This window comes from Streptomyces sp. NPDC085937 (assembly GCF_044540535.1).
Taxonomy (GTDB): domain Bacteria; phylum Actinomycetota; class Actinomycetes; order Streptomycetales; family Streptomycetaceae; genus Streptomyces.
Window position 1 is genome coordinate 1 of record NZ_JBITSH010000018.1, and the last position, 54,543, is coordinate 54,543.

General features: G+C 72.3%; 62 protein-coding genes, 1 rRNA gene, 1 pseudogene and 1 riboswitch (1 of these 65 only partly in view). Of the genes and pseudogenes, 40 read left to right on the forward strand and 24 right to left on the reverse strand.

Features of this window, described 5'->3' with window-relative positions; genetic code table 11:
- The 11 genes from rrf to ACIF8S_RS28955 form a co-directional block, all read left to right on the forward strand.
- Positions 1-95 (forward strand): 5S ribosomal RNA (gene rrf, locus ACIF8S_RS28905); the annotation flags it as partial.
- A 109-nt stretch (positions 96-204) separates the two neighbouring features.
- Entirely contained in the window at positions 205-813 is a 609-nt protein-coding gene (locus ACIF8S_RS28910) for a CDP-alcohol phosphatidyltransferase family protein (RefSeq protein ID WP_349799916.1), read from the forward strand.
- Positions 814-927: 114 nt separating this feature from the next.
- Positions 928-3,423: a sugar phosphate nucleotidyltransferase gene (locus tag ACIF8S_RS28915; protein ID WP_400002986.1), complete on the forward strand. Its 2,496-nt coding sequence runs from the start codon at positions 928-930 to the stop codon at positions 3,421-3,423.
- A 124-nt stretch (positions 3,424-3,547) separates the two neighbouring features.
- Complete coding sequence (locus tag ACIF8S_RS28920; protein WP_400002987.1) at positions 3,548-4,450, forward strand: DUF881 domain-containing protein; 903 nt, start codon at positions 3,548-3,550, stop codon at positions 4,448-4,450.
- Entirely contained in the window at positions 4,447-4,779 is a 333-nt protein-coding gene (locus ACIF8S_RS28925; protein ID WP_006134295.1) for a small basic family protein, read from the forward strand. The genes ACIF8S_RS28920 and ACIF8S_RS28925 overlap by 4 nt, the downstream gene beginning before the upstream one ends.
- A gap of 5 nt (positions 4,780-4,784) precedes the next feature.
- Positions 4,785-5,705, forward strand: a complete 921-nt coding sequence (locus tag ACIF8S_RS28930) for a DUF881 domain-containing protein (protein ID WP_400002989.1) — start codon at positions 4,785-4,787, stop codon at positions 5,703-5,705.
- 61 nt (positions 5,706-5,766) lie between these two features.
- Positions 5,767-6,699 carry an FHA domain-containing protein gene (locus ACIF8S_RS28935; RefSeq protein WP_400002990.1) on the forward strand — a complete coding sequence of 311 codons (933 nt, stop codon included), beginning with the start codon at positions 5,767-5,769 and terminating at the stop codon, positions 6,697-6,699.
- 38 nt (positions 6,700-6,737) lie between these two features.
- Positions 6,738-7,478, forward strand: a complete 741-nt coding sequence (locus ACIF8S_RS28940; protein WP_400002991.1) for a MerR family transcriptional regulator — start codon at positions 6,738-6,740, stop codon at positions 7,476-7,478.
- Between the two features lie 85 nt (positions 7,479-7,563).
- Positions 7,564-8,037 carry a bifunctional nuclease family protein gene (locus ACIF8S_RS28945; RefSeq protein ID WP_004934251.1) on the forward strand — a complete coding sequence of 158 codons (474 nt, stop codon included), beginning with the start codon at positions 7,564-7,566 and terminating at the stop codon, positions 8,035-8,037.
- 190 nt (positions 8,038-8,227) lie between these two features.
- On the forward strand, positions 8,228-8,911 hold the full coding sequence (locus tag ACIF8S_RS28950) for a MerR family transcriptional regulator (protein ID WP_400002993.1): 684 nt from the start codon (positions 8,228-8,230) through the stop codon (positions 8,909-8,911).
- Between the two features lie 193 nt (positions 8,912-9,104).
- Positions 9,105-10,505, forward strand: a complete 1,401-nt coding sequence (locus tag ACIF8S_RS28955) for a DNA polymerase IV (RefSeq protein WP_400002995.1) — start codon at positions 9,105-9,107, stop codon at positions 10,503-10,505.
- 120 nt (positions 10,506-10,625) lie between these two features.
- Here the strand turns inward: ACIF8S_RS28955 and ACIF8S_RS28960 are convergent, their stop codons facing one another.
- Entirely contained in the window at positions 10,626-10,994 is a 369-nt protein-coding gene (locus ACIF8S_RS28960; RefSeq protein ID WP_024888481.1) for a PRC-barrel domain-containing protein, read from the reverse strand.
- 113 nt (positions 10,995-11,107) lie between these two features.
- A riboswitch (glycine riboswitch) is annotated at positions 11,108-11,203 on the forward strand.
- A 173-nt stretch (positions 11,204-11,376) separates the two neighbouring features.
- Between ACIF8S_RS28960 and gcvP the strand changes: the two genes are divergently transcribed.
- Complete coding sequence (gcvP, locus tag ACIF8S_RS28965; RefSeq protein ID WP_400002997.1) at positions 11,377-14,262, forward strand: aminomethyl-transferring glycine dehydrogenase; 2,886 nt, start codon at positions 11,377-11,379, stop codon at positions 14,260-14,262.
- Positions 14,263-14,339: 77 nt separating this feature from the next.
- On the opposite strand, the gene ACIF8S_RS28970 is transcribed toward gcvP, so the two are convergent.
- The 6 genes from ACIF8S_RS28970 to ACIF8S_RS28995 form a co-directional block, all read right to left on the reverse strand.
- A complete protein-coding gene (locus ACIF8S_RS28970; protein WP_400002999.1) occupies positions 14,340-15,437 on the reverse strand; it encodes an ABC transporter ATP-binding protein in 1,098 nt (365 codons plus the stop codon).
- 3 nt (positions 15,438-15,440) lie between these two features.
- Positions 15,441-16,277 carry a molybdate ABC transporter permease subunit gene (modB, locus tag ACIF8S_RS28975; protein ID WP_400003000.1) on the reverse strand — a complete coding sequence of 279 codons (837 nt, stop codon included), beginning with the start codon at positions 16,275-16,277 and terminating at the stop codon, positions 15,441-15,443.
- Entirely contained in the window at positions 16,274-17,068 is a 795-nt protein-coding gene (modA, locus tag ACIF8S_RS28980) for a molybdate ABC transporter substrate-binding protein (protein ID WP_400003002.1), read from the reverse strand. The genes modB and modA overlap by 4 nt, the downstream gene beginning before the upstream one ends.
- A gap of 160 nt (positions 17,069-17,228) precedes the next feature.
- Entirely contained in the window at positions 17,229-17,624 is a 396-nt protein-coding gene (locus ACIF8S_RS28985; protein ID WP_349799863.1) for a helix-turn-helix transcriptional regulator, read from the reverse strand.
- 156 nt (positions 17,625-17,780) lie between these two features.
- Positions 17,781-17,981: a DUF5999 family protein gene (locus tag ACIF8S_RS28990; RefSeq protein ID WP_349799861.1), complete on the reverse strand. Its 201-nt coding sequence runs from the start codon at positions 17,979-17,981 to the stop codon at positions 17,781-17,783.
- A 313-nt stretch (positions 17,982-18,294) separates the two neighbouring features.
- Positions 18,295-18,879 carry a hypothetical protein gene (locus ACIF8S_RS28995; protein WP_349799859.1) on the reverse strand — a complete coding sequence of 195 codons (585 nt, stop codon included), beginning with the start codon at positions 18,877-18,879 and terminating at the stop codon, positions 18,295-18,297.
- A gap of 560 nt (positions 18,880-19,439) precedes the next feature.
- Between ACIF8S_RS28995 and ACIF8S_RS29000 the strand changes: the two genes are divergently transcribed.
- Positions 19,440-20,957, forward strand: coding sequence for a glutamate--cysteine ligase (locus tag ACIF8S_RS29000; protein WP_400003004.1), 1,518 nt, complete (start codon positions 19,440-19,442; stop codon positions 20,955-20,957).
- Between the two features lie 78 nt (positions 20,958-21,035).
- Entirely contained in the window at positions 21,036-21,839 is an 804-nt protein-coding gene (locus ACIF8S_RS29005; RefSeq protein ID WP_400003005.1) for a CPBP family intramembrane glutamic endopeptidase, read from the forward strand.
- 74 nt (positions 21,840-21,913) lie between these two features.
- Here the strand turns inward: ACIF8S_RS29005 and ACIF8S_RS29010 are convergent, their stop codons facing one another.
- Positions 21,914-22,723, reverse strand: a complete 810-nt coding sequence (locus tag ACIF8S_RS29010) for a PhzF family phenazine biosynthesis protein (protein WP_400003007.1) — start codon at positions 22,721-22,723, stop codon at positions 21,914-21,916.
- A 241-nt stretch (positions 22,724-22,964) separates the two neighbouring features.
- Here ACIF8S_RS29010 and ACIF8S_RS29015 point away from each other — a divergent pair, with 241 nt between their 5' ends.
- From ACIF8S_RS29015 to ACIF8S_RS29030, 4 genes are all read left to right on the forward strand, one after another.
- Positions 22,965-23,597, forward strand: a complete 633-nt coding sequence (locus ACIF8S_RS29015; RefSeq protein WP_400003009.1) for a PadR family transcriptional regulator — start codon at positions 22,965-22,967, stop codon at positions 23,595-23,597.
- Between the two features lie 192 nt (positions 23,598-23,789).
- Positions 23,790-24,323, forward strand: coding sequence for a Clp protease N-terminal domain-containing protein (locus tag ACIF8S_RS29020; RefSeq protein ID WP_400003011.1), 534 nt, complete (start codon positions 23,790-23,792; stop codon positions 24,321-24,323).
- Between the two features lie 46 nt (positions 24,324-24,369).
- Positions 24,370-25,371, forward strand: coding sequence for an EamA family transporter (locus ACIF8S_RS29025; RefSeq protein WP_400003013.1), 1,002 nt, complete (start codon positions 24,370-24,372; stop codon positions 25,369-25,371).
- A 224-nt stretch (positions 25,372-25,595) separates the two neighbouring features.
- Entirely contained in the window at positions 25,596-26,555 is a 960-nt protein-coding gene (locus ACIF8S_RS29030) for a DMT family transporter (protein ID WP_400003015.1), read from the forward strand.
- Between the two features lie 552 nt (positions 26,556-27,107).
- Here the strand turns inward: ACIF8S_RS29030 and ACIF8S_RS29035 are convergent.
- On the reverse strand, positions 27,108-27,743 hold the full coding sequence (locus ACIF8S_RS29035; protein ID WP_400003017.1) for an FMN-binding negative transcriptional regulator: 636 nt from the start codon (positions 27,741-27,743) through the stop codon (positions 27,108-27,110).
- Positions 27,743-28,426, reverse strand: coding sequence for a pyridoxamine 5'-phosphate oxidase family protein (locus ACIF8S_RS29040; protein ID WP_400003019.1), 684 nt, complete (start codon positions 28,424-28,426; stop codon positions 27,743-27,745). The genes ACIF8S_RS29035 and ACIF8S_RS29040 overlap by 1 nt, the downstream gene beginning before the upstream one ends.
- Positions 28,427-28,461: 35 nt before the next feature.
- Here ACIF8S_RS29040 and ACIF8S_RS29045 point away from each other — a divergent pair, with 35 nt between their 5' ends.
- A complete protein-coding gene (locus ACIF8S_RS29045; protein WP_400003020.1) occupies positions 28,462-29,799 on the forward strand; it encodes an aminotransferase class I/II-fold pyridoxal phosphate-dependent enzyme in 1,338 nt (445 codons plus the stop codon).
- 99 nt (positions 29,800-29,898) lie between these two features.
- Here the strand turns inward: ACIF8S_RS29045 and ACIF8S_RS29050 are convergent, their stop codons facing one another.
- Positions 29,899-30,858 carry a DMT family transporter gene (locus tag ACIF8S_RS29050; RefSeq protein WP_400003022.1) on the reverse strand — a complete coding sequence of 320 codons (960 nt, stop codon included), beginning with the start codon at positions 30,856-30,858 and terminating at the stop codon, positions 29,899-29,901.
- Between the two features lie 75 nt (positions 30,859-30,933).
- Here ACIF8S_RS29050 and ACIF8S_RS29055 point away from each other — a divergent pair, with 75 nt between their 5' ends.
- On the forward strand, positions 30,934-31,884 hold the full coding sequence (locus ACIF8S_RS29055; protein WP_400003024.1) for a LysR family transcriptional regulator: 951 nt from the start codon (positions 30,934-30,936) through the stop codon (positions 31,882-31,884).
- On the opposite strand, the gene ACIF8S_RS29060 is transcribed toward ACIF8S_RS29055, so the two are convergent.
- Positions 31,859-32,329, reverse strand: coding sequence for a pyridoxamine 5'-phosphate oxidase family protein (locus ACIF8S_RS29060; RefSeq protein ID WP_400003025.1), 471 nt, complete (start codon positions 32,327-32,329; stop codon positions 31,859-31,861). The two genes, ACIF8S_RS29055 and ACIF8S_RS29060, sit on opposite strands and share 26 nt — an antisense overlap.
- A 69-nt stretch (positions 32,330-32,398) precedes the next feature.
- Positions 32,399-32,890 carry a Rieske (2Fe-2S) protein gene (locus tag ACIF8S_RS29065; protein ID WP_400003027.1) on the reverse strand — a complete coding sequence of 164 codons (492 nt, stop codon included), beginning with the start codon at positions 32,888-32,890 and terminating at the stop codon, positions 32,399-32,401.
- 198 nt (positions 32,891-33,088) lie between these two features.
- On the opposite strand from ACIF8S_RS29065, the gene ACIF8S_RS29070 reads away from it, so the two are divergent.
- Complete coding sequence (locus tag ACIF8S_RS29070; RefSeq protein WP_400003029.1) at positions 33,089-33,853, forward strand: HipA family kinase; 765 nt, start codon at positions 33,089-33,091, stop codon at positions 33,851-33,853.
- The gene (locus tag ACIF8S_RS29075; protein ID WP_400003031.1) at positions 33,850-34,233 is read left to right on the forward strand and encodes a DUF3037 domain-containing protein; all 384 of its coding nucleotides are present in this window, start codon (positions 33,850-33,852) and stop codon (positions 34,231-34,233) included. Before ACIF8S_RS29070 ends, ACIF8S_RS29075 begins: the two co-directional genes overlap by 4 nt.
- 269 nt (positions 34,234-34,502) lie before the next feature.
- Here the strand turns inward: ACIF8S_RS29075 and ACIF8S_RS29080 are convergent, their stop codons facing one another.
- Positions 34,503-35,090: an excalibur calcium-binding protein gene (locus tag ACIF8S_RS29080; protein WP_400003032.1), complete on the reverse strand. Its 588-nt coding sequence runs from the start codon at positions 35,088-35,090 to the stop codon at positions 34,503-34,505.
- 300 nt (positions 35,091-35,390) lie between these two features.
- On the opposite strand from ACIF8S_RS29080, the gene fabG reads away from it, so the two are divergent.
- The 5 genes from fabG to ACIF8S_RS29105 all read left to right on the forward strand — a co-directional run bounded on the left by fabG (position 35,391) and on the right by ACIF8S_RS29105 (position 40,170).
- A complete protein-coding gene (gene fabG, locus ACIF8S_RS29085; protein WP_349799827.1) occupies positions 35,391-36,152 on the forward strand; it encodes a 3-oxoacyl-ACP reductase FabG in 762 nt (253 codons plus the stop codon).
- An 11-nt stretch (positions 36,153-36,163) separates the two neighbouring features.
- Complete coding sequence (locus ACIF8S_RS29090) at positions 36,164-36,922, forward strand: SDR family oxidoreductase (protein WP_400003034.1); 759 nt, start codon at positions 36,164-36,166, stop codon at positions 36,920-36,922.
- Between the two features lie 231 nt (positions 36,923-37,153).
- Positions 37,154-38,740 (forward strand): ABC transporter substrate-binding protein, encoded by a 1,587-nt coding sequence (locus tag ACIF8S_RS29095; RefSeq protein WP_400003036.1) that lies wholly within the window; start codon positions 37,154-37,156, stop codon positions 38,738-38,740.
- Between the two features lie 92 nt (positions 38,741-38,832).
- The gene (ung, locus tag ACIF8S_RS29100; protein WP_349799820.1) at positions 38,833-39,516 is read left to right on the forward strand and encodes a uracil-DNA glycosylase; all 684 of its coding nucleotides are present in this window, start codon (positions 38,833-38,835) and stop codon (positions 39,514-39,516) included.
- Between the two features lie 141 nt (positions 39,517-39,657).
- Positions 39,658-40,170 carry a hypothetical protein gene (locus ACIF8S_RS29105; RefSeq protein WP_400003037.1) on the forward strand — a complete coding sequence of 171 codons (513 nt, stop codon included), beginning with the start codon at positions 39,658-39,660 and terminating at the stop codon, positions 40,168-40,170.
- A gap of 13 nt (positions 40,171-40,183) precedes the next feature.
- Here the strand turns inward: ACIF8S_RS29105 and ACIF8S_RS29110 are convergent, their stop codons facing one another.
- From ACIF8S_RS29110 to ACIF8S_RS29125, 4 genes are all read right to left on the reverse strand, one after another.
- Positions 40,184-40,681 (reverse strand): hypothetical protein, encoded by a 498-nt coding sequence (locus ACIF8S_RS29110; protein ID WP_400003039.1) that lies wholly within the window; start codon positions 40,679-40,681, stop codon positions 40,184-40,186.
- 112 nt (positions 40,682-40,793) lie between these two features.
- Positions 40,794-41,306 carry a DinB family protein gene (locus ACIF8S_RS29115; protein ID WP_400003041.1) on the reverse strand — a complete coding sequence of 171 codons (513 nt, stop codon included), beginning with the start codon at positions 41,304-41,306 and terminating at the stop codon, positions 40,794-40,796.
- Positions 41,307-41,427: 121 nt separating this feature from the next.
- Complete coding sequence (locus ACIF8S_RS29120) at positions 41,428-41,796, reverse strand: VOC family protein (protein WP_400003043.1); 369 nt, start codon at positions 41,794-41,796, stop codon at positions 41,428-41,430.
- A gap of 64 nt (positions 41,797-41,860) precedes the next feature.
- Positions 41,861-42,472 (reverse strand): TetR/AcrR family transcriptional regulator, encoded by a 612-nt coding sequence (locus ACIF8S_RS29125; RefSeq protein WP_400003044.1) that lies wholly within the window; start codon positions 42,470-42,472, stop codon positions 41,861-41,863.
- A gap of 88 nt (positions 42,473-42,560) precedes the next feature.
- On the opposite strand from ACIF8S_RS29125, the gene ACIF8S_RS29130 reads away from it, so the two are divergent.
- Together ACIF8S_RS29130 and ACIF8S_RS29135 are read left to right on the forward strand one after the other, a co-directional pair.
- A complete protein-coding gene (locus ACIF8S_RS29130; RefSeq protein ID WP_400003046.1) occupies positions 42,561-43,835 on the forward strand; it encodes an FAD-dependent monooxygenase in 1,275 nt (424 codons plus the stop codon).
- Positions 43,832-44,737, forward strand: a complete 906-nt coding sequence (locus ACIF8S_RS29135; RefSeq protein ID WP_400003048.1) for a Gfo/Idh/MocA family protein — start codon at positions 43,832-43,834, stop codon at positions 44,735-44,737. The genes ACIF8S_RS29130 and ACIF8S_RS29135 overlap by 4 nt, the downstream gene beginning before the upstream one ends.
- Here ACIF8S_RS29135 and lnt read toward each other — a convergent pair.
- On the reverse strand, positions 44,661-46,226 hold the full coding sequence (gene lnt, locus ACIF8S_RS29140; RefSeq protein WP_400003049.1) for an apolipoprotein N-acyltransferase: 1,566 nt from the start codon (positions 46,224-46,226) through the stop codon (positions 44,661-44,663). The genes ACIF8S_RS29135 and lnt overlap by 77 nt on opposite strands.
- A 77-nt stretch (positions 46,227-46,303) precedes the next feature.
- Positions 46,304-46,780 carry a nuclear transport factor 2 family protein gene (locus ACIF8S_RS29145; RefSeq protein WP_400003051.1) on the reverse strand — a complete coding sequence of 159 codons (477 nt, stop codon included), beginning with the start codon at positions 46,778-46,780 and terminating at the stop codon, positions 46,304-46,306.
- A gap of 141 nt (positions 46,781-46,921) precedes the next feature.
- On the opposite strand from ACIF8S_RS29145, the gene ACIF8S_RS29150 reads away from it, so the two are divergent.
- Positions 46,922-47,662 (forward strand): SDR family NAD(P)-dependent oxidoreductase, encoded by a 741-nt coding sequence (locus ACIF8S_RS29150; RefSeq protein WP_400003053.1) that lies wholly within the window; start codon positions 46,922-46,924, stop codon positions 47,660-47,662.
- Between the two features lie 124 nt (positions 47,663-47,786).
- On the opposite strand, the gene ACIF8S_RS29155 is transcribed toward ACIF8S_RS29150, so the two are convergent.
- The 4 genes and pseudogenes from ACIF8S_RS29155 to ACIF8S_RS29170 all read right to left on the reverse strand — a co-directional run bounded on the left by ACIF8S_RS29155 (position 47,787) and on the right by ACIF8S_RS29170 (position 50,497).
- Positions 47,787-47,966, reverse strand: a complete 180-nt coding sequence (locus tag ACIF8S_RS29155) for a hypothetical protein (RefSeq protein WP_033276915.1) — start codon at positions 47,964-47,966, stop codon at positions 47,787-47,789.
- Between the two features lie 153 nt (positions 47,967-48,119).
- Positions 48,120-48,254, reverse strand: a pseudogene (locus ACIF8S_RS29160) (undecaprenyl-diphosphatase); the annotation flags it as partial.
- 5 nt (positions 48,255-48,259) lie between these two features.
- Positions 48,260-49,645 (reverse strand): integrase, encoded by a 1,386-nt coding sequence (locus ACIF8S_RS29165; protein WP_400003055.1) that lies wholly within the window; start codon positions 49,643-49,645, stop codon positions 48,260-48,262.
- A gap of 411 nt (positions 49,646-50,056) precedes the next feature.
- Positions 50,057-50,497, reverse strand: a complete 441-nt coding sequence (locus tag ACIF8S_RS29170; RefSeq protein ID WP_400003057.1) for a hypothetical protein — start codon at positions 50,495-50,497, stop codon at positions 50,057-50,059.
- 175 nt (positions 50,498-50,672) lie between these two features.
- Here ACIF8S_RS29170 and ACIF8S_RS29175 point away from each other — a divergent pair, with 175 nt between their 5' ends.
- The 10 genes from ACIF8S_RS29175 to ACIF8S_RS29220 form a co-directional block, all read left to right on the forward strand.
- Entirely contained in the window at positions 50,673-50,918 is a 246-nt protein-coding gene (locus ACIF8S_RS29175; RefSeq protein ID WP_400003059.1) for a helix-turn-helix domain-containing protein, read from the forward strand.
- Between the two features lie 2 nt (positions 50,919-50,920).
- Positions 50,921-51,202 (forward strand): hypothetical protein, encoded by a 282-nt coding sequence (locus ACIF8S_RS29180; RefSeq protein WP_400003060.1) that lies wholly within the window; start codon positions 50,921-50,923, stop codon positions 51,200-51,202.
- An 85-nt stretch (positions 51,203-51,287) separates the two neighbouring features.
- On the forward strand, positions 51,288-52,055 hold the full coding sequence (locus ACIF8S_RS29185) for a hypothetical protein (protein WP_400003062.1): 768 nt from the start codon (positions 51,288-51,290) through the stop codon (positions 52,053-52,055).
- The gene (locus ACIF8S_RS29190; RefSeq protein WP_400003064.1) at positions 52,052-52,339 is read left to right on the forward strand and encodes a hypothetical protein; all 288 of its coding nucleotides are present in this window, start codon (positions 52,052-52,054) and stop codon (positions 52,337-52,339) included. The genes ACIF8S_RS29185 and ACIF8S_RS29190 overlap by 4 nt, the downstream gene beginning before the upstream one ends.
- On the forward strand, positions 52,339-52,512 hold the full coding sequence (locus ACIF8S_RS29195; protein WP_400003065.1) for a hypothetical protein: 174 nt from the start codon (positions 52,339-52,341) through the stop codon (positions 52,510-52,512). The genes ACIF8S_RS29190 and ACIF8S_RS29195 overlap by 1 nt, the downstream gene beginning before the upstream one ends.
- Positions 52,509-52,694, forward strand: coding sequence for a hypothetical protein (locus ACIF8S_RS29200; protein WP_400003067.1), 186 nt, complete (start codon positions 52,509-52,511; stop codon positions 52,692-52,694). The genes ACIF8S_RS29195 and ACIF8S_RS29200 overlap by 4 nt, the downstream gene beginning before the upstream one ends.
- The gene (locus tag ACIF8S_RS29205) at positions 52,691-53,041 is read left to right on the forward strand and encodes a hypothetical protein (protein WP_400003069.1); all 351 of its coding nucleotides are present in this window, start codon (positions 52,691-52,693) and stop codon (positions 53,039-53,041) included. The genes ACIF8S_RS29200 and ACIF8S_RS29205 overlap by 4 nt, the downstream gene beginning before the upstream one ends.
- A gap of 103 nt (positions 53,042-53,144) precedes the next feature.
- On the forward strand, positions 53,145-53,534 hold the full coding sequence (locus ACIF8S_RS29210; protein ID WP_400003071.1) for a hypothetical protein: 390 nt from the start codon (positions 53,145-53,147) through the stop codon (positions 53,532-53,534).
- Between the two features lie 127 nt (positions 53,535-53,661).
- Entirely contained in the window at positions 53,662-53,994 is a 333-nt protein-coding gene (locus ACIF8S_RS29215; protein WP_400003073.1) for a hypothetical protein, read from the forward strand.
- On the forward strand, positions 53,991-54,543 hold the 5' portion of the coding sequence (locus tag ACIF8S_RS29220; protein WP_400003075.1) for a PD-(D/E)XK nuclease-like domain-containing protein. 308 nt of this gene lie beyond the right edge of the window; only the first 553 of its 861 coding nucleotides appear in the window; the start codon lies at positions 53,991-53,993; its stop codon lies off the right edge, out of view. Before ACIF8S_RS29215 ends, ACIF8S_RS29220 begins: the two co-directional genes overlap by 4 nt.

Consider the following 54,543-nt stretch of genomic DNA (forward strand, 5'->3'; position numbering starts at 1 on the left):
AAACGCCCGGTTACATTCCGAACCCGGAAGCTAAGCCTTACAGCGCCGATGGTACTGCAGGGGGGACCCTGTGGGAGAGTAGGACGCCGCCGAACTCCTTTTAGAGCTCTGGCTCTTGGGCACGCAGCCCGAGGGCCAGAGCTTTTTTGCGTTGAGGTAAGGTCAGTGAGCATCATCGACACGTTTCCCACAGGAGGATCCCGGGTGGAGGTCCAGGAGACACGGGTCCAGACAGACCGTGTCCTCACCATCCCGAACATGCTCAGCATGGCGCGGCTCGTCGGCGTACCTCTGTTTCTCTGGCTGATTCTGCGGCCGGAGTTCGGCGGTCCGAAGAGCGACGGCTGGGCGCTCCTGGTGCTGGCCTTCAGCGGCGTCAGCGACTACCTGGACGGCAAGCTCGCCCGGCGGTGGAACCAGGTCAGCAGCCTCGGCCGGCTGCTCGACCCCGCGGCCGACCGGCTCTACATTCTCTCGACCCTGGTCGGACTCACCTGGCGGGAGATCCTGCCGCTCTGGCTGACCCTCGTGCTGCTGGCACGGGAGCTGGTCCTCCTGGTCATGGTGGGCGTCCTGCGGCGCCACGGCTATCCGCCGCCGCAGGTGAACTTCCTGGGGAAGGCCGCCACCTTCAACCTGATGTATGCCTTCCCGCTGCTCCTGCTCAGTGACGGAAGTGGCTGGATCTCGTCACTCGCTGCTATTTTCGGCTGGGCGTTCGCCGGATGGGGTACAACCCTCTATTGGTGGGCAGGAGTGCTCTATGTGGTCCAAGTCCGCCGTCTGATCCGTGCGGACACCATGGCCGATTGACTCGCTTCCTCACGCGCAACGTGGCGCGCGATGTCTCACGCTGAATATGTGTGCGGCAATCCTGGCGGGTGAAGTCGGCCAGACCGTCGTCTCTTCGAGGAGGACGCTTCCGACATGAAGGCCGTCGTGATGGCCGGGGGCGAAGGCACCCGTCTTCGCCCCATGACCTCAAGCATGCCCAAGCCGCTCCTGCCGGTGGCCAACCGGCCGATCATGGAGCACGTTCTGCGGCTGCTCAAAAGGCACGGGCTCAACGAAACCGTTGTGACTGTCCAGTTCCTTGCTTCTCTCGTCAAGAACTACTTCGGTGACGGCGAGGAGCTCGGAATGGAGCTCACCTATGCCAATGAGGAGAAGCCACTCGGTACCGCCGGGAGCGTCAAGAACGCCGAGGAGGCATTGAAGGACGATGCCTTTCTCGTCATCTCCGGCGATGCCCTCACGGACTTCGACCTCACCGAGCTGATCAATTTTCACAAGGAAAAGGGCGCCCTGGTCACAGTCTGCCTGACCCGCGTGCCCAACCCGCTGGAATTCGGCATCACCATCGTCGACGACGAGGGCAAGGTCGAGCGCTTCCTCGAGAAGCCCACCTGGGGCCAGGTCTTCTCCGACACGGTGAACACCGGCATCTACGTGATGGAGCCCGAGGTCTTCGACTACGTCGAGCCCGACGTCCCCGTCGACTGGTCCGGTGACGTCTTCCCGCAGCTGATGAAGGAAGGCAAGCCCGTCTACGGCTACGTCGCCGAGGGCTACTGGGAGGACGTCGGCACCCACGAGAGCTACGTCAAGGCGCAGGCCGACGTGCTCGAGGGCAAGGTCGACGTCGACATCGACGGCTTCGAGATCTCGCCCGGTGTGTGGGTCGCCGAAGGCGCCGAGGTGCACCCCGACGCCCAGCTCCGCGGCCCGCTCTACATCGGCGACTACGCCAAGGTGGAGGCCGGCGCCGAGATCCGCGAGCACACGGTGGTGGGCTCCAACGTCGTCGTGAAGAGCGGAGCCTTCCTGCACAAGGCCGTGGTGCACGACAACGTGTACGTCGGTCCGCACAGCAACCTGCGGGGCTGCGTCGTCGGCAAGAACACCGACATCATGCGGGCCGCGCGGATCGAGGACGGCGCCGTCATCGGTGACGAGTGCCTGATCGGCGAAGAATCGATCGTCCAGGGCAACGTGCGGGTCTACCCGTTCAAGACCATCGAGGCCGGCGCCTTCGTCAACACCTCGGTGATCTGGGAGTCCAGGGGCCAGGCGCACCTGTTCGGTGCCCGCGGTGTGTCCGGCATCCTGAACGTCGAGATCACCCCAGAGCTCGCCGTCCGCCTCGCCGGCGCCTACGCGACGACCCTGAAGAAGGGCTCGACCGTCACCACGGCCCGCGACCACTCCCGTGGTGCCCGTGCGCTCAAGCGGGCGGTCATCTCCGCGCTCCAGGCCAGCGCCATCGACGTACGCGACCTGGAGAACGTGCCGCTGCCCGTGGCGCGTCAGCAGACCGCGCGGGGCAGCGCCGGCGGCATCATGATCCGCACCACGCCGGGTGTGCCGGACTCCGTCGACATCATGTTCTTCGACGGCCAGGGCGCCGACCTGTCGCAGGGCAGCCAGCGCAAGCTGGACCGGGTGTTCGCGCGCCAGGAGTACCGGCGCGCCTTCCCCGGCGAGATCGGTGACCTGCACTTCCCGGCGAGCGTCTTCGACTCCTACACCGGGTCCCTGCTGCGCAACGTCGACATCAACGGGATCGCCGAGTCCGGGCTGAAGGTCGTCGTCGACGCGTCCAACGGCAGCGCCGGTCTGGTGCTGCCCAGCCTGCTCGGCAAGCTGGGCGTCGACTCGCTGACCATCAACCCCGGTCTCGACGAGTCCCGGCCGACCGAGACGGCCGACATGCGCCGCTCCGGCCTGGTCCGCCTCGGCGAGATCGTGGCGTCCTCCGGTGCCGCCTTCGGCGTGCGGTTCGACCCCGTCGGCGAGCGGCTGTCTCTGGTCGACGAGAAGGGGCGGATCGTCGAGGACGACCGGGCGCTGCTCGTCATGCTCGACCTGGTCGCCTCCGAGCGGCGCAGCGGCCGTGTCGCGCTGCCGGTGACCACCACGAGGATCGCCGAGCAGGTGGCGGCGTACCACGGCACCCAGGTGGAGTGGACGACCACGTCGCCCGACGACCTCACGCGCGTCGGCGGTGAGGAAGGGACGATCTTCGGCGGCGACGGCAAGGGCGGCTTCATCGTCCCCGAGTTCAGCAGCGTCTACGACGGCACCGCCGCGTTCGTGCGGCTCATCGGGCTGGTCGCGCGGACCCAGCTCACGCTGAGCCAGATCGACGCCCGCATCCCGCGGGCGCACGTCCTCAAGCGGGACCTGGCGACCCCGTGGGCCGTCAAGGGCCTGGTGATGCGGCGGGTGGTCGAGGCCGCCGGAGACCGCTCCGTGGACACCACCGACGGGGTGCGCGTGGTGGAGGCCGACGGGCGCTGGGTGATGGTGCTGCCCGACCCGGCGGAGGCCGTCACCCATCTGTGGGCCGAGGGCCCCGACGACGCCTCCGCGCAGGCGCTGCTCGACGAGTGGTCGGCCGTGGTGGACAGCGCCGGCAGGTGACCGTCCCGCGCCCTGCCGATTGACCGGCGGGGGGGGGGGGGGGGGGGGGCGGCGCCCCCCGCCCCCCCCCCCCCCCCCCCCCCCCCCCGGGGCCGTTCGGAGGTAGGGGGCGCGGCGTGCGACGATGTGCGGCATGCCGCAGCAACCCCCCGTTCGGAGCACACGCGCGCGGCCCGCGCGCCCGGACGCGTCCATGTCGTTGATCACCAACGTCATGGACCACAGTCTCGACGACGGCTACGCCGAGGCGGCCGCCCGCAAGCGGAGCCAGGGGACCGGCGGCATGCCGAGGACGCTGCGCGCGAAGCTCGGCCTGGCCGCCGGTCTGGTCCTCGCCGCCTGTGTGGTCACCGTCGGCGCGGCCCAGGCCCGGGTCGCCGCTCCGGTCGTCGCCAAGGAGCGCGAGGAACTGATCGACCGGATCGACGAGGAGACCGCCGCCGCGGACCGGCTGGAGCAGAGCGTCGACGAGCTGCGCACCGAGGTGAGCGCACGGCAGCGTGAGGCGCTCCGGGACAGCGGAGGCGACCGGTCGACGCTGATGGGCGTCCTGTCGGGAGCCACGCCCGTGCACGGCCCGGGCGTGCGACTCGTGGTGAACGACGCCGAGGACACCACCGGCGGGGGCGACGGCGACCCGAGGTCGACCTCCGGCTTCTCCGACACCGGCCGGGTCCGGGACCGGGATCTGCAGCGGGTGGTCAACGGCCTGTGGGAGTCCGGCGCCGAGGCCGTGTCCATCAACGGGCAGCGGCTGACCGCCCTGTCGGCGATCAGGGCGGCGGGAGACGCGATACTGGTCGACAACAAGCCGCTGGTGCCGCCGTACACGGTGCTGGCGGTGGGGGACGGCGAAGAGCTGAGCGACCTCTTCCAGAACGGCGCCGACGGGCTGTATCTGCATGCCCTGCAGGAGAACTACGGCATCCGGACGGCGCTGTCCGTGGAGGACGACGTCCGGCTGCCCGCCGCAACGAGTGTGACCGTACGAACCGCACAGCCGATAACCGGGAAGGGCACATCGTGATCGCCGTACTGGGCCTCATCGTGGGAGTGGTGGCCGGGCTGTTGGTCCGGCCCGAGGTTCCGGCGGTCGTCGAGCCTTACCTGCCGATCGCCGTCGTCGCGGCGCTGGACGCCGTGTTCGGAGGCCTGCGGGCCATGCTCGACGGGATCTTCGACGACAAGGTCTTCGTGGTGTCGTTCCTGTCGAACGTCGTCGTGGCCGCGCTGATCGTCTTCCTCGGCGACAAGCTCGGCGTGGGGGCGCAGTTGTCCACGGGTGTGGTGGTCGTCCTCGGCATCCGCATCTTCTCCAACGCGGCGGCGATCCGCCGGCACGTGTTCCGGGCGTGAGGCAGATGAGCGAGCGAGAACAGCACGAGACGACACGCCCCGCGGTGTCCCCGCCGCGGTCCGCCGCCGAGGCGTCGTCCACGGCGGGACTGCGCAGGGAACTGCCCGCGGAGGTGCCCGCGGGCGGCCCGCCGGCCGTCGAGGAGCCCGCGGCGACCGCCCCGCCCGAGGAGGCCGGCGCGGCCGAGCCGGGCGGGCCGGTGCTGACCGGCCGGCAGAGGCTGGTGAAGGGGCTGTGGCCGCCGCGGGTGACCCGGGCCCAACTGATCGTCGCCCTGCTGCTGTTCGGCCTCGGTTTCGGCCTCGCCGTCCAGGTCGCCTCGACCAGCGACACCGACAGCGCGCTGCGCGGGGCACGTCAGGAAGATCTTGTGCGCATCCTCGATGAACTCGACGACCGCACAGAGCGTCTAGAAGACGAGAAGCAGGGTCTCGAGAAGCAGCGGGACGAGCTGGAGAACAGCTCCGACCAGGCCGAGGAGGCCCGCAGGCAGACGATCGAGAAGGAACGGCAACTCGGCGTCCTCGCGGGCACCGTGGCCGCGCAGGGGCCCGGCATCGAGATGACCATCGAGGACACGAAGGGGACGGTCGAGTCGGACATGCTGCTCGACGCCGTCCAGGAGCTGCGTGCCGCCGGTGCCGAGGCGATCCAGGTGAACGGTGTGCGCGTGGTAGCCGGCACGTATCTGACGGACGTGGACGGCGGAGTCTCCGTGGACGGGAACAAGATCAAGTCCCCCTATCGTTTCAAGGTCATCGGCAAGCCGCAGGACCTGGAGCCGGCGCTCAACATCCCCGGAGGCGTGGTGCAGACTCTCGAGAAGGAACAGGCCACCGTTACCGTGGAGCGGGCGGACAAGATCGTTGTGGACGCCTTGCGAGCGCCGAAGCGGCCTGACTACGCTCGGTCGTCCTCGCAGTGAACCGGGGGTGCATGGGGGTTGTCCGGCCAGGGCATGAGGTTGCGGGGGGTCGGCGCACCGATTGGGTGGTGCGTGGTGGAAACTGTCTGGCGGAGGCGGACGTTGTGAAGATGTCCGGGTCGGCCAATGTGTTCAGTCAGGGTTCGTCCTGCCCCACGGGCGGGTCTGTTTCGGTCAAGGGGAATCGCCCGTGAAGTTGTTTGGGAAGTTGTTCGGCAAGAGCGCGCGGCGAGAGGGCAGCGACAACGCGACCGCTCGTCACCGCGCACAGCCTGGTGCGGACGATCAGCGTCCGCTGTTCCGGGACCAGACGGGACAGGGCGCGGCGTCCGTTGACCCCGCGCAGTCGGGCGGCATAGGTTTCGGACAACTGTCGAGCCCCGGTGCGGGCGGAGGGTTCTCCGACCCGTACGCGTCCCACGCCCCCGGCGGGCAGCCGCGGCAGGAGGATCCGTCCATGTCGGCCCTGGTGTGTTCGAGGTGCGGCAACCGCAACGCGGAGAACAGCCGCTTCTGTTCCAACTGCGGTGCGCCGCTGAAGCCGGGCGTCACCCCGGAGCGCCCCTCCGAGACGACGTCCACGATCTCCATCTCCGGTCTCGAGGCCTACGACGCCGAGGCCACCGGTCAGACCGCGATGCCCGCGCTCTCCCCGGAGGCGCAGGCGGCCGTCGACGCGCTGCCGATGGGCTCCGCCCTGCTGGTGGTGCGCCGCGGTCCGAACTCGGGCAGCCGCTTCCTGCTGGACGGCGACCTGACCACGGCCGGGCGTCACCCGCAGAGCGACATCTTCCTCGACGACGTGACGGTCTCCCGTCGGCACGTGGAGTTCCGCCGCAGCCCGGACGGCTCGTTCACGGTCGCCGACGTCGGCAGCCTGAACGGCACGTACGTCAACCGGGAGCGGATCGACCAGGTCGCCCTGGCCAACGGCGACGAGGTGCAGATCGGCAAGTACCGGCTGGTCTTCTACGCGAGCCAGCGCAGCTACTGACCTCCCGGACGCGGTCCGGGGGACTCCAGGAAGGGTCCATGCTGCAGACACCGAGCGGCGGTGCCGGCGACGGCGCCGCCGCCACGGACACCGGACTGCTGAGCATCGGCGCGGTGCTGAGTGTGCTGCGTGAGGAGTTCCCCGAGGTCACGATCTCCAAGATCCGTTTCCTGGAGTCGGAAGGGCTCGTCGAGCCGCGCCGGACCCCGTCGGGGTACCGCAAGTTCAGCGCGCGGGACGTCGAGCGCCTCGGTCATGTGCTGCGGATGCAGCGCGACCACTATCTGCCGCTCAAGGTGATCCGCGAGCACCTGGCGGCCATGGAGCGCGGCGAGGCCGTCCAGCTGCCGGCGCTGACCCGTGCGGGTGACGGTGAGGACGCCGCCGAGTCCGGCCCGGAGAAGCCGACGGCGGCCCGCATCGGGCGCTGCCAGCTGCTCTCCGCCGCCGGGGTCGACGAGCACCGGCTCGCCGAGTGGGAGTCGTACGGCCTGCTCACCCCGGTCGGGGACGGTGTGTACGACGCGGAAGCGGTCACCGTCGCCGGCCTCATCACCGAGCTGGGGCGGTTCGGGATCGAGCCGCGTCATCTGCGGGCCATGAAGGCGGCCGCCGACCGGGAGGCCGGGCTGGTGGAGCAGGTCGTCGCGCCGCTGCGGCGGCACCGCAACCCGCAGACCCGGGCGCACGCGGAGGACCGCACCAAGGAGCTGGCCGGACTCACCGTGAAGCTGCACGCGGCGCTGGTGCAGGCGGCGCTCGGGGTGCGGCTGCCCTGATCAGGGGAGGCACAGCCGGGCCGGATCGGCCACCCGATCCCGGCCCGACTACCCAAACGTCCCGGGCACGGCCTAGGGTTGCTGTGTGAACGAGCTCGATGTCGTAGGTGTCCGGGTCGAAATGCCCTCCAACCAACCGATCGTGCTGTTGCGTGAAGTGGGCGGCGACCGCTACCTCCCCATCTGGATCGGCCCCGGGGAGGCGACGGCCATCGCCTTCGCCCAGCAGGGCATGGCGCCGGCACGACCGCTGACCCACGACCTGTTCAAGGACGTGCTGGAAGCCGTCGGACAGGAGCTCACGGAAGTGCGCATCACCGACCTGCGGGAAGGTGTCTTCTACGCCGAGCTTGTCTTCGCCAGCGGGGTCGAGGTCAGCGCCCGCCCGTCCGACGCCATAGCGCTCGCCCTGCGCACGGGGACCCCGATCTACGGCAGTGACACGGTGCTCGACGACGCGGGGATCGCCATCCCGGACGAGCAGGAGGACGAGGTGGAGAAGTTCCGCGAGTTCCTCGACCAGATCTCGCCGGAGGACTTCGGGACCAGCAACCAGTGAGCGGTGCCGGTGGCGGCCTCGTCGGCGGTCACCGCCCGTGCCGGAGGCATTCGGCTAGCCCTTCCCCGCGACGGGGCACGGGAAACCACTCTTAGGGTGATTATCACTCGGCGTGCCGAGTGTGGCGATCGTTGACGCACCCTTGGTGACTGCCTACCGTCGAGGAGGCAGGTCAAGGACGGAGGTCGGCGTGAGAAGCAGCGGCGACGGTACGGCTGGGGGTGCCCCCGGACGCGTTTTCGGGGCGGGCGGGCCGTATCCTCCCCAGAGCTTTCCGCCCCGCTCGGGCGGGGGCCATCCCGCGCACGGCGGTGCGATCGATCCCGCTCCACAGCGACCGACGGCTGTGCCGAGCGGCGGAGGGGCGGTGGCCATGGCGACCGAGGACATCGGGTACCGGGGGCCCACGGCCTGCGCGGCGGCGGGCATCACCTACCGCCAGCTCGACTACTGGGCCCGGACGGGTCTGGTCGAGCCGAGCGTGCGTCCGGCGCACGGATCGGGCACGCAGCGGCTGTACAGCTTCCGTGACGTCGTCGTGTTGAAGATCGTCAAGCGGTTCCTGGACACGGGCGTGTCCCTGCAGAACATCCGCACCGCGGTCCAGCACCTGCGCGAGCGGGGCTTCAGCGACCTGGAGCGTATGACGCTGATGAGCGACGGGGCGACGGTCTACGAGTGCACTTCGCCCGACGAGGTCCACGCCCTGCTCCAGGGCGGCCAGGGCGTCTTCGGCATCGCCGTGGGTGTGGTGTGGCGGGACGTCGAGAACGCGCTCTCCCAGCTGCACGGCGAGCGCGTCGACACGGGCGAGACGCTGATCGGCCACAACCCGATGGACGAGCTGGCGCGCCGGCGGAACAAGGCGGTCTGACACCGGATCCGACTCCGGCGGCAGACTCCGGTGTCGGATCCGGTGTCTGACAACCGGCCGTTGCCAGACACCGGTGTCTGACGCCGGGCGGTGCCGATCGGGTGCGTCCGGTGGCGCGCAGGTGACGTGCGGGCGGTGGCGTGCGGCCCGCCCGGCGCGAGCGTTGTCAGTGTCGTAGGGCAGCATCGGAGATGTGAGATCCGCTCCCACAATCCTGCATCTCGACATGGATGCCTTCTACGCCTCGGTGGAGCAGGCGTCCAAGCCGAGTCTGCGCGGGAAGGCGGTGGTCGTGGGCGGACTCGGACCCCGTGGCGTCGTCGCCACCGCCTCCTACGAGGCCCGCGTGTTCGGCGTCCACTCCGCGATGCCCATGGGGCAGGCCCGGCGGCTCGCGCCGAACGCCGCGTATCTGGTGCCCCGCTTCGCGTTGTACCGGTCCATCAGCGAGCAGGTGATGACGCTGCTGCGGGCACTGTCGCCGTTGGTGGAGCCGCTCAGCCTGGATGAGGCCTTCGTGGACCTGGAGGCCGGGGACACGGCGTGGGACGAGCGGTCGGCCCGGCTGGTCGGGACGAAGCTGCGCGCCGACATCCGGGCGGTGACGGGACTGACCGGCTCCGTGGGGCTCGCGGCCTCCAAGATGCTGGCCAAGATCGCGTCGGAGCAGGCGAAGCCGGACGGGCTGGTGGTGATCGAGCCCGGGACCGAGCGGGCCATGCTGGAGCCGATGCCGGTGCGGACCCTGCCGGGCGTCGGACCCGCCACCGGTGACCATCTGCGGAGGGCGGGCATCCACACCGTCGGTGAGATCGCCGAGGCGGGCGAGGACGAGCTGGTGCGGCTGCTGGGCAAGGCGCACGGGCACGCGCTGTTCGCGATGGCGCTGGCCCGCGACGAGCGGCCCGTGGTCGCCGAGCGGGAGACGAAGTCGGTGTCCGTCGAGGACACCTACGACGTGGACATCCACGACCGGGTGCGCGTGGGGATGGAGGTGCAGCGACTCGCCGACCGCTGCGTGCGCCGGCTGCGCGGGGCCGGGCTGTCCGGGCGGACCATCGTGCTGAAGGTACGGCGGTACGACTTCTCCACCCTGACCCGGTCCGAGACGCTGCGGGGCCCCACCGACGACCCGGCGGTCGTCCGGGAGGCCGCGGCCCGGCTGCTGGACTCGGTGGACACCACGGGCGGCGTACGGCTGCTCGGGGTCGGGGTCAGCGGGCTGGCCGACTACACCCAGGAGGACCTGTTCGCGCAGGCGGCCGGTGCGGGGGCCGGGGAGGAGACCCCGGAGGCCGAGGAGCCGGCCGAGGAGAAGGCCGTCGCCCGCCAGGAGGCGGCGGCCGAGCGACGCTGGCCGGCGGGCCACGACGTACGGCACGCCGAGTTCGGACACGGGTGGGTGCAGGGGAGCGGCCTGGGCCGGGTGACGGTGCGCTTCGAGACGCCCGAGTCCGGGCCCGGCCGGGTGAAGACGTTCCGAGTCGACGACCCGGAACTGGAGCCGGCGGATCCCCTGCCCCTGGTGTCCCTGCCGCCCGGCGCCGGCCGGCCGACGGAGGCGTCCGGGCCGCCGGACACATGGACACCGTGACCTCGGTGGGGGTCCGAAGGGCATGCGGAGTCAGGGGATCGCGAGGTGGGGCGAGCGTTCGGCACCGTGGCCCGGTGGCCCGGTGAGGGGGGTGTCCCCCCGCCGGCGCAGGTGTCGGGGTCAGTCGTCCTTGCCGGCGAGTTTGCCGAAGTCGTGGTCCGGGAGTGGGGGAGGGGACGCGAGGTCCAGGCCGTAGTGGTGGTACAGCTGAAGCTCCTGCTCCGGGGAGAGGTGGCGGCCGACGCCGAAGTCGGGGGCGTCCTTGATGAGGGCGCGTTCGAACGGCACGTGGAGTGCCCCCTCGATCAGCTCGCTCGGCTCCAGGGGCACGAAGGCGTCCCGGCTGAACAGGCCGGTCCGTATCGCCGCCCACTCCGGTACGCCGGTGGCGTCGTCGAGGTAGACCTCGTCGATCGTGCCGATCCGGGTGCCGTTGCGGTCGAACGCCTTGCGGCCGATCAGGTGACGCGGATCGATGTCGGTCTGCACGGGCCCTCCACTCCTCGCAAACTCATCCGTAAGCACCACAAAAAGGCACAATCGGTGGAACGGCCACTTGAAAGTCCGGGTCCCGGCCTCGCTGGTACGCTGACAACGGCTGCTGACCCCGTGCGGGAGAGTCCTCCAGACACCATCGGAGGCGCCGAAGGAGCAAATCCTCCCCGGAATCTCTCAGGCACACGTACCGCACGGACGAGGTCACTCTGGAAAGCAGGGCGGGTGTCGACGGCTTCCGCTCTCACCGACGGTGAAAACCGGACCGCCCGCGCGTTCCGGTGAAGCTCTCAGGTTGAGATGACAGAGGGGGAGGCCGTCCGGGCACCTGCGCCGTGGTGCCCCTCGAAGGTCGTCGGACCAGGAGGCCTCCTCAATGACCGTCCCCCGTACCCCGCTCTCCGAGCTCGAACAGGGAATTCCCTTCGAGCAGCGTCACATCGGCCCCGACCACGAGGCCCGGGCGAAGATGCTCGCCCAGGTCGGCTACGGCTCACTCGACGAGCTGACCGCCGCCGCCGTGCCCGACGTGATCAAGAACGCCGACGCGCTCGACCTGCCCGGCGCCCGGAGCGAGGCCGAGGTGCTCGCCGAGCTGCGCGGCCTGGCCGACCGCAACCAGGTGCTCGGCTCGATGATCGGCCTGGGGTACTACGGCACCTTCACCCCGCCCGTCATCCTGCGCAACGTGATGGAGAACCCCGCCTGGTACACGGCCTACACGCCGTACCAGCCGGAGATCTCGCAGGGGCGGCTCGAGGCGCTGCTGAACTTCCAGACGATGGTCGCCGAGCTGACCGGCCTGCCGACGGCCGGCGCCTCGCTGCTGGACGAGGGCACCGCGGCCGCCGAGGCGATGGCGCTGTCCCGGCGCATGGGCAAGAACAAGAAGGGCCTCTTCCTGGTCGACGCGGACGCCCTGCCGCAGACCGTCGCCGTCATCGAGACCCGCGCCGAGCCGACCGGCGTCGAGGTCGTCGTCGCCGATCTGGCCGACGGCATCCCCGCCGAGCTCGACGGCCGGGAGATCAACGGCGTCCTGATCCAGTACCCGGGCGCCTCCGGTGCCGTACGGGACATCAAGCCCGTCATCGACCAGGCGCACGAGCGCGGTGCGCTCGTCACCGTCGCCGCGGACCTGCTGGCCCTCACCCTGCTGAAGTCCCCCGGCGAGCTGGGCGCGGACATCGCGGTCGGCACCACGCAGCGCTTCGGCGTCCCGATGGGCTTCGGCGGACCGCACGCCGGTTACATGGCGGTGCAGGAGAAGATGGCGCGCAGCCTGCCCGGCCGCCTCGTCGGCGTCTCCGTCGACGCCGACGGCAACAAGGCGTACCGCCTCGCGCTGCAGACCCGTGAGCAGCACATCCGCCGCGAGAAGGCCACCAGCAACATCTGCACCGCGCAGGTGCTGCTCGCCGTCATGGCCGGCATGTACGCCGTCTACCACGGTCCCGAGGGCCTGCGGACCATCGCCCGGCGCACCCACCGCTACGCCGCGATCCTCGCCGAGGGGCTGCGCTCCGGCGGCACCGAGGTCGTGCACGGCTCCTACTTCGACACGCTGACCGTGCGGGTCGCCGGGCGGGCCGCCGAGGTCGTCGCCACGGCCCGGGACAACGGCGTGAACCTGCGCCTCGTCGACGCCGACACCGTCTCCGTCGCCTGCGACGAGACCACCACCCGCGACCAGGTCGCCGCCGTGTGGAGCGCCTTCGGCGTCGAGGCCGACGTCGAGGCCCTGGACGCCGCCGCTTCCGACACCCTGCCGGACGCGCTGCTGCGCACCGACGACTACCTCACGCACCCGGTCTTCCGGCAGCACCGCTCCGAGACGGCCATGCTGCGCTACCTGCGCCGCCTCGCCGACCGCGACTACGCGCTGGACCGCGGCATGATCCCGCTGGGCTCCTGCACCATGAAGCTCAACGCGACCACCGAGATGGAGCCGGTCACCTGGCCCGAGTTCGGCCAGCTGCACCCGTTCGTCCCGGCCGAGCAGGCGCAGGGGTACCTCACGCTCATCCACGAGCTGGAGGAACGACTCGCCGAGGTCACCGGCTACGACAAGGTCTCCCTGCAGCCCAACGCCGGCTCCCAGGGCGAGCTGGCCGGTCTGCTCGCCGTCCGCGGATACCACCGCGCCAACGGCGACGAGCAGCGCACCGTCTGCCTCATCCCGTCCTCCGCGCACGGCACCAACGCCGCGTCGGCCGTGATGGCCGGCATGAAGGTCGTCGTGGTCAAGACGTCCGACGACGGCGAGATCGACGTGGCGGACCTGCGGGCCAAGATCGAGCAGCACCGTGACGAGCTGGCCGTGCTGATGATCACGTACCCGTCGACGCACGGTGTGTTCGAGGAGCACGTCGCCGACATCTGCGCCGAGGTGCACGAGGCCGGCGGCCAGGTGTACGTGGACGGCGCCAACCTCAACGCGCTCGTCGGTCTGGCCAAGCCCGGCCACTTCGGCGGCGACGTCTCCCACCTGAACCTGCACAAGACGTTCTGCATCCCGCACGGCGGCGGCGGTCCCGGTGTCGGCCCGGTCGGCGTGCGCGCGCACCTCGCCCCGTACCTGCCGAACCACCCGCTGCAGCCGGAGGCCGGTCCGGAGACGGGCGTCGGGCCCATCTCGGCCGCCCCCTGGGGCTCGGCCGGCATCCTGCCCATCTCCTGGGCGTACGTCCGGCTGATGGGCGGCGAGGGCCTGAAGCGGGCCACGCAGGTGGCCGTGCTCAGCGCCAACTACATCGCCAAGCGCCTCGAGCCGCACTACCCGGTGCTCTACACCGGCCCGGGCGGGCTGGTCGCGCACGAGTGCATCATCGACCTGCGCCCGCTGACCAAGGCGACGGGCGTCAGCGTGGACGACGTGGCCAAGCGGCTCATCGACTACGGCTTCCACGCGCCGACGATGTCCTTCCCGGTCGCCGGCACGCTGATGATCGAGCCCACCGAGTCCGAGGACCTGACCGAGCTCGACCGGTTCTGCGAGGCGATGATCGCCATCCGCGCCGAGATCGAGAAGGTCGGCTCCGGCGAGTGGCCCGCGGAGGACAACCCGCTGCGCAACGCCCCGCACACCGCGGGCGCGCTCGCCGGTGCGTGGGAGCACGCGTACGACCGCCAGGAGGCCGTCTTCCCGGCCGGGGTGAACGCCGCCGACAAGTACTGGCCGCCGGTGCGCCGCATCGACCAGGCCTACGGCGACCGCAACCTGGTCTGCTCCTGCCCGCCGCTGGACGCGTACGAGGACTGACGCACGGCCTGAGGGGCCCCGCCCGGGCGAGCCGGGCGGGGCCCCTCGGCGTTCTCCGGACCGGTACCCGGGACCGGTCAGGCGGGGTAGGCGTGCGTCTGCGTCGCCTTGACCGCCGCCCAGACCGGTGCGCCCGGGTGCAGGCCCAGTTCGGCGACGGCGACCGTGGTGAGGTCGGCGGCCAGCGGCAGTTCGCCGGTCAGCTCGACCCGGATCTGGTCGCCGTGGCTCTCCAGACCGGCCACCGCGCAGCGCCAGTGGTTGCGCGCGCTGGAACCGGTGGGCCGGTCCCGGTACAGGGTGACGGCACCGGGCGGAAAGGCGACGAAGGCGGGCCCGGTCAGGTCCTCGGTGGTGCTGACCGACGGCCCGGCGTCCAGCCGTACCGTGTGGCCGTCCGCGTGGCCGCGGTAGAGGTTCAGGCCGACCAGCTGGGCGATGTACTCGGTGCGCGGGCGCCGGGCGATCTCGGCGGGCGCGCCCTCCTGCACGACCCGGCCCTCCTCCACGACGACCAGCCGGTCGGCGAGCACCATGGCGTCCAGCGGGTCGTGCGTCACCAGCACCGCGACGGCCTCGAACTCGGCCAGGTGACGGCGCAGTTGCGCCCGTACCTCCAGCCGGGTGCGGGCGTCCAGCGCGGCGAGGGGCTCGTCCAGGAGCAGCAGCCGCGGGTCGGTGGCCAGGGCGCGGGCGAGCGCCACGCGCTGGGCCTGGCCGCCGGAGAGCCGCCGGGGTCTGGCGCCGGCGTGCTCGGCCAGCCCCATGCGGTCCAGCCAGCCGGCCGCCCGGGCGCGCGCCTCCGCCTTGCCGACGCCCCGGCAGCGGGGACCGAAGGCCACGTTGTCGAGGGCGGTCAGATGCGGGAAGAGCAGGTAGTCCTGGAAGACGACGCCTACCGGCCGTGACTCGGGCGGGGTGCGGGCGAGGTCCGTGCCGTCCAGCCGCAGACGGCCGTCGGTGAGGGGCGCGAGACCGGCGAGGGCCCGCAGTGCGGTGGTCTTGCCGGCGCCGTTCGGGCCGAGCAGGGCGACCACGTCGCCGGGGGCGGCCGTCAGCGCGACGTCCAGGCGGAAGGAGCCCCGGTCCACGACCAGGTGGGCGTCCAGGCCCTCGGCCGTCGCGGTGCCGGGGGCGGGGGAGGTGCCGGATGTCTGTGCGGGGTGCTTCTGCATCGGTCAGACGGCCCTCACCCAGCGGTCCCGCAGCCCGGCCAGCACGGCGACCGACACGGCGAGCAGCACCAGGCTGAGGGCGATCGCGGCGGCCGGGTCGTTCTGCAGGGCGAGGTAGACGGCGAGCGGCATGGTCTGGGTGCGGCCCGGGAAGTTGCCCGCGAAGGTGATCGTCGCGCCGAACTCGCCCAGGGCGCGGGCCCAGGCCAGCACGGCACCGGCCGCGACGCCCGGAGCGATCAGCGGCAGGGTCACGCGCCGGAACGCGGTGAAGCGGGACGCCCCCAGGGTGGCCGCCGCCTCCTCGAACCGCGGGTCGGCGGCCCGCAGCGTCCCCTCGACGCTGATCACCAGGAACGGCAGCGCGACGAACGTCTCCGCCAGGACGACACCGGCGGTGGTGAACGGCAGGGTGACGCCGAACCACGCGTCCAGCCACCGGCCCACGATGCCGTTGCGGCCCAGCGCCAGCAGCAGGGCGACACCGCCGACCACCGGGGGCAGCACCAGCGGGAGCGTCACCAGGGCGCGGACCAGACCCCGCCCGGGGAAGTCGGTGCGGGCCAGCAGCCAGGCCAGCGGGACACCGACCAGCAGGCTCAGCGCGGTCGCCGTGGTCGCGCAGACCAGCGACAGACGCAGCGCGTCCCACACCGCGGGGCTGGTCAGCTGCTCCGGCAGGCCACTCCACGGCGCCCGTACGACGAGGGCGAGCAAGGGCACCAGGAGGAACGCCAGGCCGAGCAGGGCGGGCGCGAGGAGGGCGAGCGGGACACCGCGGCCGGGGGCCCGGGGCGGCCGCCGCCGTGTGCCGCGGGACGTTTGCCGGGTGGTCGTCATGGTGTGAGGAATCCCGCCCCGCGGAGCACCTTCCGTCCCTCCGGCGACGTCACCAGCGCGACGAAGGCGTCGGCCGTCACGGGGTTGCCGGAACTCTCGAGGCGGGCGATCGGGTAGTCGTTGACGGCCTGGGCGGCCTCCGGGAAGTCCACGCCGTCCACCTTGTCACCGGCCGCCCTCACATCCGTGCGGTACACGACGGCGGCGTCCGCCTCCTTCAACCGCACCTTGGTCAGCGCGCTCTTCACGTCCTGCTCGTACGAGGCGGGCGTGACCCGGACGCCGGCCGCCTTCAGCGCCTTCCGCGCGGCGGCCCCGCACGGCACCGTCTCGTCGCAGAGCACGACCTTGAGGCCGGGATCGGCCAAATCCTTCAGGGAGGTGATCCCGTGCGGGTTGCCGGGGGCGGTGGCGATCTCCAGGCGGTTGCGCGTGAAGGTGGCCGGGTCGCCCGCGGTGAGCCCTTCGTCCGCGACGCGGTCCATCGTCGTGGTGCTGGCCGCGGCGAAGACGTCGGCGGGGGCCCCGCCCGCGATTCCGGCGGCCAGGGAGTCGCTGCCGCCGAAGTTGAAGGTCACCTCGGTGCCCGGGTGCCGCTGCTCGAAGCGCTCGCCCAGCGCCGTGAAGGTCTCCTTGAGCGAGGCGGCGGCGAAGACGGTGACCGTGCCCCTCGGGCTCCCGTCACCGGTGCCGGCCGCGGAGTCTTCGGAGGAGGAACAGGCGGTGAGCCCGAGGCCGGTCAGGAGCGCGACGGCTGCGAGGCCGGCGGTCCGGCGGGCGGAACGGATCATCCGAGTGCACTCCCTCGCTGCACGGGCGTCTGCGGAGGGTCATGCCCCCGTGTTCCTCATGATGGCGCATCTGCGAGGTGTTCCGCACCTGTCTCATCGCACGAGCGAGCGTGAAGTGAGGGATCGGCCCGCATGTGCGACTCCACAAATCCTGTCGGTGTCAGGTGCGGTCGATGTGGACGTTCGTCGACTTCACGCGGGCGGTGGCCTCCACGCCTACCTCCAGGCCCAGTTCCTCGACGGCCTCCCGGGTGAGCAGGGAGACCAGGCGGTGCGGGCCGGCCTGGATCTCGACCTGGGCGGCGACGTCACCGAGTTTGATCGCGGTGACGATGCCGGGGAAGGCGTTGCGGGCGGAGGTGTACGGAGTGCCCTCCTCGGGCGTGGCCTCCTTGGCGAGCGCGACGGAGAACGCCGCCAGGTCACGCCCGTCGACGACCCGCCGTCCGCCGTCGTCGCGCCGGGTGGTGAGGCGCCCCGCGTCCGCCCAGCGCCGGGCGGTGTCCGGGCTCACGCCGAGCAGCCGCGCTGCCTGGCCGATCGTGTAGGACTGCATGCCGGTCACGATAGGGCGCCACGGCCACCGGAGGCGCACCACCGGGTCGGTGCCGACGGTGGGTGAGGGGCCGCGCACATGCGTCGGGGCCGGTTCGCGGGAGTGCCGCGGCCGGCCCCTGTGGTCGGTGGGCGGGCCCGTCCCGCCCGGACGCGCTCAGGCGGACGTCAGTGTGACGCCCCGAGGACGCTGCGGGGCGATGACGCTGCCGTCGGGCAGGAGTTCACCGGTGTCCTCGAAGAGCACGACACCGTTGCACAGCAGGCTCCAGCCCTGCTCCGGGTGGTGCGCCACGAGACGGGCGGATTCCCGGTCGGCGGACTCGGCTGAGGGGCACGGTGGCTGGTGCTGGCACATGGGTGGGTTCTCTCGCTTCATGGTGACCTGTGAGTGGGCTGTTGCGTCAGTCGCGCGGCATGGAACGTCGTTCATGGCCGCCCCCCGTTGTGATAAGTCGGTCGGGATCCAGTGTTGCCCCACGGGCGACGATCCGCAGGCATTTCGCGGCACCGCCCCTCACAGGTTCATGACGCGTCACCCGCGCGGACGGTTCATCCCAACTGCACTGTCCTTTCGGGTGGTTCGGGGAGGCCGAAGAGGACTAGTCCGCAGGCGCGTACCCCGCCTCCCGGGTCGCGGAGGACGGGGTACGCGCAGGTGCTGGGGCAGGTCAGGCCGGTGAGCCGAGGAGGCGGGTGGGTGACACCCGGTGGGTCAGTACCGGCAGCAGGTCGGTGACCCGGTGCGGGCGGTGGGCCGCGATGCCGGGCGGGGCCGGAGCCAGCGGCACCAGCAGGTCGGTGGGGGCCGGGCCGCCGGCGGCGCCGTCGGCCTCGGGGTCGCCGTGCAGCCAGAGCGCCAGCATGTACAGGCCGGGCACGGACAGCAGGCGGGGCTGGTACGGCTGCGTCATGCTCTCCGCCTGGCGCAGCGCGAGCTCCGTCGACGTGATGTACGGGCCTTCGAAGAAGCGGGAGAAGGCCCAGCCGTCGGCGGTGAGGACGGTGTCGGCCGCGGCCACCGCGCGGTCGCCGGTGCGGATCAGGAAGCGCCACCCGGCGAGCGTCGTCGAGGTCTCGCCGTCGGCGGTGACCCGGTCGAGGACGTGCACGGGCAGCGGAAGCTCGGGCGAGGCGGGCCCTTGTGCGCGGAGCAGGGAGGGAGTTCGGGCGTCGCGCACCGCGGTCGGTGACGAGAGCGCGGTCAGGACGGAACGCAGTGCGGGCGCGGGAGCCGGAGGTACGTGCAGCGGCATGGTGGGTCGCCTCTCATTCGAAGGCACAGTGGCGCGAGGGCGGGGCGTGGCGGTGCGGACGGCGCTGTCAGCTCGCGAAGGTCAGAGAGGCGGGGCCGGGGTCTGAGCGGGAGACGGGGGTGAGGTGAGCCGCACGCCGTCCCACGGCTGGATCACTCGACCATGGGCGCCAACCTGGTTCTGCCTTGTGCACGAAGTTTATACGACACGGGTTGAGACTATGTTTCGTCTAGCTCTCTCCGGTGACTCCGGCAAGGGTATTTCAGGTCGGCGAAATGCGAAAAAGATGCCGATTCCCGAGGGGGTGCACGCCACTGACCTCGGGCAATGACCGTCGAGCGGTCGGCCCATTCCGGTCGGCGTTTTTCACGAGCCGGCAACCGTGCCGTGATACGCGTTCCGCGTATTGCCCCGTGAATGTGCCACTGGACACCTCGCCCAGAGTAGCGGGCGCCACACCGATCCGGGGCGTTATCGATCGCATCCGCGGGGCATCCTTGCTTGTGGACCGGGACCCCGGCGGCCGATCTTCGGTACGCCATCCGAGGAGGGACGCTTCGATGGGGGAAAAGGTCGTGGCAGGTCAGTTCGACCTGTCCGATCGCCAGCGCTACCGCGAGAAGCTCCGCAGGTGCCTGACGGGCCTGGAGCGACTCCTGACGGAGAAGCGGTTCGACCGCCCCAAGAACCTCATGGGGCTGGAGATCGAGCTCAATCTCGCGGGCGCCGACGGCATGCCGAAAATGTTGAATGCGCAAGTCCTCGAGAGGATCGCCAGCAGGGACTTCCAAACCGAACTCGCCATGTTCAATCTGGAAGTGAACATCGCCCCGCACCGGCTGGGCGGGCGGGTATTCGACCGGCTCGACGAGGAACTGCGCACCTCGCTCTCCTACGCCGACCGTAAAGCCCAGGAGGTGGACGCGGGCATCGTGATGATCGGCATCCTGCCGACCCTCGACCGCGACGACCTCGTCTCGTCGAACCTTTCCGACGTCGACCGCTACGCACTGCTCAACGATCAGATCGTGGCCGCGCGCGGCGAGGACTTCACGCTCGACATCGACGGCGTGGAGCAGCTGAGCTGCACGTCGAAGTCGATCGCCCCGGAGGCCGCCTGCACCTCGGTGCAGCTGCACCTCCAGGTCACCCCGGAGCGGTTCCCCGACGTGTGGAACGCGGCGCAGGTCGTGGCCGCCGCGCAGATCGCCGTGGGCGCCAACTCGCCGTTCCTGTTCGGCCGCGAGCTGTGGCGCGAGTCGCGGCCGCCGCTGTTCCAGCAGTCCACCGACACCCGCCCGCCGGAGCTCAAGGCGCAGGGCGTACGGCCGCGCACCTGGTTCGGGGAACGCTGGGTGACGTCGGCGTTCGACCTCTTCGAGGAGAACCTGCGCTACTTCCCGGCCCTGCTGCCCATCTGCGACGACGAGGACCCGCTCGAGGTGCTGGACCGCGGTGGCGTCCCCTCGCTCTCCGAACTCGTCCTGCACAACGGCACCGTCTACCGCTGGAACCGCCCCGTCTACGACATCGCCGACGGCGTTCCCCACCTGCGGGTGGAGAACCGCGTGCTGCCCGCCGGGCCCACGGTGACCGACGTGGTGGCGAACGCGGCCTTCTACTACGGCCTCGTCCGCGCCCTGGCCGAGGACAGCCGCCCGGTGTGGACCCGGCTGCCGTTCGAGGCCGCCGCCGCCAACTTCGACGCCGCCTGCAAGCACGGCATCGACGCCCGCTTCACCTGGCCCCGGCGCGGCCGGCTCGGCGGCCTGGGCGAGGTGGACGCGGTCACCCTCGTACGGGAGGAGCTGTTGCCGCTGGCCGAGGCCGGGCTGGACGCGTGGGGGATCGAACCCGCCGACCGGGACCGGTACCTCGGGGTGATCGAGGAGCGCTGCCGGCGCCGGGTGAACGGGGCGTCCTGGCAGGCCGCGACGTTCCACCGGGCGCTGGACCTGGGCCTCGGACGCCAGGAGGCACTGGCCGCCACCACCCGCCGGTACCGGGAGCTGACCAAGCAGGGCGACCCCGTGCACACCTGGCCGGTCGGGCTGCCCGAGCCGGTGCCGACGGGCTGAGCGGCGCCCGGACCCGCGGCCGGCCGCACAGGATCTGCCTTCATACTGATCGGACCGATCGGTGATGTGGAGGCAGGTGTGCAGGCGGAGGCGGCGGGCCCGGGGGCCGATGCGTATCCGGAGCGGACGCTCTCGCGGAGGACGCTCCGTGACGAGACACTGCTCGTCCTCGCGCTGTCGCTCGGCGCGAGCGGCGTGTCGGCGCTGATCAGTTTCGTGGGCTCGGTCACCAGGCCGGGCGGTCTGAAGGACCAGGCGGCCACGCTCAACGCCTCGGCCGCGCCGGGCCGGCCCTGGCTCGACCTCGCCTGGCAGCTGTTCGGCATCACCACCGCGCTGGTGCCGGTGGCCCTGGTCGCCCACCTGCTGCTGCGCGAGGGCTCCGGACTGCGTGCCCTCGGATTCGACCGCACCCGGCCCTGGTCCGACCTCGGCCGGGGTGCCGCGATCGCCGCGGTCATCGGCAGCAGCGGCATCGCCTTCTACCTGGCCGTGCGCGCGCTCGGCTTCAACCTCACCGTGGTGCCGGAGGCGCTGCCCGAGGTGTGGTGGAAGTACCCGGTGCTGATCCTTTCGGCGGCCCAGAACTCGATCCTCGAAGAGGTCGTCGTGGTCGGGTACCTGGTGCGGCGGCTCGACCAGCTCGGCTGGTCGCCGAGGGCCTCCATGGCGGCCAGCGCGGGGCTGCGCGGGTCGTACCACCTCTACCAGGGCATCGGCGGCTTCATCGGCAACATGGTCATGGGGGTCGTGTTCGTGTACCTCTACCGCCGCTGGGGGCGGGTCGGCCCGCTGGTGGCCGCGCACACCTTCCTCGACATCGGGGCGTTCGTCGGCTACGCGCTGCTGGCCGGCAAGGTCGACTGGCTGCCGACGGCGTGAGCCGCGGCAAAGGGGGCGTACGGGGGCCGAGCACGGCGCATCCGTACGCCCCCTTCGGCGTGCCACCGGGCGGATCAGACCAGCAGGTCGCCCTCGACGACCGTCACCGCCCGCCCGCCGAGCAGGGTGCGGGCGCCGCGCACCTCGGTGCGGACGAGGCCCGAGCGCGGTGAGGCCTGGAGCCCGGTGAGGGCCGCGCGGCCGAGCCGCTGCGACCAGTAGGGGGCCAGCGCGGTGTGCGCGCTGCCCGTGACGTGGTCCTCGTCGATGCCCACGTTGGGGAAGAAGCAGCGGGAGACGAAGTCGTGACCGAGGTTCGGGGCCTCGGCGCGGGCGGTGGCGATGATGCCGCGCTCGGAGTAGGCGGCCAGGGACTTGAGGTCGGGCCGCAGGGAGCGCACTGTCTCTTCGTCGGCCAGCTCGACCAGCAGGTCCCCGACGTTCGGACCGGTGTCGAAAGCCGTGCCGACGGGAGCACCGAGCGCCTCCGCGACGCCCTCGGGAACGTCGACGGCGGTGAGCGGGGCGGTGGGGAAGTCCAGGGTGACGGTGCCGTCATCGCCGGGCTCGGCGACGAGCACGCCGCTGCGGGTGGAGAACCGGACCGGGCCCTGGTGGGCGCCGGTGGTGTGCAGCACGTGCGCGGTGGCCAGCGTGGCGTGGCCGCACAGGGCGACCTCGGTGGCGGGCGTGAACCAGCGCAGCGCCCAGTCGGCCTCACCGCCGCCGGACAGCGGGTGGGCGAAGGCCGTCTCCGCGTGGTTCACCTCCCGGGCGACGTCCTGCATCCAGGAGTCGTCCGGGAAGGCGTCGAGCAGGAGCACGCCGGCGGGGTTGCCGGCGAAGGGACGGTCGGTGAAGGCGTCGACGATTCGGATCCGCATGCCGCGAGCGTAAGGGCCGAGCCCCGCCCCGGTACCGGGCCGATGCGAGCGGGCGGCCTCCTTTCCGCCTGGGCGCCACCGCGGGGGATGCCGGGTCCGGGCCGGGGCGGCCGCCCATCTGGGCGTGCTGACGGCGCCGGAGGCTCGGAGACGAGGGATGGCACCGGGTCTTGTCGGGCGAGCGGTTGCGATATATCGTTGAGGCATCGCAATAGGTCGACGATGGAGTGGAGTGAGTGCAATGCACAGCTACGGACACGAGCGCGGACATGGTCACGGCGGGCCGCGGGTCGGTCGGGGGGACTTCGATCGGCTGCGGGCCGCCTTCGGGCCGTTCGGGCCCGGAGGGCCGGGGGGGCCCGGTGGTCCCTTCGGGCCCGGGTTCGGCCACGGCGGCCCCTGGGGCGGCCGAGGGCGCGGAGGGCCCAGGGGGAGGGCGCGGCGCGGTGACGTACGGGCCTCGATCCTGGCCCTGCTGAAGGACCGCCCGATGCACGGCTACGAGATGATCCAGGAGATCGCCGAGCGCAGCGGCGGCGCGTGGAAGCCCAGCCCCGGCTCGGTCTACCCCACCCTGCAGCTGCTGGAGGACGAGGGGCTGATCATCAGCGAGTCCGAGGGCGGCAAGAAGCTGTTCTCCCTCACCGAGGCGGGACGCACGGCGGCCGAGGACGGTCCCGAGGCCCCCTGGGAGGAGGCCTCGCGCGGGGTCGACTGGGAGGCGCTGAGTGAGATCCGGCAGGCCGGCTTCGGACTGATGGAGGCCTTCGGGCAGGTCTGGAAGACGGGCAGCAAGGAGCAGCGCGAGAAGGCCCTCGGCGTCATCAACGAGGCCCGCAAGAAGCTGTACCTGATCCTCGCCGACGAGGACTGAGGCCCGAAGGGCCGAGGGTCGGCCGAAGTGGGTGAGGGGCGTGCGCGGAACCGCGCGCGCCCCTTGGTCGTGGGCGCCCTGATCTCGTCCCCAAGGAGGAGATTTCGCCACGCCGTGTCCACTTCTCGTGGGACGCGAAGATGGCTCCCGGCGGGGATGTACCGGACCGCCGGGACTGATGAGGTGGGGGATGTGCGATCCCGCGTTCCCCGGCAGCAGGCCCCGTGGCCCCAGGCGCAGGCCGCCCGTGCCGCGGCCGACGACGCCGGGATCGGCGCGGAACTGGCGGCGGTGGTGACCGGTGCCCGGCGCAGGGTGGTCCGGGACGGGGACCGGCAGATCGACACCGCCCACCTGCTCCACTCCCTGCTGGAGTCCGACGCCGAGGTACGGGCCGCCTTCGGCGAGGGGCCCACCCTCGCCCGGCTGCTCGGCTACCTGGTGCAGCGCAGCATCGGCTACGGACTGCGCTGGCAGGGCACCGTCGAGGACTCCGGCTCACTCCCGGCCGTGGACGGCGCGACGGGCTTCTCCCCGCTCGCGGCCGTCTGCGTGGAGCGGGCCCGGCGCCGTGCCGCCCGCCGGGACGGCGGCCCCGTCCGCGGTACGGACCTGCTCGCCGAACTCGTCGCGGACCCGCAGGCACGCGCCGTCGAGGTGCTGCGGCGCGCCGGGGTGGACCCCCGGGACCTGACAGGCGGGCTCGACGCGCCGTCCACCCGCTGAGACAGGTGCCACAGGGGGTGACGCTCCTGTCGGGCCCTGTCATCATGTGCCGGTGCCTACGACTGCCCTTCCCCGCGACCCCCATGCCCGGGGCGTGGGACTCACCCTCGCGCTGGTGTCCGCCCTGGCCTTCGGCGGGTCCGGGGTGGCGGCCAAGCCGCTGATCGAGGCGGGTCTCGACCCGCTCCACGTGGTGTGGCTGCGGGTGGCGGGCGCCGCCCTCGTCATGCTGCCGCTCGCGGTACGCCACCGGGATCTGCTGCGCCGCCGGCCCGCGTTGCTCGCCGGGTTCGGCCTGTTCGCGGTGGCCGGTGTGCAGGCCTGCTACTTCGCCGCCATCTCCCGTATCCCGGTCGGGGTCGCGCTGCTCGTCGAGTACCTGGCGCCCGCGCTGGTCCTCGGCTGGGTACGGTTCGTGCAGCGGCGGCCGGTGACCCGGGCCGCCGCCGTCGGCGTGGTGCTCGCCGTGGGCGGCCTGGCCTGCGTCGTGGAGGTGTGGGCGGGGCTCGGCTTCGACGCGCTCGGCCTGGCGCTCGCGCTCGGCGCCGCCTGCTGCCAGGTCGGCTACTTCGTCCTCTCCGACCAGGGCAGCGACAGCGAGGAGGCGCCCGACCCGCTCGGCGTCATCGCCTACGGTCTGCTGATCGGCGCCGCCGTGCTGACCGTGGTCGCCCGCCCCTGGTCCATGGACCGGTCCGTACTCACCGGCAGCGCCGACATGGACGGCACCCCCGTCGCCGCGTTCCTGCTGCTGGCCTGGATCGTCCTCGTCGCCACGGTCGCCGCGTACGTCACCGGAGTGCTGTCGGTGCGCCGGCTCTCGCCGCAGGTCGCGGGTGTCGTGGCCTGTCTGGAGGCGGTGATCGCCACCGTCCTCGCCTGGGTGCTGCTCGGCGAGCACCTGTCCGCGCCGCAGATCGTGGGGGGCGTGGTGGTCCTGGCCGGTGCCCTCATCGCCCAGTCCTCGGCCCCGGCCCGGTCCGCGGAGGACCCGGTGGCGAGCGGCGGGCCCGAACGGCAGTTGTCGACGCCGGGGACCACCACCTAGAGTGCTGATCATGCATACGCACGCATGTGTTCTTCCGCCGCCGGCCGCCTGAGGCGGGCCCTCCGGTACATCCGCCCGGCAGCGTGCCGGGCGTAGCGGTGCTGCCCGCAGACGAAGTCCGCGGATCCCGTCCCCCCGGCCCCGGCCGGCGCTGACCCCGGATCCCTTCCGAACTTCCGTGCCCACGCCGACGCGTGGCGCGCGCCTCTGCGGAGAGAGAACACGTGTCGAACAACGTCTCCGGCCTGCCCGTCGGGCGGGGCCTCGTCTATCTGGTCGTCGCCGGTGCCGCCTGGGGCACCGCGGGCGCCGCCGCCTCGCTGGTCTACCGGACCAGCGACATGGGGCCGGTCGCCCTGTCCTTCTGGCGCTGTGCCGCCGGGCTGGTCGTGCTGTACGCCGCCCGGCTGGTGTCCGGGCGCGCCTCGCGCGGCGCCGTCCGCGCGCCCCTCGGCCGCCGGGTGCTGCGGGCCGTGGCCACCGGCGTCGGGCTCGCGGTCTTCCAGACCGCCTACTTCGCCGCCGTCTCGGCCACGGGACTCGCCGTGGCCACCGTCGTCACCCTGGGCGCCGGACCCGTGCTGATCGCCCTCGGCGCCCGGCTCACCATGGGCGAGCGGCTGGGAGGCGGTGGACTGGCGGCCGTCGTCGGCGCGCTCGTCGGGCTGGTGGTGCTCGTCCTCGGTGGCGGGGAGACCACCGTGGATCCGGTGGGCGTCCTGCTCGCCCTGCTGTCGGCCGCCGGATACTCGGCGATGACCCTGCTCACCCGCTGGTGGGGGCGGGACGGCGGCGCCGACTCGTCCGGCGCCACCGTCGGCGCGTTCGCCGTCACCAGCCTGGTCCTGCTGCCGTTCGCGGCGGTCGAGGGGCTGGTCCCGCACACCGACGCCCCCGGCACCCTGCTGCTCCTGCTGGCGTACGTCGCCTCCGTGCCGACCGCGCTCGCCTACGGCCTCTACTTCGCGGGCGCCGCCGTCGTACGGTCGGCGACCGTGTCCGTGATCATGCTGCTCGAACCGGTCAGCGCGGCGGTGCTGGCCGTCGCCCTGCTCGGTGAGCGGCTGACGGCGGCCACACTCGCCGGCACCCTGCTGATGCTCGGCTCGGTGGCGGGCCTCGCGGTGGGCGAGGCCCGCGGCGCACGGGCCCGCAAGACACGGACGGACACGGTCCCGGCCTGACGCCCGCGCGGTGAGCGGGGGAGGTGGTCCGGGGGACTGCGTCCCCCGCGTGCCGTCGTGCCTGGGGAAGAAAGAGGGCCTCCACCCGCCGGACGCACGTCCGCCTGCCGCGGCACCGCGCGGTCGGGGGCGGGCGGTCCCTCTGACTGGACGGGCCCGCGCGAGGTGGGTCCGGTGTGGCCCGGAAGGGCCCAACCGCAGGACGTGGTCGGGGGACGCCGCGTGCGCGTGCGGTCGGTGGCCGAGGGGTCCACGCGCCGAGCGTGTGCCGTGCGGAGCGGACCTCATCTGACGAACGTGCCCGGGTGAGGCGGCCGGCGGTCGGTCGGTCCGCTCGCCGTGCGTCCTGCGCGGGCCGGGTGCGGGGCAGGAGGCGGAGGGGCCCGTTGCCGGACGTGGGCCGACGGCGTCCTGCGGTCCGGGCATGCCGTCAGGTCCGGTCGGGCGGGCGGGCGCCGCTCGCCGGGCGTCGGCAAGCGCGGTGCCGCCTCGCGTGCGTGCGGTGAGGGGCCGGGCGTCTCGCCGGACGCGGGCGCACGCGGCGCACGCCCCCTAAGGGGCCGGAGTGCCCGTCCGCCGGAGGTGGGTGCGGGCCGCCGTGTCCCGGGGGTGGGCGCGGGTTGCCAGGCCCTCGGATATGCGGTCGCGGACCGCCTGCGACCGTTTGCCCGCGTACTTGAACTTCGCCCGCACCTCGGTCACCTCCAGCCGCAGCCCGCGGATCCCGGACAGCAGCCTGCCGTACGGCGCCTCGCCCACCGCGGCCCGCGCGGAGCCGCCCTCGGGCTGGAAGTGGCCGACCTGGCGGTTGAGCAGCTCTGCCTTCTCCGCCGGGTCGTCCACGAGGTGGGCACGGCAGTGGAGTTGGACGGCGGCGTACAGGCTGGTCGGCACGCCGTGCTCGGGCGGGTCGTCCGGCTCGGCCTGCCAGGGGCCGGGGACGAACGCGTAGTCGTCGACCACGCTCAGCAGGACGTCCGGGGACGCCTCGACGGCGGACCAGAGCGGGTTGGGCCGGGCCAGGTGGGTGACGGCCTCGCCGCGCTCGGCGTCGTAGGCGAAGTGCAGGGGCTGGACGTGCGGCGGTTCGCCCGGCGCGCCGTTGACCGCGAGCTGGCCGAAGTCGTGGACGGCGAGCCACCGCTGCCATGTGTCGTCGCGGGGCGCGTCCCAGGGGTGGATCAGCATCACAGGGCCGTCAGGTAACCGGGGACCTCGGTGCCGGGGGCCAGGCCCGGGTCGGGCTCGGGGGTGCCGTAGGTGGTACGGACCGGGAGGACGCCCGCCCAGTGCGGCAGGGACAGGTCCTCGGGTTCGTCGTTCACACCGCCGGTGCGGAGCTTGGCGGAAACCTCGTCCAGGTCGAGCCGGATCACCGCGGTGGCCGCCAGTTCCTTCTTGTCGGCCGGTCGGGAGTCGGCGGCCCGCCCAGGGACGACGTGGTCGACCAGGGCGTCCAGCGCCCGCCGCTTCTCGTCCGGGTCCGTCACGTCGTACGCCGTGCCGTGCACCACCACGGAGCGGTAGTTGATCGAGTGGTGGAAGGCCGAGCGGGCCAGCACCAGCCCGTCGACCTGGGTGACCGTGAGGCACACCGGCAGCCCCTCGGCGGACGCGCCGGCCGCGCGCAGCGGGCGGGAGCCGGTGGAGCCGTGGACGTAGAGGACCTCGCCGACGCGGCCGTAGAGCGTGGGCAGGACCACGGGCGCGCCGTCCCGGACGAAGCCGAGGTGGCCGACGTAGCCCGCGTCGAGTATCGCGTGCACCAGTTCCCTGTCGTACGACGCGCGCTGGGGGGAGCGGGTGGGGACGGTGCGCCCGGTGGGCGTGTAGGCGGCGGGTCGCTGGTGCGGTGGCTGGGGCGCCTGCATGGCCATCTCCATTGCACTAGTGCATAATGAGCTTTGTGCTAGGAGAGTATCGGATCAGTGGGCGGCGCGCAGCGGACATTTCCGCGAGCATCGAGCGGGCGGTGGGGGAGGGCGCGCTGGAACCGGGCGAATTGCTGCCCCCGATGCGGGAGTTGGCCGAACGGCTGGGCGTGAACCCGAACACGGTCGCCGCCGCGTACCGGACCCTGCGCGAACGCGGGGTCATCGAGACGTCCGGCCGGCGGGGGAGCAGGGTGCGGCCCAAGCCGGCCACCACGGCGCGCGACCTGATCCGGGTGGAGGTCCCGCCGGGCGTGCGGAACCTCTCCGACGGCAACCCGGACCCGGCGCTGCTGCCCGCACTCGCCGGCGCCTTCGCGGCGGCCGCGGCTCAGGGCGACCGCGAACCGGTGCTGTACGGGCACGCCCCCGTGGAGTCGGAACTCGCCCGCCTGGCACGGGCCGGACTGGACGCCGACGGGGTGCCCGAGGGGCCGGTCGCCGTCACCTCGGGCGCGCTGGACGCCGTCGAGCGGGTGCTCACCGCGCACCTGCGGCCCGGGGACGCGGTCGTGGTGGAGGACCCCGGCTGGGGCAGCCTGCTGGACCTCGTCCCGGCGCTCGGCCTGCGCACCGTGCCGGTAACCGTCGACGACGAGGGCCCGCTGCCCGACGGCGTACGCACGGCACTGGCGGGCGGGGCGCGGGCGCTGATCGTCACGGACCGCGCGCAGAACCCGACCGGCGCCGCGCTGAGCGCCGCACGGGCGCGTGCCCTGCGGGAGGTGCTCGCCGGACACCCCGAGACCCTGCTGATCGAGGACGACCACGGGCATCACATCGTCGACCTGCCGTTGCACCCCCTCGCCGGGGCGACCCACCGGTGGGCCTTCTCCCGCTCGGTGGCCAAGGCCTACGGGCCCGACCTGCGTCTCGCCGTCCTCACCGGTGACGCGGTCACCCTCGACCGGGTGCGCGGCCGGCAGCGGCTGGGGCCGGGCTGGGTCAGCCTGACCCTGCAGCGGGCGGTGGCGCGGGTGTGGGCCGACGGCGCGGTCGACCCGGCGGCCGTGGCGGCATGCTACGGGCGGCGCCGGGACGCGCTGGCCGGGGCACTGCGGCGGCGTGGGATCACGGCACACGGGCGCAGCGGCATGAACCTGTGGGTGCCGGTCCCCGACGAGACCGGCGTCGTCGCCCGGCTGCTGCACGCCGGGTGGGCGGTGGCGCCCGGCGCGCGGTTCCGGATGAGCGCGCCCCCCGGCGTCCGCGTCACCGTCTCGACGCTCGACGAGGAGGAGATCGAGCCCCTCGCCGAGGCGATCGCCGCGGCGCTGGGCCCCGGCGACGGAGTCCGGCGCACGTACGCCTGAGACAGGACGCGCGCCTCGGCGCGGTCGGACGCCCCGCGGACCGGCGGGCTACGCGGACGGGCGGGCCACACGGACCGGCGGACTACACGGACCGGCGCGCTACGCGGGCCGCTTCGGCTTCACCTGGGTGAGCGCCGCGCCCGCCAGTACGACCGCCGCCCCGACCGGTGTCGACCAGGTGAGGGCTTCGCCGAGCAGCGCGATGCCGGCCGCGGCGGCGATCACCGGGACGAAGTAGGTGACCATCTGGCCGGTCGTCGGGCCCACTTCGGCGACGATGCCGTACTGCACGAGCACCGCGAGGCCCGTGCCCAGTGTGCCCAGCGCGGCGATCGCCAGCAGCGGCCCGACCGCCAGGCCGGACGGCACGGAGGTGAACAACGGCGTCACGACCGCCAGTTGCACGGTCGCCAGCAGCAACTGGCCGCCGGTCAGCGACAGGTGGGAGTGGCTGCTGCCCGCCAGGGTGCGCCGGACGTAGATCCAGCCGACGGGGTAGCTCAGCGAGGCCAGCAGAGCCAGGGCCGTACCGCGCGCGTCCAGGCCCTGGAAGCCCTGCCAGGCGCCGAGGACGGTCAGCACCCCGAGGAAGCCCAGCCCCAGTCCCGCCACCCGTACCCGGGTCGGCCGGTCCTCGCGCAGCGCCACCAGGGACAGCGCCATGCCCCACAGCGGGGAGGTGGCGTTGCAGATGCCGGCCAGGGTGGACGGGATGGTCAGCTCCGCGAAGGCGAACAGCGAGAACGGCAGGGCGTTCAGCAGGAACCCGGCCACCGCCAGGTGCCCCCAGGTGCGGACACCGCGCGGCAGCCGCTCCCGCCGTACCGCCATGGCGACCGCCAGGACGGCGGTGCCGAACGCCAGCCGTCCCAGCGTGACCTGGAAGGGGGCGTAGCCCTGGGTGCCGACCTTGATGAGGAGGAAGCTGAAGCCCCAGATCAGGGACAGGGCGGCGAAGCGCAGCCGCCAGTCCAGTCGCGGGCGGGTGCGCGCGGGCGCGGGACCGGCCGCTTCGGGCGGGCCGGGGGACGTGGTGGTGGTCGCGGTGACGCTGCTCATGCCGGTAACGATGCGGCAGACTCATCTCGTAGCACAATCGAGAATTCGCACGCCATATCTCGTAGCATCGCTTACATGTTGAACCTGGAGCGCCTGCGCACCCTCGACGCCCTCGCCCGGCACGGCTCGGTCAGCGGGGCGGCGGAGGGGCTGCACATCACGACCTCGGCCGTCTCGCAGCAGATGTCCAAGCTGGAGCGCGAGGTGGGCCAGCGGCTCCTCGCCAGGCACGGCCGGGGCGTCCGGCTCACGGACGCGGGACGGCTGCTCGCCGAGCACGCCGCGCGCATCCTGTCCCAGGTGGAGCTGGCCCAGGCCGACCTGGAGGCGCAGCGCGGCCAGGTGGCGGGCGAGCTGCGGATCTCCGCCTTTCCGACCGCCGCGCGCGGACTGTTCCCGGTGGCGCTCGCCGACCTGCGCGAACGCCACCCCGCGCTGCGGGTCCGCTCACGCGAGTCGGAGCCCGAGAACGGCATCCGGGGAGTGGTCCGCGGGGATCTCGACCTGGCCGTGGTGCTCGACTGGTACAACAAGCCGATGCCGCTGCCCGACGGACTGGTCAAGGCACTGCTCCTCGACGACCCCGCCGATGTCGCGCTGCCGGCCGCCCACCCGCTCGCCGGCCGCGAGGAGGTGGACCTCGCCGAGCTGGCCGAGGACGAGTGGATCACCTGGGGCGAGGGCGAGTTCTGCCACGAGTGGCTGATGTTCACCCTGCGCTCCAAGGGCGTCGAACCGATCGTCGCCCACCGTGCCGCCGAGAGCCACACCCAGCTCAACCTGGTCGCGGCCGGACTCGGCGTGTGCATCGCCCCGGTGCTGGGCCGCGACCCGCTGCCCGCCGGGGTGGTGACCGTCCCGCTCCGCCAGCGCGTCCGACGGCACGTGTTCGTCGTCTGGCGCGCGGACGCCGACCGCCGCCCGTCCATCCGCGCGGCGGTGCGGGCGCTACGGGCGGCGGGTGAGCGCTTCGGGGGCGCCCCCGAGGACGGCGCTCCGGTCAGGACAGCTGCGACAGTTTCCTGAAGTCCCAGGACACGATCTTCTCCGGGGTCAGCCGCAGCCAGGCGTGCCGCCCGTCGTGCGGCATCTCGTCCAGACCGAAGTTCTTGCGGGCGAACAGCGTCTCCGGCACGTCCAGTTCCGCGCGCAGCTCGCCGGTGCGCGGGACCTCGCCCACGAACTCCACCCGCCCGGACAGCTCCGCGCCGCGCAGCTCGTCGTACTCCTCGCCCGTGTCGACCACGATCGCCACCCGCGGGTCCCGCCGCAGATCCGCGAACCGCCTGCTGCGCACCACGGAGTACAGCCACATCGAGACGCCGTCCCACACGAACCACAGGGTGCTCACGTGCGGCATGCCGTCGGCGGACACCGTGGCGACCCGGCAGGTGCGCTGCTCGGTGAGGAAGTCGTCCAGCTCCCCGGGCGTCATCATGATCTTGCGGCCCCGGCGCTGCGTGGCGGACATACGGCCCCTTCTGCTGTCGTGCTGCTCACGTTCCGTGCACAGGTCCCCATCGTGCACGGGTCCGGCCGATCAGGCGAGGGTGATCGAGTCACCGCTCACGGAGATCCGCACCGCCGGGAGCGGCTTGGTCGCGGGACCACTGCTCACACTGCCGTCGGTGATGGAGAAGTTGCTGTTGTGGCACGGGCAGTTGATGAGCCCGTCGGAGACGCTCCTCACCGCGCACCCCTGGTGGGTGCAGGTCGAGGAGAACGCCTTGAACTCGCCGGCCGACGGCTGGGTGACGACCACCCGCTGATCGGCGAACACCTTGCCGCCGCCCTCGAAGATGTCGGCGGTCGAGGCGAGCGGGGCGCCGCCGGCGGGGTCGTCGGAACTCCCTCCCGTACTGCCGCCGTCCGCGGTGTCGTCCGCCGCGCCGCCGGACTCGGCGGGGGCGGCCGACGCGTCGTCGTCGGAACCTCCGCACGCGGTCAGTGCCACCGCGAGGCCGGCCGCCCCCGCGGCCGCCACCACCGTGCGGCGGGCAGGTCCCGATGCGGGCTGGAACGATACGGTCATGCCGGGGTCCCTCCAGGGATGAAGCGTGATCTGGGAACAGGTACGGTCGGCGGGCCCACGCCGTTCATGCAGTGCCGAGAGCTTCGCCTGTGTGCGGTCGGACGGGCGTAAGCCACGGCTGTCGTTTCCCTGTCGCTCACCCGCGCCGCGTGCCCGGGCCGCCTCCGGCGTGCGGTGACACGCCAGTAGCCTGGGGCGATGCTCAAGGAAGTCATCGCGACCCGATTCATCGCGCCGCTGCGCGAGGGCGGCTCGCTCCCCGGACTGATCGAGGCGGACGATCTCGGCACCTACGCGCTGAAGTTCACCGGCGCCGGGCAGGGCCGCAAGACGCTGGTGGCCGAGGTCGTCTGCGGGGAGCTGGCCCGCCGGCTGGGGCTGCGGGTGCCGCGCCTGGTCACCGTGGAGCTCGACCCCGTGCTCGGGCTCGGCGAACCCGACCAGGAGGTGCAGCAGTTGCTGAAGTCCAGCGGTGGCACCAACCTCGGGACGGACTTTCTCTCCGGCGCCCTCGGCTTCGACCCGCTCGCCTTCGAGGTGAGTCCCGAGGAGGCCGGCCGCATCGTCTGGTTCGACGCCCTGGTGAACAACGTCGACCGCTCCTGGCGCAACCCCAACATGCTGCGGTGGCGCGAGGAACTGTGGCTCATCGACCACGGCGCGACCATGATCTGGCACCACAACTGGCCCGGCGCCGAGGCCTCCGCCGCCCGCCCCTACGACGCCTCCGACCACGCCCTGAGGGGTGCCGCACCGGACGTCGCCTCGGCGGCGGCGGATCTCGCCCCGCAGGTCACCGAGGACCTGCTGACGGAGGTGACCGCGCAGATCCCCGACGTGTGGCTGGCCGGGGAACCGGGCTTCGACAGCCCCGACGACCTCCGGCGCGCCTACGCCCGGCCGCTTCTCGCCCGTGCGGCCGCGATCCACACCCGCATCGAGGGCCTCCAGGGGGACCGGTGAGCGACCTGCACGTCTACGAGTACGCGCTGCTGCGGGTCGTCCCGCGGATCGAGCGCGGCGAACGCGTCAACGCCGGGGTGCTGGTGTACTGCCGGCCGCTGTCCTACGTCGGGGCGCGCACCCACCTCGACGAGGCGCGGCTGCGGGCCCTCGACCCGGCCGTCGACCTGCCCGGTGTCCACGCCGCGCTGCGGGCCGTCGAGGGTGTCTGCGCGGGCGGGGACGCGGCCGGACAGGCGGCACGGGACGACGCCGGACGGCGCTTCCGCTGGCTGATCGCGCCGCGCTCGACCATCGTGCAGCCCGGCCCGGTGCACACCGGACTCACGGCCGACCCGGCGGTGGAGACGGAGCGTCTGCTCGACCTCCTGGTGCGCTGACACCGGGTGCCGGACGCGGTGCCAGGACCGCCGCGGTCGGGGACCGAAGGGCGGGAGCCGGGCCAGTCGGGGTGCCGTGCGTGCGGCACGGCGTCCGTGTCGGGTGCCGTGAGGCGAGGGTGGTGCTGGGTTCGGGTGCCGCGAGGGGGGCGGTGACCGGCCCACCGTGTCGTGGTCACGAGCGGCGACCGGGGCCGGAGGCGGCGTCCGGCCCGGGTGCCGCGGCTGGAAGCGACGGCCGGGCAGGTCACCGTGGCTGTCGCCGTGCCTCAGAAGCGGCGGCGCCTGATCACGTAGCCGGCAGCCAGCAGGGCGCCCGTCACGAACGTGGCCCCGACGCCGACGTCCCAGCCGCTCGGACCGGCGTCCGAGGAGCCGCCGAGGCCGCCCTGCACACCGCGCGTCGGGGCGGAGGACACGGGCGTGGCCGGCGCGGCGGACGTCCTGGTGGTGGTGGGCGCCGGCGTCGGTGTCGCGGTGGGCGTACGGGTGGGCGTCGCCGGTGCGGAGGAGGGGCTCGCGGAACGGGTCGGCGACCCCGTCGCGGTCGCGGTCCGGGCCGGGGCGGCGCTCGTCGGTGCCGCCGGGCGCGTGGTCGGGGGCGGCGAGGGCGCGGGCCGGAAGGTGGACGAGGTGAGGCCGCGCCGGGGCAGTGCCTCGCAGGCGATCCCGTCGTCCGGGCCGGGATCCTCGTCGAGCCGGTGCGGATCGCTGCGGTCCATCTCGAAGAAGGTCTGCGCGTCCTCCTGGTAGGTGAAGTCGCTGCAGTCCAGGTCCTGGGCGTGGGCGATGTCGGCCAACGGCACGATCGCGGCGCACGCGATCAACGTGCCTATGACACCGGTGCGACGGCGCATCGAACGCCTCCTTTCCGGCCACGGATGGCTCGCGCTTCGACGCTAGGGTCCGCCCGCCGCCGGGGCGCGCAGCGCTGGGCCGATCGGGTGCTCGGCACCGGCGCCGGACAGCGGACGGGGCCGGACCGGAGGACCGTGGACGGGGAGTCCGGCGGCGGGGAATGGATCACACCCGCGCGGTGTGCCGTTGACACCGGGTGCCAGGGCTTCTAGCGTCACGTCTGCTGAAGGTACTAAGCGGTCGCTCATTGCACTGGGCCGGCCGCCGGAGCCGCATCCCAAGGGCGAGGAGAAGCAGCAATGTCCACCACTGAGCAGCGGGTCGCGATCGTCACCGGTGCCGCGCGCGGTATCGGCGCCGCCACCGCCGTACGACTGGCCGCCGAGGGGCGCGCGGTCGCCGTGCTCGACCTCGACGAGGCCGCCTGCAAGGACACCGTCGAGAAGATCACCGCCGCCGGTGGCAAGGCGATCGCGGTCGGCTGCGACGTCTCCGACGAGGCGCAGGTCGAGGCGGCCGTCGCGCGCGTCACCGAGGAGCTGGGCGCGCCGACCGTCCTGGTCAACAACGCGGGTGTGCTGCGCGACAACCTGCTGTTCAAGATGAGCGTCTCCGACTGGGACACCGTCATGAACGTGCACCTGCGCGGCGCCTTCCTGATGTCGAAGGCCTGCCAGAAGCACATGGTCGACGCCGGCTTCGGCCGCATCGTCAACCTGTCGTCCTCCTCCGCGCTCGGCAACCGCGGCCAGGTCAACTACTCCGCCGCCAAGGCCGGCCTGCAGGGCTTCACCAAGACCCTCGCCAAGGAGCTCGGCAAGTTCGGCGTCACCGCCAACGCCGTCGCCCCCGGCTTCATCGCCACCGAGATGACGAAGGCCACCGCCGACCGCGTCGGCATGGGCTTCGAGGACTTCAAGGCGGCCGCCGCCACCCAGATCCCCGTCGCCCGTGTCGGCGAGCCCGAGGACATCGCCAACGCCATCGCCTTCTTCACCGCGGACGCGGCCGGCTTCGTCTCCGGCCAGGTGCTGTACGTGGCCGGCGGACCGCTCGACTAAAGGACCCGGACATGACGACAGTGGAACCCACAGGCAAGGTCGCCCTGATCACGGGCGCCAGCCGCGGCATCGGCTACGGCGTCGCCGAGGCGCTGGTCGCCCGCGGCGACCGGGTCTGCATCACCGGACGCAACGAGGACGCCCTCAAGGAGGCCGTCGAGCAGCTCGGCGCCGACCGGGCCGTCTACGTGGCCGGCAAGGCGCACGACGAGGCCCACCAGGCACTCGCCGTCGAGCGCGTGATGGAGGTCTACGGCCGGGTCGACTACCTGGTCAACAACGCGGGGACCAACCCCGTGTTCGGGCCGATCGCCGACCTCGACCTGAACGTGGCGCGCAAGGTCTTCGAGACCAACGTGATCTCCGCGCTGGGCTTCGCGCAGAAGACCTGGCACGCCTGGCAGAAGGACAACGGCGGGGCGATCGTCAACATCGCCTCCGTCGCGGGCATCGCGCCCTCGCCGTTCATCGCCGCGTACGGCGTCAGCAAGGCCGCGCTGATCAACCTGACCCAGCAGCTGGCGCACGAGTTCGCGCCCAGGGTGCGGGTCAACGCCATCGCCCCGGCGGTGGTGAAGACCAAGTTCGCGCAGGCCCTGTACGAGGGCCGGGAGGCGGAGGCCGCCGCGTCCTACCCGCTCGGCCGGCTCGGCGTGCCGTCCGACATCGGCGGCGCGGCCGCGTTCCTCACCTCGGACCAGTCGGACTGGGTCACCGGCCAGACCCTGGTCGTCGACGGCGGCATCTTCCTGAACGCCGGCGTCGGCTGACCCTTCCGCCCGCGCCCGCGCACCACGCGTACGCACGGGCCCCGACCGCCACTCCCGACACGGGCGCCGTTGACGAAAACGGCGCCCGTGTCGGCGATTTGGGGCCGAAACGCACCTGACAACGTAGTCATCCCCGAGTTGATCTCAAGGCCCGTTCTGGGGAGGGTCAGCGGGCGTGTCACTGCGGTATGGTTCGCCGACCCTTGGTATGGCAGATCGAGGAGCGTGCGCGTGTTCAACCGGAACCGATGCCTGCGGCGGGTGGCGGCCATCGCGTCCATATCGTCCCTGGTGGCCGGATGCGGCGTCCTGTCGTCCGACAGCCCGGAGGACGAGGGACCCATCGTCGTGGGAACCACCAGCTCGCCCAGCACGCTGGATCCTGCCGCGTCCTGGGACAGCTCCTGGGAGCTGTTCCGCAACATCTACCAGACGCTGCTGAGTTACCCCGTGGGCGCGACCACACCGCAGCCGGACGCGGCGGAGAGCTGCGAGTTCTCCGACACCTCCAACCAGGTGTTCCGCTGCGAACTGCGGGAGGGCCTGACCTTCTCCGACGGCGACAAGCTCGACGCCCGGGCGGTCAAGCACTCGATCGACCGGATCCGCGAGATCAACGTCAACGGCGGGCCGGCCGGTCTGCTCGGCAGCCTCGAACGGGTCCAGGCGCCGAGCGAGCGCGAGGTCGTCTTCTACCTCAACAAGCCGGACGCCACCTTCCCGTTCGTGCTCGCGACCCCCGCGATGTCGATCGTCGACCCCGACTCCTACCCGGCGGACGCCCTGCGCGAGGACAAGAGCGTCCTCGGGTCGGGTCCGTACACCCTGCAGTCGTACGACGAGGGCAAGGAGGCCCGGCTGGTCGGCAACGACCGCTACAAGGGCTACGCCGAGCGGAAGAACAGCGCGGTCACCATCCGCTACTTCCAGGAGTCGGGCGCGATGGTCGAGGCGCTGCGCGACGAGCGGATCGACCTGACGTACCGCGGCCTGGCCGCCGGTGACATCGTCGAACTCCAGGGCAGGACCTCCAAGGAGGAGGAGATCCAGCTCATCGACGGCACCGGGACCGACATCAACTACCTGGTGTTCAACCCGGAAGACCCGTGGGCCGGGAAGAAGGCGGTGCGCCAGGCCATCGCGCAGCTCGTCGACCGCGCGGCGATCGCGCACAAGGTCTACAAGGACACCGTCGACCCGCTGTACTCGATGGTCCCCAAGGGGCTGACCGGCCACACCACCGGCTTCTTCGACGACTTCGGCGAGCCCAGCGTGAAGAAGGCCCGCGCGATCCTCACCGACGCGGGCATCACCGAGCCGGTGCCGCTCACCCTCTGGTACACCTCGGACCGCTACGGCTCCGAGACCGCCCTGGAGTTCAAGGAGCTGGAGCGGCAGCTGGAGTCGTCGAAGCTGTTCGACGTCACGCTGAAGAGCCGCCCCTGGAAGACCTACGTCGAGGGCTACCAGAAGGGCGAGTACCCGGTGTTCGGCCGCGGCTGGTTCCCCGACTTCCCGGACGCGGACAACTTCATCGCCCCGTTCGTCGGCGAGCAGAACGCGCTCGGCACGCCGTACGAGGCCAAGAAGATCGTCAACGACCTGCTGCCCAGCTCCCGCAGGGAGAGCGACCGCGGCAACGTGGTGAAGCAGTTCGAGGAGGCCCAGCAGCTCCTCGTCGACGACGCGCGCCTGCTCCCGCTGTGGCAGGGCCGGCAGTACGTGGCGGCGAGCCGGGACATCTCGGGCGCCGAACGTGCCCTCGACCCCTCCACGATCATGATGATGTGGCAGCTCTCCCGGAAGACCAGCTGGTAGGGCGCCCGGAACGGCCGACCGCGGGGCCGGTTGTCAGTGGCCGCCTGTAGGTTCTGATGCCTGGAAGCGACCACGCGTGTGAGGAAGTTGACGTGACCGACATCGCCATGCTGCCCGAGTCCTGGCGCGGGGTTCTGGGTGACGAACTGCAGCAGCCCTACTTCAAGGAGCTGACCGAGTTCGTCGAGGAGGAGCGGGCGCGCGGTCCCGTCTACCCGCCCCGCGAGGAGGTCTTCGCGGCCCTGGACGCCACGCCGTACGACCAGGTGAAGGTCCTGGTGCTCGGCCAGGACCCGTACCACGGCGAGGGCCAGGGCCACGGGCTGTGCTTCTCGGTCCGGCCCGGCGTGAAGGTCCCGCCGTCCCTGCGCAACATCTACAAGGAACTCCACGCCGACCTCGGGACACCCGTCCCGGACAACGGCTACCTGATGCCGTGGGCCCGGCAGGGCGTGCTGCTGCTCAACGCGGTGCTCACGGTCCGCGCGGGTGAGGCCAACTCGCACAAGGGCAGGGGCTGGGAGCTGTTCACCGACGCGGTGATCCGCGCGGTGGCGAACCGCCCCGACCCGGCGGTCTTCGTGCTGTGGGGCAACTACGCGCAGAAGAAGCTGCCGCTGATCGACGAGAGCCGGCACGTGGTGGTGAAGGGCGCGCATCCCTCGCCGCTGTCCGCGAAGAAGTTCTTCGGTTCCCGGCCGTTCTCGCAGATCGACGAGGCGGTGGCCGCGCAGGGGCACCAGCCGATCGACTGGACCGTCCCGAACCTGGGCTGACCGGCCCACCGTGCCGTCCGGCCGGGTGCGGAGGGGCCCGTGCGCCCTCGCACCCGGCACGTCCCGGAGCGGCCTGTCCGGTATCTCCCCTTCCTGCGGCTAGCGTCGGGGGCGACGGCGGGCGACGGTGCGGAGGACGTGGTGGCGGAGCGACAGGAGCAGGCGGCGCCGGACGCCGTGCCGACCCGGATCGGCCAGGTGGTGATGCTGCACCACGCGGGCGACCGCGAGGAGGCCCGGCACCGTTTCCTCGGCCTCTGGGCGGAGATCGGTGAGCACGGCGACCCGCTGCACCGCTGCACACTCGCCCATTACCTCGCGGACACCCAGGACGACCCCGAGGACGAACTGGCCTGGGACCTGCGGGCGCTGACGGCGGCCGAGGAGGCCGGCCGGTCCCCGGACCGGCCGGGCGCCCTCGCGGTGCGCGCCCTCTATCCGTCGCTGCAACTGAGCCTGGCCGACGACTACGCCCGCCTCGGCCGCCCCGAGGCGGCCCGCACCCACCTGGACCGGGCCCGGGGCGCCGCCCGCACCCTCGCCGACGACCGCTACGGCGACGGCGTACGGGCCGCCATCCGCCGGCTGGAGTCATGGCTCGGTGACGACGGGACGCCGCCCGGGGGACCGGGACCGCCCCGCCGGCGCCCATGAGATGCTCAGCGGCTCAGTGTCCGTAGGTGTCCTGGCAGATCCGCGCCTGCGGGCTGTCCGCCGGCCAGCCGCCGTACTCCCTGCCCAGCGCGCACACGTCGGAGTTCCCGGACTCCAGTGACCCGCCGACGTCCGGCAGCCGGGCCGGCGGACGCCGGGTGGGCGTGCGCCGGTCCGGCTCGGACCGCTGGGGGCTCCGGGTCTGCCGGGACCGCTCCTGCCCGTTGCGCGCGTCGGACGAGGTGTCCGGCCGCGGAGGCCGGGCCGCGGAGGTGGTGCCGGCCGACGGCGAGGCCCCGGGCGACGCGGGCGGATCGACCATCTCCAGCGCCTCCCGCGCGGGCGCCTGCACGACCGGCGACTCCTCGCGTCCCGCCGTGTCGTGCCCGGCCCCGGGTGGTGGTGCCGACGCCGGGCCCGGTGCGAGGGGACGCTGGACCGTCACACAGCCCGAGAGGGCGGCGACCGCCACGGTCACCAGAAGCGTTGCTGTGGTCGTCGTTCGCTGCACCCCCGCCACTTTGTCGGCTCCGCCCTCCGCATGGTGGACGGACAGGCGCCGCATACCCCGCACGGGTGATCTCCGCCCCCCTTCGGGGGTGTCGTCCGTGTGAGGGGTGACGTCACTCGCCGGTGACGCCGTCGATCCGCTGCCGGAGCAGATCCGCGTGGCCGTTGTGACGGGCGTACTCCTCGATCATGTGGGTGTATATCCAGCGCAGGGAGCACGGCTCGGGGTGCGAGTGGTGCCGGCCCCGCGAGAGGTCCTCCAGGGCGGCCCCGGCCGTGTTGCGCCGGGCGGCCGCGATCTCCGCCTGCCAGGTCTCGTAGGCGTCCTTCCAGGTGTCCGCCTCGCCGGGGTGGAACTCGCCGTCCGGGTCCGCCTCGCCGTAGTACAGGGGGCCCGCGTCCTCACCGGCGAACACCCGGCGGAACCACGAGCGCTCCACCTCGGCCATGTGGCGCACCAGCCCCATCAGCGACAGGTCCGACGGAGGCACGGAGGCGGTCCGCAGCTGTTCGTCCGTCAGCCCCTCGCACTTCCGGGCGAGGGTCGCGCGGTGGTAGTCGAGCCAGCCCTCGAGCATGCTCCGCTCGTCGGCGTTCTGTGCGGGTTCGGTGCGCTCGGTAGTCATCCCGGCATCCTTTCCCGCCGGCGTCGCGTCACACCACGGGATTCACGGTGCCGCCGGGCCGCGAGGGGCAGCCGCTGTACGTCCAGGGCGGCGCCGCCTCGCCGGAACGCGGAGCCCGTGGTCAGGCACCGGCGCCGGTGCGGACGAAGAGGCAGAACGGGTGGCCCACCGGGTCGTACAGGACCCGTACGTCGTCCTGGGGCTGGAAGTCCGCCACGGTCGCCCCGAGGGCGACGGCCCGCTCGACCGCCGGCGGCAGCTCGTCCACCTCGATGTCCAGGTGCGTCATCATCTGCTGCCCGGACCGGGTGGCAGGCCATTGCGGACGGGTGAACAGCGGCTCCGTCTGGAACGACAGGCCCGCACCGCCGTCGGACGGGGCGATCTCGACCCAGTCGGGCTCGTCCTTCCGTACCGGCCACCCGAGCAGGTCCGTGTAGAACCTCGCCAGCTCCTGGGCGTTCGGCGCGTCGAGCGTGGTCGCGGACAACGTGAAACGCGGTGAGGACTCCATGGAGTGCTGCTGCCCGGTTCCGCCGCCGCGAGACCGGCCGTCACTCTCCCGCCCCGTTCACCGAGGCACCCAGCATCCCGTGGAGGAGCTCTCGCAGGTCCGTGCGGAGGTCCGCCGCCGACGGGACCCGGGCGTGGTAGGAGCCGGCCACGCAGGAGAACATCAGGCCGTCCGCCCAGGCGGTCAGGGAGAGCGCGTGGCGGTCCGGTTCCGTGGAACCCAGGCCGGTGACGAGCGCGGTGAGCTGCTCGCGGAAGCGGGCGCCGGCCGCGTCGAAGTACGTCCGCAGCTCCGGGCGGCGGGTGGCCTCCAGGGCGAGTTCGTAGCGGGCCAGGGTCAGGTCGCGGTTCCGGGTCAGCGCACGGTGGGTGGCCAGCGCGAGCGCGTCCAGCAGGGCGTCGGTGCCCTCCCGGGGGCCGGGCATCTCGTGGAGCGCCAGCACCCGCGCCTCCCGGTCGGCGAGCCTGCGCACCGCCAGTTCCAGCAGTGCCTGCCGGGTGCGCGCCACGTTCGAGGTGGACCCCTGGGGGAGCCCGGCCGCCTCGTCGACCGCGCGGTGGGTCAGCCCCCGCATGCCCCGCTCGGCGAGCAGGGCGAGGGCGGTGTCGGCGACGAGGTCGGCGCGGGCGGCTGCGGCGGTGCGTACGGACATGGACGTCAAACTACCCGTCGCACTACGCCTGTAGTACGTTGGAGCCGAGGCATACTACAGATGTAGTCATCGGCCTCGAGGAGGAGCCATGGCAACGGCCGAACGGGCGATCGTGATCGGCGGGGGAATCGGCGGCCTGACCGCGGCGGCCGCCCTGCGGCTGCGCGGGCTGCGGGTGACCGTGCTGGAGCGGGCCGCGACGCTCCGCCCGGTGGGCGCGGCGATCTCGCTGGCCCCCAACGCGCTGCGCGGACTGGACGTCATCGGGCTGGGCGACGACATCCGCGCCCTGGCCGCCTGGCAGGGCGACGGCGGACTGCGCGCACCGGGCGGCCGGTGGCTGTCCCGCACGGGGGCCGCCGCCGCGGCCGAACGCTTCGGCGGCCCTCTCGTCCTGCTCCACCGGGCCACGCTCGTCGACCACCTGGCCGGGCGGCTCCCGGCCGGCACGGTCCGCACCGGCACCCCCGCCAGCCTCCTCGACCCCGGAGTCCCGGGCGACCCCGCCCGGCCCGCCCGTGTGGGCACACCCGACGGCGAACTGGAGGCCGACCTGGTGGTGGCCGCCGACGGCATCCACTCCGCCGTGCGCCGCGTCCTCTTCCCGGGGCATCCCGGCGCCGTGTACAGCGGGTTCACCACCTGGCGGACGGTGATCCCGTTGCCCGGCGTCACCTTCTCCTCGCACGAGACCTGGGGCCGGGGCCGCATCTGGGGCACCCACCCGCTCAAGGACGGCCGGGTCTACGCCTACGCCGCCGCCGTCCGGCCCGCGGGGGAGCGGGCCCCGGACGACGAGCGGGCCGCACTGCTGCGGCTCTACGGCGACTGGCACACCCCCGTCCCCGAACTGCTGGCCGCCGTCCGGCCCGAGGACGTCCTGCGGCACGACGTCCACCACATCGGCCGGCCGCTGCCCGCCTTCCACCGGGGCCGGGTGGCGCTGCTCGGCGACGCCGCGCACGCCATGCCGCCCACCCTCGGCCAGGGCGGCAACCAGGCGATCGAGGACGCGATCACCCTCGCCTTCCCCCGCCCGCACACGGGGTCGGCGCCCCCCGTCGCCGACGACCTCCCCGGCTACACCGCCGCCCGCCTCCCGCGCACCACCGCGATCACCCGCCGGGCGGTGCGGGTGGCCCGCCTCAACCTCACGACCAACCGCGTCGCGGCGGCCGTACGCGACCACGCGGTCGCCGCGCTGTCCAAGGCCGGACCGGCGCTGCTCCTGCGCGGCTTCGACGGCGTGGCCGACTGGCGCCCGCCGGGAGGCCCCTCCGGCGCGGGCGAGGACGGCGACGGGGCACCCCGTATGCTCGCAGCGGACCACGGCAGGCACGGACCAGAGGAGAACACACCGTGAAGGTCGGCTGCATCGGGCTCGGTGACATCGCGCAGAAGGCCTACCTTCCGGTGCTCGCCGTCCAGCCCGGGGTGGAACTGCACCTGCAGACCCGCACCCCGGCCACCTTGGAGCGGGTCGCCGACGCCCTCCACCTGCCGGCCGCGAACCGTCACGCCGACCTAGGCTCGCTGATCGGCGCCGGCCTCGACGCGGCGTTCGTGCACGCCCCGACCGACGTCCACCCGGAGATCGTGACCCGGCTCCTGGAGGCCGGTGTGCCGACGTACGTCGACAAGCCGCTCGCCTACGCATTCGCCGACTCCGAGCGGCTCGTGGCGCTCGCCGAGGAGCGCGGCACCAGCCTCGCCGTCGGCTTCAACCGGCGCTTCGCCCCGGGCTACGCGCAGTGCGCCGACCACCCCCGCGAGCTGATCCTCATGCAGAAGAACCGGGTCGGGCTGCCCGAGGAGCCGCGCCGGATGGTCCTCGACGACTTCATCCACGTCGTGGACACCCTGCGCTTCCTGGTGCCGGGCCAGGTCGACGACGTCACCGTCCGCGCCCGCACCGAGGACGGGCTGCTGCACCACGTGGTGCTCCAGCTGTCCGGCGACGGCTTCACCGCCCTCGGGGTGATGAACCGGCTCAGCGGCTCCGCCGAGGAGATCCTCGAGGTGTCCGGCCAGGACACCAAGCGCCAGGTGGTCAACCTCGCCGAGGTGATCGACCACAAGGGCCAGCCGACCGTGCGGCGGCGCGGCGACTGGGTGCCGGTGTCCCGGCAGCGCGGCATCGAGCAGGCGGCGCTCGCCTTCCTGGACGCGGTGCGCGCGGGCAAGGTGCTCAGCGCCCGTGACGCACTGGCGACCCATGACCTGTGCGAACGGGTGGTACAAGCGGTCCACGAGCGCCTCGCCTGAACCGCGCCAGACCCACGGCGGCGTAGACCGCGAGGACGAGCAGCGCCCCCTGCGGCGGCCAGTCGCCGAAGCGGACGTACGGCGTGGTGCCGTGCGTCAGCGGCACCTCGTAGACCCGCGCGGCGGAGGCGTCCGTGCCGAGCCACGGGCCGATCCGCCCACCGTCCGGGCCGTACACGGCGGAGACGCCGGTCAGGGTCGCGTGCACCATCGGGCGGCCGGTCTCGGCGGCACGCAGCGCGGCCAGCGAGGCGTGCTGCTCCGGCGCCCAGCTCCGCTGGAACGTCGACGTGGAGGACTGCGCGAGCAGCACGTCGGCGCCGTCCTGCGCGAGATGCCGGCTCATGTCGGGGAACGCGGACTCGAAGCACACCATCGGGCCGATGCGCGGGCCGCCCGCCGCGTCCATGACGACCTGTTCGGTGCCCTGCCGCCGGTCCTCACCGGCCGCCTTGCCGACGGACGTCGCCCAGCCCAGCAGGGAACGGGCCGGGATGTACTCGCCGAACGGCACCAGCCGCATCTTGTCGTACCGGTCGCCGGTCGGGCCGTCCGCGCCGACGAGGACCGAGCTCTTGTAGATGCCGGGCTTGTCCGACCGCCTGGCGTCCACGTTGACCAGGATCTCCGCGCCCGTCTCCCGGGACAGCGCGGCCAGCCGCCGGGCGAGGTCGGGGCGGTCGCCCAGGTCGAAGCCGACGCTGCTCTCGCCCCAGACGACGAGATCGACGTCCTGGCCCGAGAGTTCGCGGGTCAGCCGTTCCTCGCGGTCGAAGCGGCGGTCGGCGCTGTCGCGTCCGGCGACGACGCCCGGCTGGACCAGCGCGATCCGCGTCCGGTCGCCGGGGTCCGGGCGGGGCGACCACACCCACGCGGCCGACGTGGCGGCGGCCACGGCGGCCAGCCCCGCCACGGCCGGCACCCGCGCCCGGCGCACCGCGACCAGCACGGCCACGGCGACGTTCAGGGCCACGATCAGGAAGCCGGTCAGCCACACGCCGCCGACCGACGCCAGCCGCAGCGCCGCCTCCACCTGCCACTGGCTCGCGCCGAGTACGCCCCACGGCCCGCCGAGACCCTGCCAGGAGCGGACCAGTTCGACGACGAGCCAGCCCGACGGCACGACCAGCAGCGCCGTCGCCACCCGGCCCCCGGACGGCTCCCCGCCCAGCGTCCGGCGCACCAGCCACCCCCAGGGCGCCCACAGCGCGCCCAGCAGCGCGGCGATGACGAACGTGAACACGTGCAGGCTGGGCAGCAGCCAGTGGTGCATGGCCAGCATGAACCCGAACCCGCCCCACCAGCCGTCGAAGGCGGCCCGCCGCCCGGTCGGCGCCGTACGGATCAGCAGCAGCCAGGGCACCAGGGCGACGTAGGCGATCCACCACAGGCTCGGGGCGGGGAAGGCCAGGACGGGCAGCGCGCCCGCGAGGACGGCGGCGAGCGAGCGGGGCCATAGGGAGGCGAGGGGGTGGCCGATGTGGTTCATGGGCGCCTCCCTACCCCGTCGTGCCTCCAGTGTGCGTCCGGGACACGACCGGATAAGGCGCACGCCGGTTCAGTCGATCACATCATCCGCCCGGAGCCGGGCAGGCGGCGCCACTTCTCGCGTAGGACCACCCGGGTCAGCCGCCAGCCGTCGTCCGTCCGCAGCATCGAGAAGTCGCACCGGCCGCCGCTCAACAGGTCCAGGCCGACGGCCGCGCCCGCCTCCCCGGCGCGGCAGGCGGGGAGTACGTAGTCGGCCCGCACCTCGGCCGTGTCACCGGTGTCCCGTTCCCAAGTTCCCAGCCGTATGCGGCGGTTGACGAAAAGATGCTGCCGCACGGGGAACTCCGTGAACCGCTCGGCCAGCCAGCCGGCCACCGCGCGGGCGTCCCCCTCGATGCCGCCGGCGGCACGGTGGTCCGCCCGCCCGTCCGCGGTGAACAGCCGCCGGTACGTCTCCCAGTCGCCGTCGTCGACGGCCACCGCGTAGTCGGTGACGAGCTCGTCCACGGCCAGCCGGTCCCGTACGGTCGCGAGCTCCACACGCTGCGTCATCGGCTCAGTGTTGACCAAGCCGGGAGCGCAGCCAAGGGGCGTGCGCGGACATTCCCCGGCCGGTGGGCCCCCGCACGACGACCGGCGCGCGCGTCTGCGAGCCTGGGAATCTTGTCTCGCGTTCTGCGCCAGGAGGTACTCATGAAGCGTCTGGTCACGGTGGTCACCGGGGGAAGCCGGGGCATCGGTGCGGCGACCTGCCGGAGGCTGGCGGAGGAGGGGCACGACGTGGTGGTGAACTACGTCCGGGACGCCGACGCGGCCGAGAAGGTGGCCGGGGACGTGCGGGCCGCGGGGGCGCGGGCGGTGACGGCGAGGGCGGACACGTCGGTCGAGGCCGACGTGGAGCGGCTGTTCGAGGTGGCGGAGCGTGAACTCGGCCCGCTGACGGGGCTGGTGAACAACGCGGCGGTGACCGGGCCGCTGGGCCGCTTCACGGAGGTCGGCACGGACACGCTGCGGCGGGTCGTCGACGTCAACGTGATCGGTACGCTGCTGTGCACGCGGCGGGCCGCCCAGTTGATGACGCCGCGCGGCGAGGGCGTGATCGTGAACATCTCGTCGGGCGCCGCCACCCTCGGCAGTCCCGGCGAGTACGTGCACTACGCGGCGACCAAGGCCGCCGTCGACGCCTTCACCCTCGGGCTGTCCAAGGAGCTCGGGCCGGACGGGATCCGGGTCAACGCGGTCGCGCCGGGTCTGATCGACACGGAGATGCATGCGGCGATGGGGGCTCCCGACCGGGTGCGGGACATGGCCGGGAGCATTCCGCTGCGGCGGGCGGGACAGGCGGAGGAGATCGCGGCTGCGGTCGCCTGGCTGATGTCGCCGGACGCCTCGTACACCACGGGAACGGTCCTGCGGGTCGCGGGCGGACGCTGAGAGCGGGCGCGACGGCGCTGATTCCGTCAGGGGGCGGGGGCGGCGGCGACGGTTCCGTCAGGGGCGAGGGTGGGATCTGCGGCCCGGCGCGGCCGGGCGAGCCGGGCGCGCGGCCCGTGGGCGGTCAGGCCGCCTCGACGACCCGGCCGCGGATCGCGGCCGCCCACTCGACCACCAGCATCTCGTACTCCTCGCGCTCCTGGGCGGACAGCGAGCCGCCCGCCCGCAGCCACAGGGCGCGGATCTGCTCGTTCACCTCGGCGGCGGACCGCGCGGAACCAGGGGGTGTTAAATCGGGGGACATGCGGACAAGCCTAGGGCCAGGGACTGACCCTGCGCTACCGGACGGCTACGGGACCCGTATGGGTTCGGTCACGTGCCGCGGACACGTCCCGGGCGGATGATCCGCGCACCGGCCGCCCGCGAGCGCCCGGCCGCCGCCGCGTCGCCGGCGTGGTCAGCCCGCCGACTCCGCCGCGTGCGGGCTGAGCGCGCCGGCGGCCACCAGGGCGAGGATGACGACCCCGAGCACGATCCGGTACCAGACGAACGGCATGAAGCTCTTGGTCGAGATGAACTTCATGAACCAGTGCATCGCTAGAGGTCCTTGGCGGCTGTGACCTGCCGGTTCCACCACTCGGCCAGGCCATCTGGGAGAGAACTGGGAGAAGTTACTGCCGTCTCCCACACCGTCTCCCGCACGAAGCGCAAGAAGCGCTCCTGCAACGAGTCCATGATGGACCTCTCCATCCCCGAAGTCACGTTCGCGTACAGGCCCTCCACGCCCGCGACCTCATGGCCCATGCGGCTCTCCGTCGCGATCCGGCTGTGCCCATCCTCGTCGATCCACTCCTTGTGGCCGTGACGCAGGAGATACAGCCGCTTGCCCGCGTAAGGCGTCGCCGGGATCTCGGCGACGGGCCGGCGGGAGACGACGGTCTGCTGCTGCCCGAGGCGCGTCCGCTCGAACTCCTTGGATGCCTTACGTCCGTCGGCGATCGGACGCCAGTAGTGGTAGGTGAAGTTGGCGTTGGCGAGCAGGCCGCCACTGATGGCCCGGAAGACGTGCTCGCCCTCGTGGCTCTTCAGGAGGAGTTCCAGAAGCTGGGACAGGAACGGCGGGAGCACGAGGGAGCGCCGCGACTCGTACTTGGGTGGGAACTCCTTTAGGACCCCCTTCTCCCGCTGGTGCTGCCACTGCACACGAATCGCGGGCATCAGGTCAGGCCCGTACCGATCCAGGTCTTCGGCGTGCCGCTCCTCGCGGTCGTCCTCGTTCGGGTCGTCGAGCGGGTCGGAGGCGGGCCAGGCGGGGTGGCAGTAGACGCGGCGCAGCGCGTAGAGCTCGGCCGGGCGCATGCCGGTGGCGGCCATGGTCCACACAAAGACGAACCCGTCCAGGCCCCAGAATGTGAGCGCGTTGCACGCCAGCTGGTGGACGTCCTCGATGCGCATCTCCCGCTTGCGCTCGCGCGGCTTCTTCTTGTACCGGCCGCGCCGCTGCTTCTTGCCCTTTGGCACGGGGGAGGTCCGGCGCAGCTCGTCGTCGACGGCGTCGTCCATGAGCATGCTGAAGACGGTGAGGATCTCCTCGCCGTACTTCTCGCCCACGTTGGGCAGTTCCTTCAGCTGCTTCTTCCAGGCCCGGTAGGTGGAGGGCTGGACGTCGGCAATGGCGGTCTCGCCCCAGCGGGGCACGATGTAGAGCCGCAGCATGGACCGGATGGCTTTCTCGCGCAGGTGCCCGACGTCGAGGGTGTCGACCCAGGTCCTGGCGTATTCGCCGATGGTGACGGCGCCGTCGCGGCGGGAGATGTAGGCGTCGTTGCGGATCTCGGCTTCACGGTCCAGGCCGTAGTTCCTGGCCGTGACCTCGTCGGTGAAGCCGCCCTTCTGGTCATAGATCCACCTGCCGCGTTCGTCTTTCTTGCGGGTGTTCCATACGACCCGGCAGGTGTTCCCGCGCCACTCGACGTAAGCCACGTTGTCCCCTGTCGTGCTTGCGGGGTGGCCGGCACGCATCCCTGCTGCCGGCCCCACCGCTGCGACTACGCGTGCTTGCCGACCACACAGGCCCGGCAGGCGGCGCAGTCGCCTCCTTGACGCGTTATCAGGTCTCGCACGGCGAGTCGTGCTTCTTCGTCGTGCTCAACCCGAGGCGTCGCAACACACACGAGTCTCCCATCTACCGTCCCCCGGAAGCCGTTGAAGTCGGGCCCCAGGTCGATGGTGAGCAGTTCGTGCATGGGCTCCCCCTTTCGGGTGAGAGGGAACCTCCCAAGTGCTCACCGATGCTGCCACGTTGACGGTCAGTTGTGACCATGTTCGGTGTAAGTGACATGGGTGTCGTAGGTAACAAATGTGTAACCGGAAAAGGTTGTGCGGCAACCGTGATCAATCTCGATCATTTTCGGTAAGGCGCCCGCGCTTCACCAGCTCTTCCACTACGCGCCGCTTGAGCTCGCGGATCTCGACCGACGTGAGCGAGTCGCTCACTGACACGGCGGCGTCCTGAACGGCGGCGGCCACATCCTCGGCGAGGTCACCCTGGCGGACAGGGGAGACGGCGGCCCCTGCCCATTGGGCCTCGACGACGGTCGGTTCGGCGCCGTGGAGGACGTCCAGGCAACTGCCTCGCGCCCAGCCGATGACGGGTTCGATCTTCCCGTAGGTGACTGGTCGTACCGGCTTGCCCTTTTCGATCTGGCTGTAGGTGTTGATCTGGATTTGGGCGCCGCGGGCAACGTCGATCTTGTTCAAGCCGAGGCTGGAGCGCCGCTGGATTACCAGTGTGGCGAGCCTCTGAAGTGCGCTTTCGTCGTATGGGGGTGCCATGACGCACATCATCGCAGGGACTCTCAGGAACAGCTAGGAACACTTGGGTTTCTGGCCTGAACCTTCACCTGCGCACCCCTCAAACTGTGATCTTCGCGGGTCGTTAGTGCGAGTTTCTGCATGTTACTAACAAGTACGACTAGCGGAAGCTCGTAGAAACACGTAGATTCTCTGCATGGCAAGAACCCCAGCCACCTACCTGGTGCACGGGCCATCGCTCCGCAAGCAGCGCAAGAGCCTCGGCCTCACCGTCCAGCAAGCCGCCGCCCGAGCGGGCATATCCCGCAGCTACCTCCAGCGGCTGGAAACAGGCACCCGGGAGCGGATGGGACCCCCGCGCTACATCCGGCTCCGCACAGCCCTCAACGCAACCGACGACCAGCTCTCACCCCCACCAGAAGAGCTCCAAGAAGGAAGGTGAACATGTCCACCCCCACCCCCGACACGGTCGACATCGGCGAACTGATGCGCCGCGACGGCTACCGGGACCCGAAGGAAGCCGCCCGCGCCATGGGCGTCGGCCACCGCTGGCTCCTCGACGGCCTGAACCGTCACGGCTTCCCCCACACCCGCATGGGCCGCTCCAAGTGGCTGAGCGAGGACGACATCCGCGAGATCCGCACCCTCTGCGCGATCCCCGCCGACCGGTCGAAGATCGCCCGCCTCCGCCGCACACAGAGCAAGCCGGCCCGCGTCGCCGCCTGAGCGGCAGTGAGGCCGACCCCGCGCCTACGGGACCGGCCTCGGCAATCCCCATCCAGAACACGCAACGAAAGGGACCACCGTGTCCATGATCTCACCTCAGACCGACACCGCGGCCCGCTTCGCCGCTGACACCGCCGGCCACCAGATGACCGTCCTCCACGACGACGGCCTGTACCGGCACCTGCTGTTCCGCGACCCGCAGCACTCCTTCTACTGGTTCGAGCTGATCACCACGCCCGGCCAGCTCGTCTTCTCCGGCGACGGCGACAGCTACGTCTTCCGCCGCACGACGGACATGTTCGAGTTCTTCCGCTCCGGCATCTACCGCGACGGCTCGCTCAACATCAACCCCGGCTACTGGTCCGAGAAGCTGACCAACAGCCGCGACGCCGCCACCTCCTACAGCGAGAAGCTGTTCGAGGCCGAGGTGACCGAGACCCTCACGGCCGTCGAGGATGACTACCCCGGTATCGCTGCGGCCTGGGCCGAGCACGTCGCGTCGGAGTTCAACACCGAGTACGAGGGGGAGGCGCTCCGAGCCCTGTCCGAGTTCCGGTTCGGCGAGGCGTACCTCGCCAAGTGCTCGGCGTGCGACTGGGGCTTCGAGGCCGACGCCTACACGGTCGCCGCCGCGGAGGCCCGCAGCCACTGCCGGAAGGCCGGCGACAAGCACACGGCCCCGGTTCGCGACCTGACCTTCACCTTCTCCGACATGGGGGAGATGCGGCTTCAGGACTTCGACTGGTGGTTCCTGTGGGCCTGCCAGGCGATCGTCTGGGGCGTCGCCCGCTACGACCGGGTCCGCACCTACGGCCTGCAGAACCTCGCCGCCCGGAAGCAGGTGGCGGCATGAGCGACCTGACGCCGTTCGACGAGTACCCGCTGGACGAGTTCGACCGCGTGACGTCCCGCGTCCGCATGGTCACCCCGCTGCAGACGATGTTCGCGCAGGCCGAGGAGGAGCTGCTGTCGGCCCGCCCCGAGGGCTTCACCCCGGAGGACATCGGCCGACGCGCCTGGGAGTCGCTGCCCGAGGCGGAGCGCGACACGGCCTGGGCCGAGCTGCTCTACACGTACTGGGAGGCCATCGCGGCCGACCGGGAGACGTGGGGCCGCACCGACGAGGCGGTGTCGTGATGGCGTCGCCGACGCGGCCGGCGGATGTGGTCGAGGAAGCCCTCGCCCGCGTCTGGACCGAAGCCCACCGCGAGTTCGGCCCCGACGAGAAGCAGTGGACGCCCGGCCAGGTCCGCGAGTACCTGCTCCGCCTCGACGCCGCCGAACTCGACCCCGGCTCGGTCGCCTTATGACCGCCTCGCTGGACCTGCCGCCCACCCCGGACGGGGCGGACCCGGTGATAGTGCCCGGCCTGCTTTCCGGCCTCGGCATCACACCCCGACCCGTCCCCCGCTGGATCACCGACCCCGACCTCATCGCCTCCATCCAGGCCGGGCTCATCGACATCGACGACGCATTCCTGGGGGACCAGTGACCACCACCATCACCCGCACCGACCTCATCCAGGTACTGGAGAAGGCCGCCGCGATCATCGGCCGTAACGGCCTGTGCAAGCGGTACCTGTACGACACGCGGCAGGCCGCCACCGGCATGCCCCTCGCCGACTGCCGAGTCGACGTCATCGGCGCCCTCAACACGGCGGCGCACGGCACCCCCCGCTACGGCGGCAGCCCCATCGTCGCCGCCGCCGAGGAGCTCCTGCGGCAGCACGTCGACGCGGCATCGGTCGTCGCGTGGAACGACCGGCCCGGCCGGGACAAGGACGACGCCGTCGTCCTCCTCGCCACGGCCGCCGCCCAGCTGCGGGCGGAGGAGTCGTGATCTACATAGCGCCGCTACTCGGCGCCGGAACGGTCTTCCTGCTCCTGGCCGGCGAACTCATCGCCGACCACATCACCCGCAACCAGCCCGACCAGGAGGACTAGTGAGCCTCGCCGACCTGCTGCCCGTCCGCCTGAACCTCCGGCCCGCACGCAAGCACCGGGCCATCGACGAACTCGACCGGCAGCGCGCCCTCCGCGCCGGCGCCGACCTCCTCATCAAGGGCCTGCGTCTCCAGCTCGACGAGCAGGAGCGCCGCCACATGGAAGTCATCGCCCGCATCGACGCCCGCCACGCCGAGATCGTCGAAGGGCTCGAGCGGCAGGTCGACGAACTCGAACACCGCCTGAACATCGCCTCACAGGCCGAGTCGGCGGCGGCAACCACCCAGGAGATCCCCATCGAGGAGATCCGCCGGCACCTGGTGATGCCGCTCCACGAGTCGCCGCTCGCGAACCCCGCGCACGTGCCCGCCTGGGCCCGCCGCGACTGACCGACAACCGCAGACCGGCGGCCGCGTCGAGCCCCCACTCCGCGACCGCCACCAGGGCCGCCAGCCCCCTCCAACCCCCAGGTCCGGGGCTGGCGGCCCCCACCAACCACACCCGCAGGAGAACCACATGCACACCAGCAGCCCCAGCATCCCCGCAGACGTCGCCTCACACGTCCTCTTCCACTACGGACACCGCGGCATCCCCGCCGGCGACTGGACCGAGAACCTCATCACCCTCATCGCCCGCGCCGACATGGCCAACAAGGCCAAGCTCACCGCCGCGTACCCCGACTACGCGGGCGCCGTCCTCCTCGCCCAGCACGCCGACAACGGCATCGAGGTGCTGAAGGACATCGCCGCCGGCCGCTGCACCCGCTGCAAGCAGGACGACGGGCCCATCGCAGACGGCAACCTGTGCGAGCCCTGCGCCACGCCGATGCCCCTGGACGGCGTGGCGTGACCAGCACCACTGAGGTGGAGGCGCCGCGGATCGTCGACGGGCTGCCCGCCGACGAGTACCACGCCGACACGACGTCGGTCTCCTCGTCCGGGCTGCGCGCACTCCTCCCGCCCGGCTGCCCCGCCCAGTTCAGGTACGACCGCGACAACCCGCCCGCGTCGAAGAAGGAGTTCGACCTCGGGCACGCCGTCCACACCGAAGTCCTCGGCGTCGGCGAGGAGATCGCCGTCCTCGACTTCGACAACTACCAGACGGTGAAGTCGCAGAAGGCCCGGGACGCCGCCCGCGCCAAGGGTCAGGTGCCGCTCCTGCGCCACGAGTACGAGCAGGTGCAGGCCATGGCCGCCGCCGTCCGCCAGCACCCGCAGGCCGGCCCCCTCTTCGCCGGACAGGGCATCGCCGAACGGTCCATGTACTGGACCGACCCCGCCACCGGCATCCGCTGCCGCGTCCGCCCCGACTGGCTGAAGGAACTCCCCGGCCTGACCCTCGCCGTCGACCTCAAGACGACGAAGGACGCCAGCCCCCAGGCCGTGCAGAAGGCCATCC

Coding starts and splice junctions, on each gene's coding strand:
- ACIF8S_RS28915 (WP_400002986.1), top strand. CDS start 928: ATGAAGGCCGTCGTGATGGCCGGGGGCGAAGGCACCCGTCTTCGCCCC.
- ACIF8S_RS28920 (WP_400002987.1), top strand. CDS start 3,548: ATGTGCGGCATGCCGCAGCAACCCCCCGTTCGGAGCACACGCGCGCGG.
- ACIF8S_RS28930 (WP_400002989.1), top strand. CDS start 4,785: ATGAGCGAGCGAGAACAGCACGAGACGACACGCCCCGCGGTGTCCCCG.
- ACIF8S_RS28940 (WP_400002991.1), top strand. CDS start 6,738: ATGCTGCAGACACCGAGCGGCGGTGCCGGCGACGGCGCCGCCGCCACG.
- gcvP (WP_400002997.1), top strand. CDS start 11,377: ATGACCGTCCCCCGTACCCCGCTCTCCGAGCTCGAACAGGGAATTCCC.
- ACIF8S_RS28970 (WP_400002999.1), bottom strand. CDS start 15,437: ATGCAGAAGCACCCCGCACAGACATCCGGCACCTCCCCCGCCCCCGGC.
- modB (WP_400003000.1), bottom strand. CDS start 16,277: ATGACGACCACCCGGCAAACGTCCCGCGGCACACGGCGGCGGCCGCCC.
- modA (WP_400003002.1), bottom strand. CDS start 17,068: ATGATCCGTTCCGCCCGCCGGACCGCCGGCCTCGCAGCCGTCGCGCTC.
- ACIF8S_RS28985 (WP_349799863.1), bottom strand. CDS start 17,624: ATGCAGTCCTACACGATCGGCCAGGCAGCGCGGCTGCTCGGCGTGAGC.
- ACIF8S_RS28990 (WP_349799861.1), bottom strand. CDS start 17,981: ATGTGCCAGCACCAGCCACCGTGCCCCTCAGCCGAGTCCGCCGACCGG.
- ACIF8S_RS28995 (WP_349799859.1), bottom strand. CDS start 18,879: ATGCCGCTGCACGTACCTCCGGCTCCCGCGCCCGCACTGCGTTCCGTC.
- ACIF8S_RS29000 (WP_400003004.1), top strand. CDS start 19,440: ATGGGGGAAAAGGTCGTGGCAGGTCAGTTCGACCTGTCCGATCGCCAG.
- ACIF8S_RS29010 (WP_400003007.1), bottom strand. CDS start 22,723: ATGCGGATCCGAATCGTCGACGCCTTCACCGACCGTCCCTTCGCCGGC.
- ACIF8S_RS29015 (WP_400003009.1), top strand. CDS start 22,965: ATGCACAGCTACGGACACGAGCGCGGACATGGTCACGGCGGGCCGCGG.
- ACIF8S_RS29035 (WP_400003017.1), bottom strand. CDS start 27,743: ATGCTGATCCACCCCTGGGACGCGCCCCGCGACGACACATGGCAGCGG.
- ACIF8S_RS29040 (WP_400003019.1), bottom strand. CDS start 28,426: ATGCAGGCGCCCCAGCCACCGCACCAGCGACCCGCCGCCTACACGCCC.
- ACIF8S_RS29050 (WP_400003022.1), bottom strand. CDS start 30,858: ATGAGCAGCGTCACCGCGACCACCACCACGTCCCCCGGCCCGCCCGAA.
- ACIF8S_RS29055 (WP_400003024.1), top strand. CDS start 30,934: ATGTTGAACCTGGAGCGCCTGCGCACCCTCGACGCCCTCGCCCGGCAC.
- ACIF8S_RS29060 (WP_400003025.1), bottom strand. CDS start 32,329: ATGTCCGCCACGCAGCGCCGGGGCCGCAAGATCATGATGACGCCCGGG.
- ACIF8S_RS29065 (WP_400003027.1), bottom strand. CDS start 32,890: ATGACCGTATCGTTCCAGCCCGCATCGGGACCTGCCCGCCGCACGGTG.
- ACIF8S_RS29070 (WP_400003029.1), top strand. CDS start 33,089: ATGCTCAAGGAAGTCATCGCGACCCGATTCATCGCGCCGCTGCGCGAG.
- ACIF8S_RS29080 (WP_400003032.1), bottom strand. CDS start 35,090: ATGCGCCGTCGCACCGGTGTCATAGGCACGTTGATCGCGTGCGCCGCG.
- fabG (WP_349799827.1), top strand. CDS start 35,391: ATGTCCACCACTGAGCAGCGGGTCGCGATCGTCACCGGTGCCGCGCGC.
- ACIF8S_RS29090 (WP_400003034.1), top strand. CDS start 36,164: ATGACGACAGTGGAACCCACAGGCAAGGTCGCCCTGATCACGGGCGCC.
- ACIF8S_RS29115 (WP_400003041.1), bottom strand. CDS start 41,306: ATGACTACCGAGCGCACCGAACCCGCACAGAACGCCGACGAGCGGAGC.
- ACIF8S_RS29125 (WP_400003044.1), bottom strand. CDS start 42,472: ATGTCCGTACGCACCGCCGCAGCCGCCCGCGCCGACCTCGTCGCCGAC.
- ACIF8S_RS29130 (WP_400003046.1), top strand. CDS start 42,561: ATGGCAACGGCCGAACGGGCGATCGTGATCGGCGGGGGAATCGGCGGC.
- lnt (WP_400003049.1), bottom strand. CDS start 46,226: ATGAACCACATCGGCCACCCCCTCGCCTCCCTATGGCCCCGCTCGCTC.
- ACIF8S_RS29145 (WP_400003051.1), bottom strand. CDS start 46,780: ATGACGCAGCGTGTGGAGCTCGCGACCGTACGGGACCGGCTGGCCGTG.
- ACIF8S_RS29150 (WP_400003053.1), top strand. CDS start 46,922: ATGAAGCGTCTGGTCACGGTGGTCACCGGGGGAAGCCGGGGCATCGGT.
- ACIF8S_RS29155 (WP_033276915.1), bottom strand. CDS start 47,966: ATGTCCCCCGATTTAACACCCCCTGGTTCCGCGCGGTCCGCCGCCGAG.
- ACIF8S_RS29170 (WP_400003057.1), bottom strand. CDS start 50,497: ATGGCACCCCCATACGACGAAAGCGCACTTCAGAGGCTCGCCACACTG.
- ACIF8S_RS29175 (WP_400003059.1), top strand. CDS start 50,673: ATGGCAAGAACCCCAGCCACCTACCTGGTGCACGGGCCATCGCTCCGC.
- ACIF8S_RS29180 (WP_400003060.1), top strand. CDS start 50,921: ATGTCCACCCCCACCCCCGACACGGTCGACATCGGCGAACTGATGCGC.
- ACIF8S_RS29185 (WP_400003062.1), top strand. CDS start 51,288: ATGATCTCACCTCAGACCGACACCGCGGCCCGCTTCGCCGCTGACACC.
- ACIF8S_RS29190 (WP_400003064.1), top strand. CDS start 52,052: ATGAGCGACCTGACGCCGTTCGACGAGTACCCGCTGGACGAGTTCGAC.
- ACIF8S_RS29195 (WP_400003065.1), top strand. CDS start 52,339: ATGGCGTCGCCGACGCGGCCGGCGGATGTGGTCGAGGAAGCCCTCGCC.
- ACIF8S_RS29200 (WP_400003067.1), top strand. CDS start 52,509: ATGACCGCCTCGCTGGACCTGCCGCCCACCCCGGACGGGGCGGACCCG.
- ACIF8S_RS29215 (WP_400003073.1), top strand. CDS start 53,662: ATGCACACCAGCAGCCCCAGCATCCCCGCAGACGTCGCCTCACACGTC.